This is a genomic window from Hahella ganghwensis DSM 17046 (assembly GCF_000376785.1).
Taxonomy (GTDB): domain Bacteria; phylum Pseudomonadota; class Gammaproteobacteria; order Pseudomonadales; family Oleiphilaceae; genus Hahella; species Hahella ganghwensis.
In genome coordinates, this window is the sequence record NZ_AQXX01000121.1 from 1 (window position 1) to 57671 (window position 57671).

Below are 57671 nucleotides of genomic sequence, written 5' to 3' on the forward strand. Positions count from 1 at the left end.
AGCATCGATTGCGGCGGTAAGCTTTGATCGAGCCCCGTCTGACATTCGCTTCAAACCAGTGTGTGATTATATTGCTGTTCAGTTAATTGTGATGGCGGCTTCCAATCCGATATCTGGAACAGGTCGGCGCTTGTCAGAGTTAAGATCGGGAATTAGTAGTCTGTTTTTGGAGAGGCGTCCGAGGCCTACGACACCTCGGACGGTTAAGATATCAAAGACCCGATATCCAGTAGATCGCAATGCTGCTCCTCTTAAGTGAACAGCATTGCAGTAAATAACCGGGCTGTTTTTTTGTTGAGTGTACTATCTGAATATTGACACATCGCTCACCGTAAGGTGCCAGTCCAGCACCTACTGAACATCGCAGGAATCACTCCAGCCACCGTCAATCAGATAACAACCATTCCGGCTTCTGAATAAATCCGGTGTCTGCGCTCCTGTTCCTGACGGGCCGGCATCATTAAATATCAAATTGCTGGAACGCACACCTTCAGGCATTTGAAAAAAGTACCAGCCATTCCCCAAATTCTCCATCGGAGTCCCTGGCCAGCCGGGCCCTTCAACCGAAGCCCCCCAATAGTAAAAGTTAGGGGACTCACCCCATGCGTCCGGCTTCTCGAACCAGAACTTCAAACCTGGCAGGACACACTCGTCAGCCCAGCCCTCCACAGATGTATAACAACCATCTCCCTCTCGATAAAGGTCAGAACTTTGCGCGCCACCTCCTTGGTTGTTAAAGATCAGATTCGCAGCAGTCACGCCATTCGGAAAAGTATAGCTATACCAACCATCACCAAGATCAGACATTGCGACACCCGGCCACTCTATCGACGGTGTAGCAGGCGTAGTATCCCAGTAATAGGCACTGACGCTTTCCCATCCTTCAGTGTTATTGAAATAGACCGTAAACCCTGGCTCGGTCACCGAACCGTAGTGCGGGTTACAGGGAAACTCACCCTGTCCTCCAGCCTGCCTCACAACAAACACCGCCGCAGTGCGCGCCGGAATGGAGAATGTATTGCCACCAGCGTCATAAGACGCCGCCTGCACAACAGTGCCGACACTGGATTGCTGCGTTTCATGCAACTCAAAAGACTGACCACTCAACACATCAGAGCCGAATGTCAGCATCTCATCATCGGCATTGAACAGAACCAACACCCCATCCAGCTGATCATCCAGTTCCTCTCCACTACAAGCACCATCACTGATCGCCATCGCTATCAGGCCGGGAACTTGATTCACACCGGAATTCAGGAAACTGACTCGACGATTAACGTCATCAGCATTATCCAATCGCAGTAATGGCGTAGAATAACGAATAGCAAGTTGCTCCCGGAACAATTTTGATGACCGCTCAATGTGCTCAGGCTGTGGTGCGATATTCGGATTGCTCATAATCTGAGACATCACCGGCCAGCGCGGCCCGTTTTTGTCCTCTGACGGCAATCCTACCGCCCAGTTGTTGTGCTGTAGGGTAAAGTCGACTTTATTGAACCAGTCCCCAGCATCAAAACTGTCCCGCCCCATGGATTTAGAACGCAACAGATCGGACCCCATCTGATGGAAGGGAATGCCCTGAGCAAAATTAACGAACGCCTGACTGAGCACCTGCACCCGAACCCGGTCATCCATCCCCAGATTATCCGGCAGTTTCGCCTGAGTATTATCCCAGAGCGTTTCATTATCATGCTTATCGATATAAACAATGTTTTCCTGGGGATCTGCCGTATATCCGACGCCGGAATAATTCTGGCCGGTAGTCACCGCTCCGGAATTGTCTTCAAAAGGATAGTTTCGCAGGTTTCCGGCAAGCCCGATACGAATCCGGCCAGCCTGATCACCAATACTGCCTGCCCCGTCCGCGACACCGTTAGGATAAGTGACATTACCATTCGCGAAGCCCTGACTGCGCCCACGATCCGTGAAATTACCACCTCGCACAGCATCACGAAGACGATCATTGAACGTACCCACGCCTGTACCAGCCATATTGGGCTGGGTCGCCTGGTCGAAGCGCTGGCTACCCGCCACTTCCCCAAAGTCCCAACCTTCACCGTAGAGATAGATCCTGGCGCCATCCACCCCATGCTCGGTCAATGTCAGTTGAGCCAGGGATTCCTGCACATCCTGCATCACCATTTTGGGGTGATGCCCCATCAGGTCAAACCTGAACGCATCCACTTTATAGTACTGCGCCCAGGTCTGTAGAGACTGCACCATCAGGTGCTCCATCATTTCATGTTCAGCCGCGGTATTGTCACAACAGGTCGAAGATTCCACGGCACCACTGGTTACATTGCGACGGTGATAATATCCCGGCACCACCTTATCCAGCACCGACTTGTCATAGAGTCCCGAGGCGTATGTGTGATTAAAGACCACATCCACAACCAGGTTCAGACCAATCTCATCCAGTGCCTTGACCATTTCACGAAATTCCAGAATACGGGCTTTACCTTCTGGATTGGTAGCATAACTACCTTCCGCCACATTGAAATGGTAAGGGTCATAACCCCAGTTGAATCCATCCACAGAAGGAAACCCTTCCGTCCGCAGATCATAGTTGATTGCCTGGATACGCGCATTGACAGGATCAACGTCTTTCAACTGCGTAAACACATCCCGGATAGATGTTTCACCAAATTCATCACAGCCTTCCTGAACAGAAGGAACAGCGACCATATTGCACAATCTACTGTACGGATCATCCAGATTCACCTGCTCCTCGGGACTCTCCTTGATCGAGGCAAGATCATTAACCGGCAACACATGGAAATGGGTCAAACCGGCGTTTTTCAGCGCCTTGAGGTGCGCCATTCCGGCCGATAGTGGCATTCCGTTTTCGCCATTATAGGAAAAGGCCTTGTATTTACCTCGATATTCCACGGGAACTCGGGGATCATGCGCACTGAAGTCGCGGACATGACCTTCATAGATGCTGATATCCCGGGCTGCAGGAAGAGGTTTTACCAGAGCGTCCCACCCTGCCGGCTTCAATGAAGGGTCATTGGCAATATCCACGAACTGACTGTACTGACTATCCATACTGAGACTCAGGGAATATGGATCGGTCACTTCGTAGGTTTCAATTTGATCGCTGAGCGGATGATATACCTGAACTTCAAACCGGTAATACTGATCCTGCCAGCTACTATCGCCCGAGAAAATGTAGACACCGTTGGACTGAGCGGATGAAGCTATCGTACCGATCAGGTCTTTATCAGCATTATAGAGTTTCAGTTTCACGCTCTGAGCTGTCGGCGCCCACAAGCGGACGCTGAACTGACCATCTTCAACAACCGTTCCCAGCTCCCCCTCATAGGCAAACAGCTCATCGATCACGCCTGGCGTCTGAACATAAGTGGCCTCAAGCAAATGACCATCGGCATCATAAGACGCCAGGATCAGCTGTCCTTGCAACGCAGACCGTATTTCGCTGTCCATTGCCGTAACAGACAGCACCGGCCAGTCAGCCAGATGTCTGAATTTCGCTTGAGACACCTCCGAAAGCGCTTCGCCGGGCACCAACTCGAAAACCAGGTCAGCGCCGGTCAAGACATTGTCTTCTACGACCATCGAGGCTGAGGAAGATGCCAGCAATTTAAATGAGGAAGCACGATTATCGGTGTATTGCCAGACCAATTGATCGGCATTCAGCCAGTGACCACGAAAGCCCTCAATAGAAACAACACGATTATCCGGGACCACACAGGTATCTGACCATACATCACCATTTTCACCATAACAGCCATCGGCTTCGCGATATAAGTCTGCCGTCTGGTTGCCCTCCCCATCGTTAAAGATCAGATTGGCAGCCCCCACATCGGATGGAAACTGATACTCATACCAACCATCCCCCAGAGAGGTGACGGGCACTCCAGGCCACTCAACAGCAGGAGCCGGCTCTGCATTCCAGTAATAGACATTAATGCCGTCACCCCAGCCTTCGGGTTTCTTGAACCTGACCAGGATGCCCGGTTGCGGATGATCACAGTCATCAGCCCATGAATCACTTGTGATGTCATAACAGCCATCCCCCTCACGATAAAGGTCAGCGGACTGAGCACCGTCACCGTTATTGAAAATCACATTTGCAGCTGTCACACCGGCGGGAAACTGGAAACTGAACCAACGACTGCCAATATCTTCCATTGCAACCCCCGGCCAGGAAACGCTGCCTGCCGGTGCATCTGTATTCCAGTAATAGATCAGTGCGGAGCCCCAATCCTCCGGTTTTTGAAAATAGACCTTAAAGCCGGGGATGGCACAGGTATCCGTCCAGCTATCTGTTGCCAGTGCATAGCAGCCGTCACCCTCACGGTACAGATCTCCGGACTGCTGGTTTCCGTCGTTGAATACCAGATTGGCGGCCTGTACGCTGCCGGGAAACTGGTATTTGTACCAGTCATCGCCCAATGACTCCATCGCAACACCCGGCCATTCAGGACCTTCTACACCCGCATTCCAGAAATACACATTAGGAGCCCCCCAACTGACCGGCTTACGGAAATAAACCGTTGCTCCCGGATCACTTCCGCCATCAGTATCAGGATCGCAGGTATCGACCCAGTTGGCAGCGATGTAGCAACCATCTTTATCCCTAAACAAGTCTTCCGTCTGATGACCCTGACCGTCATTGAAGATCAGATTGGCAAACTGTACGCCATCTTCAAACTGAAAACGGAACCAATCATTTCCGAGCGATTCCGCCGCCACTCCCGGCCAGTCGGTCACCGGCTGGGGATCGGCATTCCAGGAATAAACATTGACACTCTCGCCCCAATCACTCGGCTTCTTAAAGATCACTTCAATACCCGGCTCAACGCCAACTTCAACGGTAATTTCTTCAGAGCTTACCTGCCAGGACCAGGGATTACGTGCCTTTGCCCGGAAAGTCAGCAGAGCGCCCTCCTCGTGCTGATCCGCATCATAGATCAGACGATAATCGGGCGTTTTGTCGACACCGACCTTTTCAAATTCCCCGCCATTTACACTAACCTCAAAGGTCACCACAGTCTGTGGCAACAGTGCATCATCTTCCCACACAACCCCAGCCGGTACTTCAAAACGACCACTGACCTTTGCCGAGTCACTCAGATGTAGAAACACACTGGAGATATCAGGCGTATCGATCTTCTGCCTTGCCTGATAGGCTCTGAAAGAGAGGGCCGGAACACTCACCGTTATTTCGTCAGCGGCATCGGCATGGAGCGTTTCAGACTTTGGATATACCGATTTGTATCGATCAGCCGAGGCAGGCAAAGTCAGAGTCTGTGCTTCTTTGGAAGTATTCATGACTACCAGGACTTCTCTGGCGTCACTGTCCAGCACCCGGGAAAAAGCGAACAGCCCCTTGCTGTCGTCCACATGACGAATAAACATTCTCCCTTGACGCAAAGCAGGATATTGATCAAGCACTTTCGCGTAGGCACGCAAGGAGCGGTACATCGGGTGGCGCCGATTAAAGTTATCGTCAGCGGTTGTCGCATCAGTGCCGATCAGATCATTATCGTTATAAGCTGCCACTTCACTCGGCATCATATCTTCCCTTGAGCCGGTATCGCCCCCATCACCGACAAATCCCTGCTCATCACCGTAATACACTACCGGGATTCCGCGACCAAAGTAGTTCAGCGCGTAGGCCAGCTTTAGCCGGGCCAGATGCTCTGCATCAGACTCCTCAGGGTTCGCCTGCCGAATCTCTCTGCCCAGACGCCCTACATCATGATTGCTAACGAAATTCATCAGAGAAGAGGCATCGCTGTCGCCATCAGTATACCAGTCGTCCTCAGCCAGAATTCCAGCCAGCCGAGAAGGACCACTGTTATGGGCAAAAACATCTCGTGAAGCATAATACAACCCGAAATCAAGGGCAGATGGAATGCCACCTTCCGTCGTGTAGCGGCTGATCACCCGTGGATTACCGTCAAACACCTCCCCAAAGATAAAGAAATTGCGAACGCCTTCTGCTTCTGCGTGAGCCATAATCGCAGGCGTCCACGCCTGCCAGAAACCCATATCCACATGCTTGACCGTATCCAGCCTGAAACCATCAATCTTGAATTCTGAAATCCAGAATTTGAAGACTTCAATCATCCCCTCCACTACCTGAGGGTCGGCAGTATTTAGATCATCCAGACCGTAAAAATCCCCGAGAACACTGGACTCTCCGGAAAAGGTGCTGTCTCCGCGGTTGTTGTATCTTGCCGGATCATTCAGCCAGGCCGGTACTTTTTCAGCCTCCCGTCCCGCAGGCACAAAAGGCGTATAGGCTGATTGCGAGGCATCCACATAAGGACAGTTATCCAAACCATCTTGAAGACTACCATCGGGGTTATGGCACTCCTCATATCCGATAACATCCGCCGTATGATTTACGACGATATCAAAGAAAACCTTCAGCCCCATCTTGTGAGCCTTTTCAATTAAGGCCGCCAACTCCGCATTACTTCCCAGGTGTGGGTCCACCTGAGTGTAATCCAATGTCCAATATCCGTGATATCCGGCACTATTGGAAATGGCTGCATCGTTCTTGAATACCGGCGTCATCCAGATCGCAGTCACCCCCATCTCTTTCAGATAAGGAAGTTTCTGTTGGAGTCCGGCGATATCACCACCGTGATAATAGGCCTCACTTTCCGGATCATAGCCGTTGTCATCCCTGATACCGGGAATAGCGCCGTTATCGTTGGCCGGATCGCCGTTGTGAAACCGGTCGGGCAGGACAAAGTAGAAAACTTCATCCTGAATAGATCGTTCCTTACAGGCACTTAACGCCAGGAACACAAAGAGCAAGGCAAACACTCTGCCGAGAGAGAGGGTCAGATTATTGATCATGGTGATTTCCCTATTATTTTTTGTTACAAACCATACTGATAACCACCGGTTTCACATCCTCCCAGCATTCTCCAGCCAGGGCGTAGGAAAAAGGTTGAGAGGGGGGAGCTGTTTTATTCATCCCCCTTGACTGAACTTTCGTATAAAGGTTTTGTATGAAAGCTGGCGGGACAAAATATCAGACCGCGAGCACTACCCCAGAACATCATGACTGACAACCGAGAGAAATCGCTCACCTTATTAATGCACAGGAGACTCAAATGAAAACTGTGACCGCCGCTTGCTTACTGATCGCCACCATGTTCAGTACTACTGCCTTTGCTGGCAGCTGCCCCCTGATCATGAAAGACATTGACAAGGCCATGACTCAAACCACTCTGGATGCGAAAACCAAGGCACAGGTGATGGAACTGAGACAAAAAGGAGAGGAGCTTCACAAGTCAGGAGATCACGGAGGCTCAGTGAAGGCCCTGAACAAGGCCAAAGCACTTCTGCAGTCGCAATGACTGTCGCAAAAAACAAATTAATCGGGTTGCTGACGCAGCAACCTCACTAACCGGCCTGAAACGATCGGGCCGAGAACAATCGCCTGATCGCTTCCACCCGTTTACGATTCATTCCCAAATCGGAATATCCTAGCCTGGAGGCTGAGCGAACATCAATTCTGGATTTCTCCGGAAGACACAGGAATTCAAGATCGTCCACGAATCCCAGCCATTTTGTTGCGCACTCAAAGTACAGATAGTTTTCCCGCTCATCCACGAGCGTTATCCCGGGGAGCTTGGACACAATACGCCGAAGCTTTAGCATGGCCCCCTCGGGAGACCCTTCGAAATGCATGGGATCAATACGATGACGTTTCCTTTCGTCCTGACTGCATACGCAATTAGGCTTGCCGGAGCAAGGAGACAATTTCCCGTTCCTGGCACCAATATTCTTGGGGCGCTTACCTGCGAGCATGCAAATCTCCCTTTAAAGTGACTTGACTGATACTTATAGATTAGCGCTGCTTACCCATAAATCCCAGCAAACCCACCTTTGCAGGCTATTTTGTCGCTGATGCCAACCCGACTCCGAAAAACAAGAAGGTTGCCCCGCCGACCCGATTGACAATTCGCCCCCCTTTATCCGATGAAAACCAGGCCCTGGCAGACTTCGCCAGATGGGCATATAGCAAGTGAAGCACCACAACAAGGAGACTATAGGTCAGCACCAGCAACACAAATTGACTGACATATCCAGACAAATAGCCTGAAGTTTCACCGGATGAATAATCTATAAACTGGGGAAATATCGACATAAAGAAAAATACGGCTTTGGGATTTGTCAGCTGCAGAGTCAACCCCTCCAGAAAGCGGGTTCTGAATTTTCCTGGCTTGGCTGCGCGATGCACATCCGCCTGCTGCATACCGATCACTGGCGCACGCCATAGCTTAACCCCCAAATAGATCAGATAGGCCGCCCCGAGAAACTTCATAACAGTGAAGGCCACGGACGACGCCGCCAGAATCATTCCAAGACTGGTTGCCGAGACACCTGCCACCACGAAGGTACCAAAAGCAATACCCAGAATCCCGCCAAAAGCGCCGCCAACGCCATAACGAAGCGCATTCGTCAGGGTAAGCAATACACCCGGCCCCGGACTTAACACCGTCAGCGTCGCAATCATCACAAAGATCAGATAATTTTCCATACAGCTATCCGCTACTCTATCGCATTCTGTTTTCTTCGATGGCTGGCACCCATACACCAGCCATCACTCATCAGCCAACTTGGCCGAGACCTCTTTTCCGGACAAGCGTTTACTGATGGGATGATCCGGTACCAGCTCCAGAAGATCCCACAGATTACCATAAAGATCCTCAAACACCGCCACCGTTCCATAACCCAGTTCTGACGGAGGGCGAACAAAGTTCACGCCCTTCTCTACCATCCGTTGGTAATCACGCCAGAAATCATCCGTATTCAGAAAGAAGGACACTCTACCTCCAGTCTGATTCCCGACATAATTCAACTGAGTATCACTGGAAGCCCTTGCCAGCAGCCTGTCGAGCCCGGCGGAGAAATAACCACCCAACGCTTACCCTGCTCAGCCTGGTAGATATCCTCCACCACCTCAAAACCCAGTTTTTCCACGTAAAACTGTAATGCCTCGTCGTAGTCTTTGACGACCAAGGCCAAGTGCACAATATCCTGCTTCATCTTATTCTCCCGCTCTAATCTGCAACACGTTTAATCGAGCCATCAACGTTACAATCTGTCTCGCTCGATATTGATTAAAGAGCCAACCCCCTAAAGCGGAAACGTGACCCAACAACGTGAATAATTCACAAAACGACTGGGTAATAGTTCATCGGACCATCTCCTGACCTTCCCTATCCTGTGCCTATCCGCTTATGGCAAGCGGAGGAAGAAAACAATATCAGACAGGAGAAATAGTCATGGCAACCTTTCAAAAAAAATTACTTCTGGCATCAGGATTTGTCGCATTGTTAAGCAGCGCAGTAGCCCTACCCACTCAGGCTGCGACTGTCACTTATGACTTGGTAAAGAAAAGCACGCTAACCAACGTCAATGACGCCGAAGGTCGCTGGCAATTCGACGGTGGTGAAGTCTATATCGGCAACACGAAAGTCGGGTACTACACCCGCAAAAAGAGAGTCAGCTTCGGCATTCCCGCTTCGGTCAACAAATCCTCCATGGAAATGACCATTATCTGGGCCTGGGGTGATTATAACTTCACTGTTCAGGGCAGCCACTATTTTGGAACCGGCACAGAGGTTGGCGGTGTCAGCGCAACATCATCCGGCTTTACTGCCTATGAGGATGCCACGTTCGCCGGCAACCACACCTCTATTACCATCACCTACTGACAAATTTGGCTCTGCAGGGCCATCCTCTCCCTACCTGTGCAGCCCTGCAGAGCGGTTTTCTATCGATGACCGCTTACTGCCTACACATAGAGGATCTCACCATGCCAGCCAAACATTCATCCAGACACAATCTGCTACTGACTGGTCTTAATATCATCTGCGTTACAGCAGCGTTGGCGCTCACTTTATCAAACCAGCCAGATATCCAGCAGATGCGGCAGGAGACCACCCAGCTCACCACTCCTGCGGAAGTCCAGGACAATGATCAGATTCACCAACTTCAGAACGAGATTGACGACATTTATCAGCAACTGGATCACTTGCTGACAGCATTGCAAACCGAACGTCAATACACCCAAAGGGTCAGCCCAACAATATCCGCCAATCTCACCAAACCTGCACCAGGCGCTCCGTCCGTAGATCAGCCAAACTCTTCTTCTCAGGAGAACACTGTATTCAAACAACTGGCAGCCAAAGGTTATTTAACGCTGGAATCCTGGAACCAGGCCGCCAGCATTGTGGAAAACTTGCCAAAAGATGAGAACAAGGCTTTTTGGGAGTCGATGAATGCTGCACTGGCCAATGGGGATCTGCAAATTCTGATTCCAGACAATGCAGAAGGATAAATATCAAGCTTCAATAAAATACGGGCGAACGAACACGCCTATTGGATCAAAGCCAAGCCACAGACAAAAAAATACCCCGACGAGCGGGGTATTTTCTCTACTGGGTGGTTCGGCTTATTTAGACAGCTCAAGCAGCAGTTTATTCAAACGGGTAACGTAAGAGGCAGGATCTTTAAGATTCTTACCACCAGCCAGCTTCGCCTGATCAAACAACACGTGAGCCAGATCATCAAAGCGCGCATCGTCTTCATCTTTCAGACGGATCACCAATGGATGCTCCGGATTGATTTCGAAGATTGGCTTACTTTCCGGGACCTGTTGCCCTGCCGCCTCCATGATCTTCCTCATCTGCAGCCCCATATCATAGTCGCCAACCACCAGGCAGGCCGGGGAATCAGTAAGGCGGTGAGTCACACGCACCTCTTCAACTTCGTCCTTCAGGACGTCCTTGATCCGGTTGATAAGGGGCTCAGCTTCTTTGCTGGCTTTTTCCTGCTTCTCTTTCTCTTCCTTATCCTCGGCATCGCCCAGATCCAGCTCACCTTTGGCAATATCCTGGAAGTGCTTGCCATCGAATTCGTTCAGGTGACTCATCAGCCACTCATCAATACGATCGTGCATAATCAGCACTTCGATGTCTTTCTTGCGGAAAATTTCCAGGTGCGGGCTACGCAGTCCAGCTTCGTATGATTCCGCAGTAATGTAGTAGATCTTTTCCTGGCTCGCTTTCATACGGCCAATATAGTCATCAAGAGACTGGTTCTGCTTGCCGTCCTGCTCAACGGTTGATGAGAACCGGAACAGTTTGGCAATCTTCTCGCGATTGGCATAATCTTCAGCCGGACCTTCTTTCAGCACACGTCCAAACTCATCCCAGAATGCCTGATATTTTTCTGCATCATCTTTCGCCAGCTTGGTCAGCATATCGAGAACACGCTTGGTCAGCGCAGAGCGCATACTTTCCACGGCCTTGTCATTCTGCAGAATTTCGCGGGATACATTCAGGGACAGATCATTGCTGTCGACAACACCTTTAATAAACCTCAGGTATAGCGGCAGGAACTGCTCAGCATCATCCATGATAAAGACGCGCTGGATATAAAGCTTCAGACCCCGAGGGGCTTCACGGTTGTACAGGTCATATGGCGCTTTGGCAGGAACATACAACAGACTGGTGTAATCCAGCTTACCTTCCACCCGGTTATGAGCCCACAAAACAGGGTCAGAAAAGTCGTGGGAAATATGCTTGTAGAATTCCTTGTAGTCTTCGTCTTTTACCTCAGACTTCGGCAACGTCCACAATGCAGTTGCCTCGTTCACCGTTTCAAATTCGACTGGCTTGTCTTCTTTCTTCTCTTCGCCCTCGTCTTCTGCGCCGGGCATTTCTTCCTTCACCATTTCTACCGGGAAGGAAATATGGTCAGAGTATTTTTTCACCAGACTGCGCAAACGCCAGCTATTGGCGAACTCTTTCTCCTCTTCCTTCAGGTGCAGAACAATCTGGGTGCCACGTTCCACCTTCTCGACATTTTCAATGGAGAACTCACCTTCGCCCTGGGATTCCCAGCGCACCCCTTCAGATGCCGCAGTGCCGGCACGACGGGTAAAGACTTCCACCCGATCAGCCACAATAAAGCCACTGTAAAAACCAACACCGAACTGGCCAATCAGTTTCGCATCTTTTTTCTGGTCTCCAGATAAGCTGGCCAGAAACTCAGAGGTGCCGGATTTGGCAATCGTACCCAGATTCTGAACCACTTCATCCCGCGTCATACCGATACCATTATCGGTCAAAGTGATCGTGTTGTTTTCCGCATCAAACTCAAGGCGTATTTTCAGGTCCTGGTCACCTTCATACAGCGCCTCATCGCTAAGGCCCTGAAACCGCAGTTTGTCCAAGGCGTCTGAAGCGTTGGAAACCAGCTCTCGAAGGAAGATCTCCTTGTTGCTGTATAGCGAATGAATCATCAGGTGTAATAGCTGTTTGACCTCGGTCTGGAAGCCCAGGGTTTCTTTAGGTGCTGCTGTCGTCATCGGTGATTAAACTCCTGACCTTAATAATTGAATTGACAAGAATCGGCAAATAGCGGATTTCTATGCCGCCTGAAGAGGACCATGGGTTCTCCTCTTTATGACGCCAGAAGATGGGGTCAAAAAAGCACATTTCAAGCATGCGACAGCAAAAGAGTCTGTTGTATGATGAGCAGAGTTCCTGATAAGTGGAAAGGTAGCAAATCGTGGGCGACGTCGTTCCATTCAAAAAACCCTCCCTGAAAGACAAACACAAAGGCAAAACCCTATGCCGAAACGGTTTTCATAAATGGGTGATTCAGAACAACAAACAATTCGATGTAAAATCAGGCAAGCTGGTCACGGTTTACAAATGCGCCCGGTGCGGCGAGACCAAGGTCAAAGCCCAATAACCTCAGAATTATCGACGGGATGGCCAGGACAACTCCCAGGGAGCCGACCACGCCTTCAGCAGTGGCTGCATTTCCTCGACACCAAACAATGCCCCTTGTGTCGGCGGCAGGACAATCGAATATTCACGCCCCTGACAGGTGAAGCGCACCGCATAAGCGTGCAGATACATCCTGTCAGCTTCGCTTTTCTCCGGACAATGGCCTTCGTCCAAGTCTCGCAAGCCCTGTGGAAGACTTGCCACCGCTTTTCCGTAACGTCTATCGCCAAGTATTGGGGCTCCGAGACTTTTAAGCGCCACTCTGGCCTGATGGGTTTTACCGCTATACAAGCGAAGTAAAAAACAACGAACACCCGGAACAAGCCCCTTGCAGAAAAAATAGGAGACAGCCGGATTCGTTGCCTCCCGGATCAACTTCCAATTCCCTCCCCGAGACTTCACCATATCGCCGATGACCCAGCCCTGCTTTTTAGCTGGCTTACTGCCGCTTAGTGCCAAATAATATTTTTGCACCCGGCGCCCGGCGAACTCTTCTGTCAGCACTTTGGCAATCTCAGCAGACTTCGGCAGTATAAGCAGCCCGGAGGTATCTTTATCCAATCGGTGCACTGAAAATACCGGATACCCGAGGGCCTCCTGGACGATTGTACAGATCCCCGGAATATCGCCGTCATCATGAAAACCGATTCCCGGCGACTTATTGATCACCAGAAAGTCAGAATAATCTTCAACAATGGAAAATGCTGGTTGTGTGTTTTTGATTGACGACAAAGTTCGTATTTCCTCCGACCCGAACAAAGCAAATGAGGCGAAAGCATACCATGAATGGAAAGGCCGAATTGGAATGAAAAAGAAATGAAAAGAGATTATGTCAAAGTGGGTGAGGTGCGTTGATGTCGCGCAGACAACTCAGATAATAGACCAGAGAGCTCCGAGAAACACCCTAGATATCCTGCTGCCTGCGGGTTTTATAGTCATTCAGATTGACAACCTTGGCCAGATCACCAACTTGCTCTCGATCCCGACGCAGCTCCTGATACTCCAAAGGCTCGTTGAGGTAAAAGTGTAACTCAGAAAAGGACTCATGCATGAGTTCGCTGATCCGCATACAGGCAGCAAGGGGGGTTTTAGATTTGGCGCGAGTCATGTCGATCCTGAACTGCAGCCCTCGAAGGCGATTCTGGTACTCACTGCGCGCAGAGGAGATGACATTCTCCACCATCTGCTCCCGCAGGGCCTCCAGTTCATCAGGACGCTTTTGCGCCATTTCCAGCAATAAATCAAAATTTGGAAGTTCCATCCGGTACTCAGCTGTACTACTTACGTTCTGCCACGGTACTGCCTATTCGTGTAAAACCATCAGCTCCGATATCGCTCCCTTATATTAATATCGTTTCGGGGCAAAACTGACTAACATTTAACCACTCCTAAAGTTTAACCGGCCGTTTGTGACCTGTATAGAGTTAAATTTTGTATCAACAAACCCAACAATGTAACTTTATGTAAAGTTGATTATAGCTTTGTACGGCAAATTATTTGAAATTCAATAACTTCTTTTTATCCACATCCACACAGGATCGGAGATCGAATTCGACGAAAGTTGAAGAATATTTTTCTGAAATGTGACCTGATTCCAAAGGCGAAAATAAAAATCAGACAGAATTTCTGATCGACTCACCCCGGCAACAATCGATCCTGAAAGCGCCTCAGACGGTTTTGTATCCGATCTTTGGTCAGATGATAGGGAAATAATGCCACCCCCAACCCCAGATCTGTCAGCATCTGAGTTCTGGGCAACCCCTCGTAGAGGTTCAGATAGGTACCAGCCATCGCGGTCAAAGAACGACTGAGATGCAGGTAGTCACTCTGCACGATGATCCCCAGATGGTATGTATTGGAAAGAAGATGCATGACCGACTGCAGCCTTCGATGCAGGCCGGGACGCCCCTCCCTGAAAAGCACTTTCCACGGCCGGTGACCAAGCGGCTCGACCTGCTTTTTGGCCAGCGTGTCAGCCAATGCATGACGGATAACACCTCTGCGCTCGCGATTAAACTCAGGCTGTGTACTCATATCGATCAACGCATCGGTCAACTGATCGATATCCCCCGAAATTGCCCCCACAACATAATCCCACACCAGCGCCCACTTCCCTTCCATAGCCACGGTATTCCCCCAATCAATCAGGTAAAGCCTGCCTTCAGGCGTCACCATAATGTTGCCGGGATGAAGATCACCATGAAACTCCTGGTAGATCAGGACGTGCTGAAGAACCGTGTACAAGAAGCGCTGAGCCACTCGGCGCTGGATCTTACCCTTTTCGGCACCGGCAATTTCTTTCACCAGACGATCAACAGACACAGCAGTGTCCAGATACTCCATTTCTATGACCCGTCCTGTGGCAGAATAAAGGCGCGGAACAGCCCAACACTCCCCTTCCAGGGAGCGTTCGAAAAAACGATTCTGGACAGCCGCTTCACCTTCGAAATTCAACTCCTGCTCAAACCCTTTGGCAAACTCCTTCACCTGCTTGGACATCGCCTCAAGAAACGGCAGCAGCTTGGAATGAGGCGCCCAGTATTGGCTGGAAATCAACATCAGCTCCAGCGCCAGAGCCCCCATCTGAAACTCTCTTTCCAGGTTATGCCTGGCCACTTTCACCACAAGAGGGATCAGGACTTCTTCGCCATTCCGTATAACCGGTTTCTTGGCAACATACACCGAGCCAATAGAGCCTGACCTTAAGGGCTTTGAAACATCAAAATGGAAGTATATTTCCTGTGGCGTCTTACCATAACATTCCAAAAACGCCTGATTGACCTCCTCTGCGGTCATGGGACTGACATCTTGCTGAAATACCCGTAATTCGCTGGCAATCTCCTCAGGAAGGAAATCGGCATTCGCGGCGGCCACCTGCGCCATCTTGATAAACAAGGGGCCAAACTCTCTGACCATTTGCGCAACAATCTGCGCCTGGGTAGCGAAGTCCTTGGGATCTGTCTGCAGGAAGGGCTTGATATAACGGATAGCCCGTATCTGGCGACGCAGTATCACCAGATCACTCCGCAGCACTCTCGCCTTGATCAGCATATCGCTGATCGCCACCTGATTAACCCGACGCAGGTGTTTGGTCCGGTTGACCAGATCAACCAGCAAAGGCTCATAGGTCCTCAGTACCGAGCGAATAATCTCCAGGTTAAGCTCGACCAGCCCTTTAAGTTCCGGCGCGCTGATCAGCTCATGAAAGAAATCCCAAAATTCATCAACCAGCGCCTCAGGCACTTCCACTGGACTGCGGGAAACCACCTGCTTGACCAGAAACTGAATCAGACCTTCAGTGGTTTCTTCGTTTGGAATCAGTTTGTATTTGCGCAAGTACCGGGTTAGCGCCCTGGATTGTTCTGAGATCGGATGTTGATAGAGCGCTTCGAACAGGCTGTCCAGTTCATCGGAAAGCTGATCACGGCTTATGGGCTCATCATTCAATAACAACTGCACCAGAGGCGCAAAGGCGGCAGGCAACCTGACCGTACTGACAGCCAACTGCCCTGCACCACGCAAAACCCTGTCAGTTCGGCGACGCAGTACGGGAAAGTTAATTTCGATGAAATTCTTGGATTCGGGACTAGTCATGCAGTGTTGATGAGGTCCGGGCTAATCACAATGGTAAAGCAGCTTAACAAGTTCAGTAGCGTTGAAACAGAGTTTTATGGCGAAATTGGAACGAACACCCACTATTTCCCTATTTTTTCCTTGCATGTCTATTCCTTCCCCTCTTCAGAGATGATCAGCGCGACAGCCACAATGTTTTACCTGTTCACATCACTATTTACATCAACAGACTTAGCAGGTTAAATGACCCACGGTCAAATAACAAAAGCAGCCAAAGCACAACTCATTTTCGATAACACTAAAGCTGACCGTAAACACTTACCTACACCAATAATAATATTAAGACCTGGAAAACATCTCATGATAAAAACTGCACTCATTACAGGCGCATCGTCAGGCATTGGACTTGCACTGGCCAGACAGTTTGCCGCCGAAGGCTAGAATTTAGTCCTGGTGGCCCGCCGCCAGACGCAACTGGAGCAACTCTCCGAACAATTAAACAACGAATTCAACATCAGCAGCCAGTACATAGCGCTCGACCTCAGCCGTAAAAACTCTGCTCGCGCATTATATGAGGAAGTCAAATTCCGCAATCTGGAGATTGACTGCCTTGTTAACAATGCTGGTCGCGGTCACTATGGTGCGTTCATCAATCAGGACAGGGAAGTCAGTGAAGAAACAATTCACCTGAATATCACCACCCTGACCTCTTTATGCCAGCTGTTTGGCAAGGACTTTGCGGATCGAGGTAACGGCCGCATCCTGAATATCGCATCAGTGGCAGGCTTTATTCCCGGGCCCAGCATGGCCATATACAACGCCAGCAAAGCTTATGTTCTCTCACTCTCCAGAGCCTTGCATGCGGAGCTTTCTGGCTCTGGTGTAACAGTGACTGCCTCATGCCCTGGCCCGACAAAATCAGAGTTCTTCGACCGGGCTGGCGCGGATGAGCTGAAAGCCATGGAATACATTAAGCTGATGCCAGCCGAGCAGGTGGCGAAAGAAGCCTATAAAGCCCTGATAAAAGGACACCCCGTCGTGATTCATGGCATATTGAATAAAATGATGGCCGAAACCACACGCTGGATCCCCAGATCCTGGGTCGCACCGATGGTGAAAAGCCTGATGCGTTGAGGCCTGCACCAGGCGGCAGACATCAAACAGCCTCCCCATTACTGCAGCCTGAGCTGCCTAACCCGCAACCATTCCTGCTGAGAATGGGGACTGTGACGAAAATGAAGCACCACCACCGCCGCTATCAACAGGCTGATAGCCCCAGCCAACAGGTAAAGCATTTCATAACCGACAAAGGAAGCAATCACACCACTCAGCACACTGGCGACCCCGGCAAACATAACCTGGATACAGGCCTGAAAGCTGTAATCCGCCCCTTCATGAGCCTCTCGACAGTAATGCATCATGACGGCAAACAACGCCACAGTACTCATACTGTCCACCAACTGCTCAAACATGGTCAAGGCCAACAGCTCCGCCATTGAGAGCCCTCCAGCGGCGATCAGACTGATACTGGCCAGACTGACAGCCTGCAGCAGAGCCAGACCGGCTAGACTATTGCGGGGACCAAGACGATCATAAACACCTCCACCGGCAAACACTGCAGCAACGCCGACCAGAGATGACAACAAGGTGATAGAACCGATTTCACTCAGACTCAACCCAATATCCACCAACATCGGCTTGATCATCCCCGAGGCCAGACTGTCCGGCAGTTTGAATAACAGTAGAACAGCTATCCACCAGAAAATTCCCGGCTGCCTGAGAAACGCCAGATATGTCTGAAACGGTAAAAGTAGAGGTTTACCGACCTCGGGCTCTGTTGTCTGCGGATGGTCAGGAAACGTTTTCGACTCACCGAACAAGAGGATCGGCAGCAGGCAAAAGGCCAGGACGACCACCATGCCAAACATACTCGCAGACCACCCCACCAGATCTATCGACATCAATAACAGGCTGGAGCATACAATCATCCCGATCTTGTAGCCTCCCACCTGTAAAGCATTCCCCCAACCTCGCAGAGGTGGAGGTAATAACTTAACCGCCAATCCGTCTGTGGCAATATCCTGTGTGGATGCCCCCAGATTCAGGCCAAGTATCAAAACAAGGAAACCAGCGATCATAAGGGGGGTCAAATGATCGGGCGAAATAAGCGCCATACCACCCAGCATCAACATAGACCAGACAATCATAGTCACGATCCACCCCCGATGCTGCCCCCACCCGAATAGATTGCGCTTATCAACCCATGGCGCCCAGATAAATTTTAATACCCAGGGTAGCGCCAGGAGTTTGATAAATCCGATGTATTCCAGGGGCACTCCATTCTCTCGCATAACCGGTGGCAACACATGGGCCACCAGCCCCGCAGGGAAACCCTGAGCAAAATACAGACTCAACAACAATACTGAATGAAACGGTGTAAACCTGAAGACCAATTTGCTGATTCCTTAACGCCCATTTGAAGCTCAAACAACTTTCCAGAGCTTCCTGAATACTGGCAATATTATGATAATCACCTCATCATTTTCATCTACTGATAAAGCCCAATGCATCTACCAATAAACGCTACTGCATCTCTCAACAAGCGCATTTATCAACAAAAGATTATGAGAAAAATATGACCCAGCCCCCGGAACAGCCAACAGAAAGTTTACCGACAGCTGCTTATAGAAAAATCCAGCAACTTGGTCTTGAACCACACCCTGAAGGGGGATATTACCGGCGGTTTTTCACCTCGAATACAAATATTTCCACGCCGACCGGGGAGCGTCCTTCCGCCACCATGATTTACTACCTACTCCCTCAGGGAGCCTTTTCCCAATGGCACAGGCTTCGTCAGGAGGAGATCTGGATTTTCATGGAAGGAGATCCCATTTCAGTTCACCATATTGATACCGAGGGCGTTGTACACACTGACCTGCTGGGCCGGGAAGCTCACCACAAAGGACAAACCGTGATACCCGGAAACCTTTGGTTTGCCGCAACTCCCACAGAGCAACCTATCGAAGGTTACTCCCTGGCCTGCTGCATGGTCACACCAGGATTCGACTTTGCAGACTTTGAACTGGGAAACAGAGATAGCCTGATACGACAATTCCCCCATTTATCCGATCTAATCTCACGACTCACCAGGTAAGATATTCATCGTATCGTAACGACTGGGGTAACATAAAGATAATGACACCAAGGCCAGACACAAACCTTGGCACACAGACCATGAAAACGAGGACAAACCATGAGCAACGATTTACTCAACGCAAAAGACTGCGTTCTGGTTCTGGTGGATATTCAGGGCAAGCTAGCCCAATTGATGACAGACAAAGAAACCCTGTTTCAGCAATTGAGCCGACTGGTACAGGGCACTCTGCTATTTGATATTCCCATCATCTGGATGGAACAGGTCCCCGACAAACTCGGCCCCACCATAGGCGAAGTGGCCGAACACCTTCCACACCTTCAGCCTATTCCCAAATCCGCCTTCGGCTGTTACGGTGAACCGGCCTTTGTTTCCGCACTGGAAAGCTCAGGGAAGAAAACTGTTTTATTGGCCGGCATAGAAAGCCACGTTTGTGTTTACCAAAGCTGCGTGGAACTGCTGAACAACGAATACCAGGTCGTGACAGTCAATGACGCCATATCTTCGCGCACAGAGCAGAACAGACAGCTTGGCCTGAACAAGATGAAAGACATGGGGGCTATTCCCTCCAGTGTGGAAATGCTGTTGTTTGAATTACAACAAAAAGCTGAAGGTGATCGCTTCCGTGCCATGTCAAAGCTGTTTCGGGATTAAGCCAAAGCGACTCGAATTAAAATACTAGCCAGGGATTAAGAAGCAAGATGCCTATCGATATCGATCTATCTGACCTTAAAACGGTCAAAGTCCGCGATGCGGGTGCATTTGAAATTCTGGAAATTGAACGGGATGATTGCATAGGCTCCATCTCGCTTATGGGAGGTCAGGTGTTGACCTATTCCAGTCATGGACAACGACCCATACTATGGGAAAACTCCCGCCTGGAACTAAGCGCCAGTGCAGCCCTGAGACAAGGCATCCCCATCTGCTGGCCCTGGTTTGGCCCACTGAGCCAGAATCAGAAACCTGTCATCCAGCAATTCCAGCAGGATCAGCCACCCAGCCATGGTTACGTCCGGGACAGCATCTGGGAGTTGGTCAGCGTTAACGAGAAAGCTGAATTTACCGAAGTGATTCTGGCAAAAGGCCTTGATCAGCCAGGGCTACAGGGTCTCGGAGTTACCATGAGCTATCGTTTCAGTGACCGTCTGGAATGCCGATTAACCTCACACAATCAGACCAAACAGCCGGTAAACCTGAGCTTTGCACTACACACCTATCTCGCAGTGAGTGATATTAAAAATATCAGCATCCACGATCTGGATGGTATCCCCTATATCGACTCTCTGGATCGGGGAGCCAAACATGTGCAGGCCGGCCATGTGGCCTTCGATAAAGAAGTTGACCGGATTTACTACAACACGCCCCCCCTCATCCGGGTGAAGGATGCTGGCTGGAACCGGACCATCTCTTTGGAGGCTCCGGAAAGCCACTCTTCCGTTATCTGGAACCCGTGGATCGACAAGAGTAAACGCTTATCCCAATTCACCCCGGATAGTTATCGGGAAATGGTCTGTGTTGAAACAGCAAGAGCCGCGAGTGATTTCGTAGAAATTCCGGCGAGCGAACAGCACCAGGTAACGTTAACCCTGAGGTCCAGCAGTTGAGGGCACCGGTAATTTAGGGAACTGCCGACAACCGGACAGTTCCTTTGCTGGGTTTTACTCGCTTTTTAAACCACTCCATTTGCCTTGATTTATTGAATCTGAACCATAGAAGCTAAACAGGAGCCTCAACCAATGCACTTGTCTTTAAAGGAACTGGAAGACGGGCTGGACTTTATCAAACAATCCCCCAAAGAAAATGGGAAAGTGGAACATATCGTGTGCCGCCCTGAAGTCGGCACACGCCGGGACCTGGAAGCAGGTGAACTGGACCTGAAGCTCGGCCTGGTGGGAGACAACTGGAAGACCCGGGGAAACAGAAAAACGCCTGACGGAGCCGCGCATCCGGACACTCAGCTCAACCTGATGAATTCGAGAGTCATCGAGCTGATTGCTAAAACCCGGGATCGTTGGAAGCTGGCCGGGGATCAATTGTATGTCGACTTAGACTTAAGCCCTGACAACCTTCCACCCGGCACCGAACTGGCCATTGGCGATGCGATTATCCAGGTGACCGCAGAACCACACCTGGGCTGCAAAAAGTTTATGGAGAGATACGGAAAAGATGCCACGGTGTTCGTTAACTCCAAGCAAGGCAAAGCGATCAATCTGAGAGGAGTTAACGCAAAAGTGATCAAACCAGGTCATGTCAGAACGGGTGACGTTATCAGAAAAATCGGACTGGGTGACAGTGGCAACTGAAAGCGAAGTAATCATCGAAGCGTTGGAGGAATAATTGGCGGATGCCATGCTGACTTCAGATTCCAAGGCGTTGGACCAATAGCTCTCGGATTCACCGATCTTCACTAGCATCCAGCGTAACCCTACGCTTCACCCTAATCCGGCTTAAAGAAAGTCCTAACCGCTGGCAAGTGATCCCCGCTCACTCTTCCTTGTTCAAGGGCGAGTAATACCACCAGAAACATTCTGGTCCCTGCAGAATTCTGGCCACCAATACTCAAACCATTAAGAGCAGCAGGATGGCCAGAGTAGACTGACACGAAAAATACAGGGAACGGGAATACGCTTAGTGGCAGGGCATGTACTCTGCCGTAAGATCATACAGTGACGTCAAAGGTGGAATGACACCTTCCATTGCCGTGTATAGTGCCTCTGCCTTGTGGGGTCCTTTGACAATGGCCACAAACTCACCAGCCGGGTTGACCAGGGCCATATTATCGCTGTGACTGACAATATAGTTACCCTCTTCATCGGGCTCTTCAATTTCAAAAACAGTGTTCAGCTGCACTGCCAGGGCTCTGATTTTCTCTACAGAGCCCGTTAAACCCGCAAAGTCCGGATCAAAGTATTGCAGATACTCCTTAAGTCTTTCTGGTGTATCCCTGGCAGGATCAAGCGTGACATGAACCACTTTGACCGGGTAGGCAGGAAACTCCTCCTTCCAGCGCTTCATCACCGTATTGATTGCAGCAAGATTAGTGGGGCAGATATCCGGACAAGACAAATACCCAAAGTTTACTAACACCCATTGGCCCTGGTAATCGGCCAGGGATGACGGCTGATTATCCAGATTGGTCAGCGTCACTGGCTGCAAAGTTCTGGGGGCTGGATAAACATAGGTATGCACCTTGGCCAAAGCCTGAGCGTCAACCTGTTTGCCGACGGTAAAATACCATCCGGCCAAAAGCCCTACCAGCGCAGCACTGACGGCAATCAACAAAGTGGAAAGTCTGGATTTCATCATCTATTGGCCCACATCCAAGTGTCCTGTAACTTATCATCGCCTGAGTTTTTCAGGCTCGAACGGCGAAGCAAGATAGCATACGATCCCGAGCAATGGGAACATCCCAAACAGCTCAATACGACTGGATAACAATATGACATTTAATCAAAGTGAAAAACGGGACACCGCCTCACAACATTCCTGATGCTGGGGGCAATCTGTCAGGTGGTCATTCACCATACCAACGGCCTGCATAAAGGCATAGACGATCGTTGTCCCCACAAAACTGAACCCCGCCTTTTTCAGCGCTTTCGACATTTTATCCGACAGCTCCGTATTGGCAGGCACATCCTCCATCGCCCGAAAAAGATTGATCTGAGGCTTACCATCAAGAAAATCCCACAGATAGTGAGCAAACCCCGCGCCCTTTTCCTGTATTTCCAGATAAGCTCGGGCATTCTTGATGATCGATTGTATTTTAAGGCGGTTGCGGACAATGCCAGAATTCTGCATCAACGCTTCCACTTCGCCCTCCCCCCATAAAGCAATCACAGCAGGGTCAAAACCGGCATAGGCCTCTTCATAACTTTTTTGTTTCTTTAATATGGTGATCCATGAAAGTCCGGCCTGCTGACCATCAAGGCACAGCTTCTCAAACAATTCCCGGGAATCCGCCACCGGTCGCCCCCAAACCTGATCGTGATAGTGAACATACAGTGGATCTGATCCACACCAGGGGCATCGTTCAATTGACATTGTACAGTCCTAATCTTATGTTTTCGGGAATAGCTGTTCAGTTCGCCAGTTTCCATCAATCATCTGGTGAAATTCAACTGACAATCAGCGACCCGGTCAGGAGACAGATCATCAAAGAACAACCCACCGCCGAAAGCAAAGCACTGTCACCTGGCATACATAAGCAGAGTCGGGACACAGAAATCGCGAAAAGCGAATACCGCCAGGCACTCAGCCGGCTTGAAAGCTTTGCCACCTGGATGGATTCTCAATACACCATTCCCGGTACTTCTATCCGCTTCGGCTGGGATATGATTATCGGACTGATCCCCGTCCTGGGAGACCTGCTGACATTTTTCCTGTCAGGATACGTCCTGAGGGAAGCAAAAAGACTGGGGGCACCACGAGGTTTGATCCGCAAGATGATATTGAATATTGTGATCGACTTCGTAGGAGGGTTGATTCCCGTATTCGGCGATATATTCGACCTCTTTTATCGATCAAGCACTCGTAATCTGAACCTGCTGAAAGATTACCTGGTCAACCAGATCGATCCTCCCGTAGAACCAAGACCCATTCCCTGGGTGTGGTTGTCACTCATTTTGGCAGCCCTGGTGTTACTAATGCTCTATCTTCTCTCGACACCACCAGCCAATTAGGGAACCAGAGCCAGCTGACTCCAGAGAACACCAACATTGCCTGCACCGGCGATATGTCGACCCCTGTATCGGGACTATGTACAGTTAGACGGAACTGCTCTATCAATGAGAATTTTTTGGGAACTGAAATATTTTTTTAAGGCCAATCAAAAGCAGTACTGGCTTGCGGTCAGCCTGCTGACGATTGTCGCCCTCCTGTTAATGATACCGCCCAAACTGATCGGCGATATTGTCGATGCGATCGTCAATCAGCGTCTGGACAGTACTACGCTGACTCTCACCGGCATCTGGTTATTCGTTCTGGCCGTGGTGATCTATATTGCCAGAGTTTTGTGGCGAATATTCCTGTTCGGCGCCAGTCACAAACTGGCTGCCGAAACGCGTATGAATCTTTACCGTCACTGGCTGAAGTTATCGCCGTCCTATTTCCAACGCAACAAGCTGGGCGATCTGATGGCCCATGCCACCAATGATGTCGAGGCCCTGCAAATGACCGCCGGAGAAGGCATATTGGCAGCTTTTGACGGCCTGCTCACCGGTCTGATCGTTCTCGCCATGATGGTTTTTACGATCAGTTGGGAGCTGACCATTGCTGCCTTTATTCCCTGGCCGATTGCCGCCCTTTTTATGTACAGGTTCGGGCGTGAACTGCATTCTGGTTTTGCGACCGCCCAGGACTCCTTCGGCCAGTTAACCGATATTGGACAGGAGACGGTTTCCGGAGTCAGGACAATCAAATCTTACGGTCAGGAAGACGATATCCAGTCCAGGTACAACGCCATCGCCAAAACTTCATCAAACGCCTATATGAAGGTTGCGGCGACTGATGCCAAATACCACCCCACCATCGGCATCACGATTGGCGCCTCCTTTCTGATGACACTGGTATACGGAGGTTGGATGATCATTCACCAACGCCTGACCCTGGGCCAGTTGACCAGTTTCACCATGTACCTGGGCTATATGATCTGGCCCATGTTTGCATTCGGCTGGATGCTGAATATTGCAGAGAGAGGATCCGCCGCCTTCAAACGGATTACCCGTTTACTCAATGAACGACCGGATATCATCGACAACGGCAAGGGCACAAATTTACCCGGGTATGACCTGGCGGTTGAATTGACCGAATTCCATTATCCAAACTATCTATCAACCACTGCCGACAGGCAGGCGAGCAAACCATCACAGACGACAGCGCAAGACAGTGAAGGCAGCGAAAACGGCATACAAAGTGGGATAGGAAGCGAAAGCCCGGGCGACAAGGCTGCTCTCCCTGTGCTGAATAATCTAAGTTTCAGCCTGAACGAGTCGGGGACCCTTGGCATTACCGGCCCGACAGGTAGCGGTAAAACCACGTTATTGAGATTGCTGCTGCGGGAGTATGAATCAGCGGATGTTAAAGTCCTGTGGGGTGGCGTCCAAGTCCAGAACCTGCAACTGGAGGTGCTGCGCCACCACATTGCCTATGTCCCCCAGGAACCTTTTCTGTTCAGCACCAGCATTCGGGAAAACCTTTTACTCGGCCACGCTCAGGCTACACAGAGTGACCTTGAACGGGTCATTGAGATTGCAGCTTTGCAGGAAGATATCAATAGCCTGCCCAAAGGACTCGATACCATGGTTGGAGAACGGGGAGTTACTCTGTCCGGAGGACAAAAGCAGCGGGTGGCTCTGGCACGTGCGCTACTCAGAGAAGCCCCGATACTCATTCTCGATGACGCCTTGTCCGCCGTCGACACCGGTACGGAAACACGCATCCTGACGCACCTGAAAAACAGTGTCAGACAACAAACGACAATCATCGTATCTCATCGCCTGTCGGCCCTTCGGCACGCAGAACAGATTCTGGTTTTGCAGGACGGCCGCATCCGCGAACAGGGAAGTCACGCAGAACTACTGGCGCGCCAGGACTGGTACGCCAGCATCTATGCACTTCAACAAATTGAAACAGCGCTGGATCGGGAACACTAATGCACTGGAAGGTCTTTCAACGTTTACTCAGATTCAGCCTAGTCCACAAGCGGCTATGGCTCTGGGGACTGCTTACACTACTCATTGCCACCCTTTGCGATGTCGCCGGCCCCTACCTGATCAAAGTCTTTATTGACGACTATCTCACCCAGGGAGTCTATATCAGTGATGCCACACTGAAACTTCTGGCGTTTTATCTGGCCGCGATGTTTATCGGCGCCGCCGGACATTACGCCCAGTCCCTGTTGTTCAGCAAAGTGGCACTTTCGGTGGTTGAGACTTTGCGTGAACAGGTATTCCACGCCGTCATTCATCGCCCGGTTGCCTATTTCGACACAACATCCACAGGCGCAATCGTATCCCGACTGACCAATGATTCAGAAGCCATCAAAGAGCTGTTCCTGAATGTCATCGCCACCTTTATTCAGAACATTGTGCTGGTTGCGGGTATTTTCATCATGATGGGAATTCTGGACCTGCGACTGATGCTGGTTAGCGCACTGATTCTGCCCCTTATTATCCTTGCCATGTGGGGATATCAACGTCTGAGCACCCCTCTGTTCCAGAGGGTTCGCTCTCTGCTGAGCGACATTAATGCCCGTCTTCACGAATCCTTGAGCGGCATGTCAGTGATTCAGTCATTGAACCAACAGCAGAAATTTGAACATCAATTCGACGATACAGTACAGCAGCACTATCTCTGGCGGGTCCGTAACGTGCGACTTGACGGCTTGATGCTCAGAGCACTGGTGGACTTCATGAGCATGCTGGCCCTGGCGGCCATTGTCTACTCCTTTGGTCTGACTTCACTGGAAGGAAGCGTCGAGATTGGCGTTCTCTATGCGTTCATCAACTACCTGGGCAGGTTTGTTGAGCCCTTGATTGAACTGACACAACGTCTGAATATCATGCAGCAGTCCCTGGTTGCCGGCCAAAGAGTGTTTGAATTGCTCGACGCACCGATTGAACAGCATGACGGAACAGCCCGGATACAACGGGGTGACATTGAAGCGCGCCATCTCAATTTCAGCTACGACAATGAAACCCAGGTACTGGCTGATGTTTCGTTCAAAATCGCACCGGGTCAGATGTTGGGAGTGGTAGGACGTACCGGCAGTGGTAAAAGCACGCTCACCCAATTACTTCTGCGCTTTTACCCTGTGGAAGCAGAAATGCTGTTCATTGATGGAACCTCTATAAAGGATATCAGCACTGACAGCTTGCGGCAGTCAGTCTGCATGGTGGAACAGGAACCCTTTCTGTTTCAGGGCACCCTGGAAGAAAACCTCAGAATGGGCCAGAGTTTTAGCCCAGAGGAACTTACTTCAGCGTTAGATCAGGTGGGGCTTGGCCCCATGCTCAGTCGGCTACCGGAAGGAATACACACTGTTCTGGGGGAGCGTGGCAGCCGACTTTCCAACGGTGAGCGTCACTTGGTGGCCATTGCCCGGGCATTATTACGAAAACCCAAAATACTGATATTGGATGAAGCAACAGCAACCGTTGATTCTGCAAGCGAAGCGCTGGTACAGGAAACCATTCAGAAACTGCGCGGCAACTTAACACTCATCGTTATCGCCCATCGTCTGTCGACCATCAAAGACGCGGACAACATTCTGGTATTACATCATGGAAGGCTGGTTGAAGAAGGGAATCATCTTTCCCTATTGGAAAAAAGAGGGCTGTATGAACACCTTTACAGTATCCAGACAGCCCATTTAGTGTTGGATTAAACCAACTCTGCGAAAATCAATCAGGCCTGCGCGGCCTGCTCATCCAGATGACATCCGAGCAAGGCGTGATAAATATTCTGATCATTGATCACGCCGGTAATCTCTTCGCCGTTACCGACCAGTAGAGCGTGCCCGGTCACGTGACGGATCTCCACCAGATCGCGCATTAATGTATTGTTCGGGATAATGGTTGGCTTTTCTTCCAACGCCCCAATCGGCTGGTTTTCACTCCAGCGCTGAACATCAAACCGCGTATCCGCGTACCTCACCCTGGTTTCTTCCGGCTTTGCGGCAGGCTTTAACCAGTAGTCGTACCTGGAACTGATACAGATCTCACCTTCATCATTGCCCGGTTCACCCAAAGGTTTCATTAATGACCTGGCCTGCAGCACATTGACCGGATTGGTGTGCGCCACAAAATTACGAACATATTCTGTTGCCGGATTCAGGACAATATTTTCAGGAGTGTCGTGCTGCACGATCACACCGTCTTTCATTATCGCGATGTGGTTACCCAGTTTCAGAGCTTCATCAAGGTCGTGACTAACAAAAACCACGGTCTTGTTAAGCTTTTCCTGGAGACGCAGCAGTTCATCCTGCAGCTGACTTCTGATCAGAGGATCCAGTGCGGAAAACGGCTCATCCATTAAGATGATGTCGGTTTCCATGGCCAGTGCGCGCGCCAGACCAACTCGCTGCTGCATACCACCGGAAAGCTCTCCTGGCTTGGAGTTTTTCCACTTATCCAGGCCGACCAGCTCGAGCTGCTCATCCACTTTAGCCTGCAACTCCTTCTTGGTCATTCCACGCCTTTCCAGTCCGAAGGCCACATTCTCAGCCACTGTCAACCAGGGCATCAGGGCAAACTTCTGGAACACCATGGTGATGCGCTCAAGGCGTAGCCTTCTTTGCTGCTCTTCGCTCAGAGAAAAGAAGTCCTGCTCCCCTTCTTCGGTATCGATCAGCACCTGCCCCCGGGAAATTTTGTTCAGACCGTTAGCAGTTCTCAACAAACTCGATTTTCCGGAACCAGACAATCCCATCAGCACGCAGATTTCACCTTTCTCCACCCGCAGACTGGCATTGTTGACGCCAACCGTCAGACCGGTTTTTTCATGAATTGCCCCACGATCCTCACCGCGGTCCAGCATCTCAAGAGCACGAGCCGGTTGGCTGCCAAAAACCACATCGACATTCTTGAATTCGATCATGTTTCATCCTCCTCCCAAGAGTGGCTATGCCTTCTTGAACATGCGATCAAGCAATATAGCGATCAATACAATCGCCAGACCCGCCTCGAACCCCGTGGCAATATCCACAGTATTCAGGGCTCTCACTACCGGTTTACCAAGACCGTCTGCACCGACCAGTGCCGCGATAACCACCATCGACAATGACAACATAATGCATTGGGTAACCCCCGCCAGAATGCTCGACATCGCCGCAGGAATTTCCACCTTGAACAACAAAGCCGTCGGCTTGCAACCGAAAGCTTTGCCGGCTTCCAGAAGCTCCTCCGGCACCTGTGTGATACCAAGATGGGTCAGACGTATCGGTGCGGCGATCGCAAAGATAATGGTCGAAATCAAACCGGGCACGACGCCCAGTCCAAACAGGGTCAACGTGGGGATCAGATAAACAAATGTCGGAATGGTTTGCATTAGATCCAGCAATGGACGCAATCCCCGATACAGCCAGGGCCGATGAGCCGCAGCGATTCCCACAGGTACTCCAAGGAGCACACAAAATCCGGTAGCGAACAATACCAGCGCGAGCGTTTCTATTGTCTCCTGCCAGTATCCCAGGTTCCAGATCAACCCGAGGCCAAGTACAACGAATATGGAGATTGACCAACGACGCTGCAACCACCCGGCTCCAGAAGCCACCAGCAGAATAAATGCCAGTGGGTGCAACATCATCAGCAGTTCTATCAGGCCCTGGATAACCGTCTCTAGAGAAACGGCTATCCAGTCAAAGAAACCTCCGCCATGGTCGGTCATAAAGTCGACCACAGCCTCCATCCATTCGCCGACTGGCAGTTTATATTGACTCATCCAGTCCATAATCGGTTCCTGCTTACATCAACTTAAGATGCTTTTTAAGAGCGGGAACGGCAGGCTTGCCATCGATCGTGTTAACACCTTGCAGCCACTTCTCGATTTCACTGAAGTTGGACTTCATCCACTCCGATGCAGCCACTTCAGGATCTTTCTTTTCATCCAGAATTGCTCCCATGACCTCGTTTTCCATTGCCAGTGAGAACTGCAGGTTTTTCAACAGAGCTCCAAGGTTCTGGCACTCATTCATCAGGCCGCTGCGAATATTCGTATAGACTGTGGCGCCGCCATAGTTGGGGCCAAAGAAGTCATCACCGCCGTCCAGATAAGTCAGCTCGAAGTTGGCATTCATTGGGTGTGGCTCCCATGCCAGGAAAACAATCCAGTCTTCGCGCTTCACAGAACGCTTAACCTGGGAAAGCATACCGGCTTCACTGGACTCAACCACTTTAAACCCTTCCAGGCCGAAAGCATTTTTGTCGATCATGTCCTGGATCAGACGATTGCCATCATTGCCTGGCTCGATACCGTAGATACGGCCATCAAACTTGTCTGCGTTCTTGGCAATATCAGCAAATGATTTGACGCCGGCTTCAGCGACATAGCTGGGCACAGCCAGAGTATATTTGGCACCTTCAAGGTTCTTTCCAACGACTTCTACAGTTTTGTCGTCAAGGTAGGGACGGATATCTGCCTCCATTGTAGGCATCCAGTTACCCAGAAAAATATCGAGATCACCATTGGCCAATGATTTGTAGGTGACCGGTACAGAAAGAAGCTGCGTCTTGGGTGCATATCCCAGAGCTTCCAGAACGACAGATGTCATGGCAGTGGTTGCCGTGATATCCGTCCAGCCGACGTCGGCAAAATTAACCTGTTTACATTCCTCTGCTGCCTGGGCGGTAACACTGCCAAATGCCAGAGTTGCCGCCACGATGAGTTGTTTCATACCTTTCATCTTTTTCCCCTGTTGTTTATTAAAAATCAACATCGGTAAATCAGCGTCCCTGCATCCACCCGTGAATTCATAATCGATTTCACGGGCTTTACTTCACACTACCTCTGCTGAGTTGAATAGTTAGGGTGAATCCATACCGGCGCCTGGGAAGGCGTCAGTAATTTGTTACCGAGAATGTGATCCGCACATTTCTCGGCCATCATGATGGTGGGGGCGTTCAGGTTTCCGCTGACGATGCTCGGCATAATAGAGGCATCGACCACACGGAGATTCCTGACACCGCGAACCCTGGCTTCAGAGTCCACTACCGCCATCGGATCATCATCAGCGCCCATCTTGCAGGTGCACGAAGGGTGATAGGCGCTGTCTGAATAGTTGCGAACAAATTCATCAATTTGCTCATCGGTCCGGACTTCTGCTCCTGGACGAAGTTCTTTGCCACGGAATGGATCCAGTGACTCTTGCTCAAATATTTCGCGGGTCAGCTTGACACACTGCCGCATTTCAAAACGGTCACGCTCAGTGGCCAGATAATTAGGCTGCAACAATGGATGCTTGCGCGGATCCTTGGATACGATCTTCATAAAACCGACTGAAGTAGGACGCATTGGACCAACATGAGCCTGGAATGCATGCTCCTGTGGATCTACCCGCCCATGGTCGATAACCTGTGACGGCAGGAAGTGATACTGGATATCGGGATGCTTCACACCGGCTTCTGTGCGGATAAAACCACCAGCTTCCAAGTGAGCGGTACGACAGGCGCTCTTGTCATGATTAATGAACCACTTCACCCCTTCCACGGTCTTACGTGGTTGCTGGGTGTAGTTATACAGAGTCAACGGCTGTGTACAGGCATTCTGCACATACAACTCAAGGTGATCCTGGAGATTCTGACCAACACCGGGCACATGAGATTTCACCTCAATTCCCAGAGACTGGAGCAGGGATTCATCGCCAATCCCAGAAAGCATCAGCAACTGAGGCGAATTGATCGCACCACCAGATAGTATGACTTCTTTCCGAGCCAATACCTGAATCACCTGCCCTTTCTGTTCGTATTCCACACCAATACAACGATCACCCTCGAACAACAGACGGGTTGCCAAGGCACCGGTCTCAGTCGTCAGATTCGAACGATCCAGAGCCGGGCGCAGATAGGCTTGAGCCGTACTCCAACGTTTCCCCTGTTTGATCGTCATATCCATGACACCAAAACCTTCCTGCTGATAACCGTTCATATCTTCTGTAAACGGATAACCGGCCTCCATTCCCGCCTTGATAAAGGCGTTAAAGAGCGGATTGGTTTCATCACCGGTATGGACGTTCAAAGGCCCTTTACCGCCACGATAATCATCTTCCCCTTTTTCGCGGGTCTCAGCTTTACGGAAATAAGGCAGGATGTCCTTATAGGACCAGCCTTTAGCACCCTCTTCTTCCCAGCGATCATAGTCCAGCGCATGGCCTCGTATATACACCATGGCATTCAGTGCCGAACCGCCGCCCCATACCCGTCCACGGGGCCAGTACAACTTACGCTGGTTCATAAATTCCTGAGGTTCGGTATGGTAGTACCAGTTGTACTTTTCATCACCAAGGTTATATGTCAGCGCTGCCGGCATATGGATCTTCCAGGTGTTGTCCCTGCGACCGGCTTCCAGAACCAGCACTTCATCACGGCCACTTTCGGTCAGCCGGTTAGCCAACACACAACCGGCTGAACCGGTTCCGACCACGATGTAATCAAAGCTTTTTGCATTACTCTTTACTGTCATGACTACGCCATCATTGCCAAAGGTTGAAATTAAAACGGAGCATCCAGATCTGTCATACCGACATAGACAGCTTTCAACTGGGTGTACTGATTCAGGGTGTAAACGCCATTTTCACGTCCAATCCCGGATTGTTTATAGCCCCCTACCGGCATCTCCGCAGGGGAAGCACCAAAACTGTTGATCCAACAGATTCCCGCCTGCAACTTTCCGATCACACGATGCGCACGTCGGATATCATTGGTAAACACAGCAGCGGCCAAGCCGTACTCTGTGTTGTTGGCCCGGGCAATCACCTCTTCTTCATCGGAAAAAGTGAGAACACTCATCACCGGCCCGAAGATTTCCTCATCAACGATTCGCATGTCATCGCGACAGTCAGAAAATACGGTAGGCTCAACAAAATAACCCTTTTCATAACCGGCTGGGCGGACCGCATTGCCACCGTGAACCAGAGTCGCGCCTTCCTGGCGTCCCAGTTCGATATAGCTCATTACTTTTTCCCGGTGCCCGGAAGAAATCAGTGCACCAATATTGGTATCAGGATGCATGGGGTCGCCAATCACAATGTTGGCTTCAAGGCGTGCTTTTACTCGCTCTATAAAACGGTCATGGATGTCTTTATGGACAAATACACGAGTGCCATGTGTACAGACTTCACCCTGTGTATAGAAGTTTCCGACCAGAGCCGCGGACACCGCATTTTCCAGATCACAGTCATCAAAGATGATCAGTGGAGATTTGCCCCCCAACTCCATGGTGACGTCTTTCAACGTGGAAGCAGACGCGGCCATGACTTTTTTACCCGTGCCGACCTCTCCAGTGAAGGACACTTTCTCAATGCCTTCATGAGCAGTCAGCATCTGACCAACACGATGATCGCCCTGGACCACATTGAACACACCGGCAGGAACACCAGCCTCAATGAAAATTTCTGCCAGTTTCAGGGCTCCAAGGGGAGTTTCTTCGGAAGGTTTGAAAACCATGGAGTTGCCAGCCGCCAGCGCCGGAGCGGATTTCCAACAGGCAATCTGAATGGGATAATTCCAGGCTCCAATGCCTGCACAGACCCCTAAAGGTTCACGGCGTGTATAGTAAAAATCACCACCAAGATCCTGATGATTACCTTCAATGGACGCTGCCAGACCAGCAAAGAATTCAATACTATCCGCACCGGTCACAACATCCACCACACTGGCTTCCTGCCATGGTTTGCCGGTATCCAGCACTTCAATGCGAGCCAGCTCACCATTGCGTTCACGCAGCAGGGCGACAGCTTTGTTCAAGACTCTTCCCCGCTCCATTCCAGACATTGCAGACCATTTCGCAAAGCCTTCCTGAGCGGATTTCACAGCCCGATCAACCAGTTCCTGGGTGGCCTGTTCAACCCTGTAAATTACCTCACCGGAACCAGGGTACACCACGTCGAACGTTTCGGAGGTCTGGTTGGATTGGTATTTACCATCGATAAAAGACTGATAAACCGGCAGATTCATTGTTGATCCTGTGCTTCAAATAATTCGTTGACATAATTGCGGCAAATCCGCTCTGCCTGACTCACGGTCAGGCCTCCTGTACTGAGAGCACTACGCAACCAGAGACCGTCAATCAATGCGGCGATGGTTTGCGCTTTCTCTTCTACCTGCTCCTCTGGCAATAATTCCCTGAGAGTCACCTTAAGGTTGGAGAACAAACGTTTCTCATTGACTCTTTGTAGCCGGGCCAGTTCCGGGTCATGCATTGCCTGCGCCCAGAATGCCAGCCAGGTTTTGGCTGCCCGGTCACTGACCTGCAGCTTACTGAAGTTGGCCTGAACGATGGCCATAATCCGAGCTTTGGGAGAGCCGTCTGATTTATCAAGCTCTGAAATCAATGTTTTCTGCAGAGCGTTCAGCAGATATCTGACGGTGGCTTCCATCAGCGCCTGCTTGCCACCGAAGTAGTGGCTGATAATCCCTGTTGAAACTCCGGCGAACTGGCTGATCCGATTTATGGTGGTACCCTGGATGCCAAACGCTTCCACCGACTGGAGCGTTGCCTCTATGAGCTGTTCTTTCTTCTCTTCTTCAACGACGATCTTAGGCATAATTTTTATTGATTGAACGTTCAATTAAAAAAAGACTAATACTTTGACCTATAAATTTCAAATGGTTTTATTTTGCGCACATGACATTCAATTCGATCTAAAAAGGTCCGTAGAACCCCTGATATCACTCAAACAACAACGCCGAAACGCGTCCCTTAACCCCACTCCATAAAACAGAATTAATTCTTTTATTACAACAGATTAAATACATACAACCGTATTAAAACCGCTCATCAGGCAGTGAAGAAATCGGGCACGCAACAGCCATCTGATAATGTTCAAAAATACTTTGAACATGACGCTTTTGGAACTATAAATTGACGCAAATAGTTCCATTCAGGCGATAAAACCACCGATTTGTTTAACCCCGTCCAAACAACGATTCCCCATTTTCTGAGATCTGAACAAGACATAAACAGCGTCTGCGTCTATGCTTCATAGGACGACGTCTAGTCATGGACTACTAAGCAATGATGGTGTTGGAAGTGGTGCTGGAACTGAAGCTATTCGCTTTACTGGTAATCATTAACGGCGCTCCGATTGTCGCCCGAAACCTGTTGCCGATGCTCAACGCAGCGATCGACGGTGGGAAAGTCCTGCCATGGGACAAGCGGCCACTGCTGGGCAAATCAAAGACTTGGCGCGGACTGATGGCAGGCATACTAGCAGGAATGCTGGCAGCCACATTGCTGGGTTTCCCCTGGCAACATGGCATCATATTAGCGATAGCCTCCCTTTGCGGAGATCTTCTGACCAGCTTCATCAAACGGCGCCTGGACTTTAAGACAAGTGCCAAGGCACCTATTCTGGATCAATTCCTGGAAGTTTCTCTTCCTCTCGGAGTCGCCCAACATTTGTACGCCCTCAACACATTAAACGCGGTAGGCGTTCTGGCGGCTTTTATACTTTTCAACTGGGGGATTTCCCCGCTTCTCTACCGGTTGGGCTGGCGAAAAAAACCATACTAAGAGATCTGTTGGCACTGGATTTGACACACATACAACCTGTACCTGTGAAGAAACAGACTAGAAAATTCCGGCATCCAGCCCGGCTGCCATATACATTCCCAACTCCCTGCACTGATCAACAAAATCTTCCTGGAACTCCCCGCGACAGATCAAAGGCTCCCGGCAGGCACGCCACCTAAGCCCGGTAATAATCGACTCCACTGCTCGCCGTGTACCTGTACCGTCATGACCGGCACGAATATAGAGGGCATATGGCAAACCCTGCTTCTTTTCCAGGCAGGGATAATAGACTCGGTCAAAAAAATCTTTCAAAGCTCCACTCATATATCCCAGGTTTTCTGTCGTTCCCAGAATGATTCCATCACATCCGAAAACATCTGCCGGCTGGGCTTCAAGCGGCGGTATCCATCGAGTTTCCACAACTTCAATATCTGGGTGAGACGCCCCTTCCATCACTGCCTCAAGCAAGCGACGAGTATTGTCGGATGGTGTATGAGAACAACTAATAATTGAGGCATGGCGTCGAATCTAGGATACTTTATGGCTTACGCTTGAATGAACTAAGCTGTATACAGATAACACTCAGAGTGTAACCAATTGCGCTCCGAGATCAAATCCAGACACGTTAACTGACCGACAACCGGCCTGCCCGATCATCCGGAATCGTGTCAGAATCGAGTAAACCAGGCCCTGAAATGAACCAGGATCGATGGACCCTAATACAACAGATTTTTGATCAGGTCGCTGATCTGAAACCAACCGAACGCCAGCAGTTCCTGGCACAACACTGCCCCGACGAAGAGGTAAAAAGAGAAGTTCTGGACCTGCTACAAGCAGATGAAGAGGTAGGAGACCTGCTTCCCAGCAGCTTTACCATAGAATCAGCAGAAGCCACCCTGGTTCTTCCCAAAATGCATCCCGACACTTTAGTAGGGCCTTACCGGATTATCAGCAAGATTGGTGAAGGCGGGATGGGCTGGGTATTCAAAGCCGAAGACACGCGCCTGGACCGCTACGTAGCCCTGAAATGCCTTGCGCCGGCAGTCGCATCGGAGCCTGGCATCAAGGAACGCCTACTACTGGAAGCCAAAGCAATTTCCCGCCTTGATCATCCCAATGTCTGCATTATTCATGACATGGGACACACCGAGGACGGTGGGCTGTATATCGCCATGCAGTTTTATACCGGCAAGACATTGGAGAGAATGCTCAGCGAGGGTCCTCTGGCACTTAAACCGGCCATAAAGATTGCCAAGCAGATCGCCTTTGGATTAAGCGCCGCCCATCAACACCAGATTATTCACCGGGACATCAAGCCCGCCAATATCCTGATACAGGATGACGGCGTGGTCAAAATTCTCGATTTCGGCATCGCCAAACTTGCCGACACCGAGATCACACTGGCCGGGGCCCGCATGGGAACACTCGCCTATATGGCCCCGGAACAACTTGAAGGTGACGATGTAGGGCCAAGCACGGATATCTGGTCACTGGCCACCGTGATGTTTGAAATGCTGACCGGCAACCCACTGTTCACAGGAGACAAGGCATCCAGCCTGCTGAATGCTGTGATGAATCAGGAACCACCGCTCGACCACCCGGTATTGGAATCACAGCCTCACCTGAAACGATTGCTGCAGGCAATGCTGATCAGGGATACCAATCTGCGGCTCGATTCGATGACAAAGGTTGTGCAATGGCTCGCGACCTATCAACACCATCTGTCGCAAAGCCCCGACCGCAAACAACCTCAGGAAGAAGAGGAAAAACTCAACACGGACAAAGTGACTTTCACGGACCAATACCTGATGAGACTGGCCGCGGTCCTGACAGCACACATTGGCCCAACAGCACCAGTGCTTATTCAGCGCTATACAGCTTCTGCGAGTTCTTATGAGGGCCTTATTATGGCACTGGTCAGTCACTTGCCGGCGCACACCAGACAATCTGTTGTCAGTCAATTAAAGGCAATACAACCATGACACCGCTTTCTTTTATTACTCATAAGCAACGTCTGCTCATCCCAGTCGCGCTTATCTCGCTTCTGACCTTATCCGGCTGCAGTACCAGCAGCAACCGTGGAATGTATGAAAGCATCCAGTCCAGCAATCAATTCGAATGCAGCAAGCTGCCTCTTCCGCAATATGAGGAATGCATGAGACAGAACAGCATGGACTACAATGAATACCGTCGGGAAAGGGAGAAAGTTCTGGCGGATGGAAAAGCTGGCGAAAGTTCTCAAGAGTGATCCAGAGCCAGACTCTGGATCACATGAACCATATTGATTATCACTCTTTATTCATTATTGATCGTCAGGACTGAGGCACCTCCCTTAGTCCTTCATTTCCTTGACCAACCAGGCCTTGGCAAATCTTAGATCCCTCTCCACTGTCGATAGGGACACATCCAGGAATTCAGCGATCTCTTCCTGGGTCATGCCGCCAAAGAAGCTCATTTCGATGATTTTGGCTTTACGCTCATCCACCTCGGAGAGTTTCCCCAAAACATCTTCAAGCTCCAAAAGATCCGGCTGACTGCCATCATCACAGATCTGAGCTTCGTACAACGTTACTTGCAGATCATCGCCACCGCGTTTTTTACGCTTCTGGGAGCGAGCATGATCCACCAGGATGCGACGCATGGTCTGGGCGGCTACCGCCAGGAAATGCACCCGGTCATTCCATGCGACTTCAGCATCCATTAACTGCAAATACGCCTCGTTAACCAAGGCTGTTGCCTGCAACATATGCCCCTGGCGCTCTCCTGCCATGTAACGGCCTGCTATTTTGCGCATCTCTCCGTGCATGGCTTCAATCACCTGATTTAGCGCCTGGCCATCACCGGCCTGCCAGCTGGCCAGCAGCTGTGTCACATTCTTTGCGGACATAAATTCAACTCTTTTGATTGGAATTCAAGCAAGATCTCCTTTGCCCGGCATACAACTTCTTTATATATGCACACTAGCCCGACAGTCCAATAACAGCTTCTGGAAACTGTCGTTATGGTATGTATCAGGTATCCTGCAATGATAATGGGAATTTTATTCAGAGCCTAAGGCTGAAAAGCTATTGTAGGAAGCGACCGGAGATGCCGCAACCTCTGGAAGCCCAAAAGACTGCCTGATGACATACCGACAGTCCTACCGGGCCTTGGAAAGATGTAAAAATCCTATTGGAAGAAGCTTTCAGAACTGACTCCAGTCATGCTGATTTCCGTAGGACAGAAAGGAAACCCTGAAATCATAATCAGTCAGAGCATCCTCTTCTTCAGAAGGCTCTATTTCTACACTGGAAACAGAGTTTTGCGTCATGTGAGATTCGCTTTCCTGCGCTTTGTGCTCCGTGCTTCGCTGCTGCATGAGAAATAGCTGTAAGACAACAACAATTACCGCGAGTATGGCGGCCAACAGATTTGTTTTCATGATAGAAATCCTAAAAGCCCTGCCGGACTTTTATAGTCGAAAACCAATCCTCCCTATCTAATTAAGACGACGAAAACGGCACTGAGCCCATCGAATAACATTGGAGGCGTGAACACACCCTAGATAGCGACACAGTTGTCAAAAATCCTTCATATAAGGATAAAAAAAGATGGGAGCGAATCTAATGGCTGGCTGATCCGAGCACATGAATAACGATTTCCGGCGGGCAATTGAATCGAACCGGGATGATTGAAGTCCCCGCTCCAACGCTGGTGTATCCGAGCATACCGCCCCACTTCCAAGCACCTTTGCCAACAAACCTGGGGCAGTCAGCATCGAGCGTGAGCGGAACACCTCCAGGCAAACAGATTTGCCCTCCGTGAGTATGACCGCACATCATGAAATCAAAACCAGCATGAGCAGCCTGCCGATAGATTTCCGGAGTGTGGGACAGGAGTACGGAGAACAGTTCCGGATCACCGTCGCGCGCAGCCGCCTCAAGGTTATCAACCCGATAGTAATGAGGATCATCCACCCCAGCCAGTCGAATACGACCACCACCACGCTGCAGAGACACTCCTTCGTTGAGTAGCAACTGGTACCCCATATCTTCCATGGCGGGCAGCATCCGAATGCTGTCATGGTTACCAAGCACAGCATACACATCACCTTTCAGTGAGGCTCGGAGCTGCCTTAACCCCTCCAGAGCCTCGTCATAGGGTCCATATGTCTGCGCTCGATAATCTCCCGTTAGCACGCACACATCGTATTCAGCAGGACAAACAGCCTCAATGATCGACTGAGTAATGGTTTCATCCATGTCAAGATGAAGATCGGTCAGTTGCAGAATACGATATCCATTGAAGACCTCAGGAATCAGGGAATGCTCGACTTTGTTTTGAGTCAGAGTCAGGTTACAGGCATTACGCCAACCCTTTTCATACATTCCAACCAGCTTGAGGCTCCACCTCATCAGCGCCTGGATAGAGTACCAGTTTTCCGGATGAAAAAAATTCAGGCCACCGCCACCAAAGACTTTTTGCGCATGATCGTCCTCAATACCAAGCCTCTGGCGCGCGTGGACACTCCCCAACCTATGCTCAAGGCGAGTGAGCAATTCCATATCAGCATCAGAATAATCTGCAACCAGGTTCACAGAAGTCATGATCTTCCGAGGAAAAAATGGGTGAATGATTCAATTAATGTAGTTGGTAGACGTCGACTAAGCCAAATTAAATGAATTCGCCTAGGGCAATTTCCATCATCTACTGCCCAAACAATGCTAAAAACGTCATAATCGGGCGAAAAAATACAAGCGTGCTTAACTTAAGCCAGCAGCAGGAGAAACAATGAAAGTTCTAGTAACCGGAGCCAATGGACATATCGGTTCTCATGTGGTCAAACAGCTCCTGGAAAAGGAGCACCAGGTTGTCGCTTTTGTGCGTAAAGGCTCTGACCTTAGAGGGCTAGAAGGTCTGTCTCCCGAGCTTGCCCATGGTGACGTCATGGACAAAGAATCAGTCACCAAGGCTGCAGAAGGATGTGACGCGATCATACATATGGCAGCCGTTTACAAAACCATCGCAAAAACGGCAGAAGAAATAGTCGAGCCTGCAATCAGAGGCGCAGAGAGTGTGTTTTATGCTGCCAAACAGCATGATATCAAACGCATCGTCTACACAAGCTCCGTCGCATCAATCGGCTTTTCCTACGACTCCAATGTCCTGAGAACAGGAAACGACTGGAACGAAGATGCCCATAACCCCTACTATGTAGCAAAAACTCAAAGCGAGAAAACCGCACAGAAACTAGCCAGGGAAAACGACATTCATTTGGTCGTCATTTGCCCGGCAATCGTTCTCGGACCTAATGATTACCGTATCACTCCGTCAAACCAAATCATCATGGACTGGTTGAATGGTGTCGGCCAGACATACAAGGGTGGACTGAATGTGGTTGATGTCAGGGATGTTGCCGCAGCCCATGTTGCCGCGTTAGCGCAGGGTGAAAATTGCAAACGCTACATCGTCGGCGGTGAAAACATTCTCGTCAAGGAACTGGGAAACCGCCTGAAATTACTGACCGGCGTAAAACCAATTCACCTCCCGACCAGTCGCGGAATGACCCTGACGTTTGCGCGGGTTGTAGAAACTTTATGCAAACTTCTCCACATTACCCCGCCCTTCACCTATGACCTGGTTTACGAAGTCGTGGGACGATACGCCTACTACGATACAGCCGAGACAGTCAGGGAACTGGGAATCCACCCGCGCTATGCAGACGACATTTTACCAGACACGGTGAACTGGCTATTAAGTCAAAATAAAATCAAGCCAAGAGTTGCGGCAAAGATTGAGCAAACGATGGGAAAAGCCCTCACCACCCAACAGGCTGGCAGCTGATTTCAACAATGGCTTTTTGCTCGACTAATTTTTAATCACCCAAACACAACATATAGTGCCCGGAGGTTTCGGGCACCACCCACTTCCCAACCAATAAAAAGCAACACACTCCCCGACTTTCGATGGTTTAAATTTCATACCAACTTTTGAAATCCCGCACTATCAGCGGCTTTGAAAAAAACTTGGCCACTCCGTTGAAAACAATGCCATTCGGCCATCTGAAAATTTACTTAATAAGACCTTCACATCACAGCATATAGTGTTATACTTTTCAGAAATCGCCATATATTGGGCCAAAAGACAAACAGGCAGTTAACACCTATAACTGGTCAAGTCAATACCCAAAGTGACGCTTTATTTGCTTTACACGCCGAATTGATTGTTAGCGGCCCGGCAATCCCGTCAACTTTCATGACCATTGCCGATACAAAAATAAGATAAACAATAAGAAAAGGAAGTGGGGTTACCATCACCTGTCGCACAAGTATCGTGCACTAGATATTGTGGTCACAAGCGTTCCGCTCAGGGCGCTGAACAGCAGTATACCAAACATGAGCATCAGAGATTGAACCACGGATACAGGCGTATTCGATACAGGTTATTTTTGATGAAGCATATCAGTTGAATTAGCAACAACCTGTTGCCGCAGTACTGGCAGCGGGATTTTATATCAGGTCTTTATAACCAACCGATACCGGCATCTTCGCCAGTGTCGCCTTTGGTGAGGCCATAAAGAAGAAACAACACTCATCGAAGGCCTGGAACACCGGGCCATCATCTGTAAAGAGGGATAGTATGAACGCTAAAGTCCAGCAACTTATCGCGCCCATAGATATGCAACCGGCATCCCAGGATATCTGGAGCACCAAATACCAGCTAAGAACCAAATCCGGAGAACCGGTAGATGGCGATATCCAGGGAACCTATACCCGAGTGGCAGCCGCATTGTCTTCAGTCGAAAAGGACGGTGTGCGCGAAAAAGTTCTGAACGACTTTGTCTGGGCATTGGAAAACGGCGCCATTCCCGCCGGCCGCATCATGTCCAACGCTGGAGCTGAGGCTCACAAACCAGCCACATCCACCATTAACTGCACGGTTTCCGGCAGCATTATGGACTCCATGGATGACATCCTGCTGAAAAACCATGAAGCCGGACTCACATTGAAAGCTGGCTGCGGAATCGGCTATGAGTTTTCCACCCTACGCCCTAAAGGAGCCTATGTCGCAGGTGCTGGCGCGACAACTTCAGGCCCTCTATCTTTCATGGACATCTTTGACCGGATGTGTTTCACCGTTTCTTCTGCTGGCGGCCGTCGTGGCGCCCAGATGGCCACCTTCGATGTACACCACCCCGATGTATTCGACTTTATTCAGGCCAAGCGCGAAGACGCCCGCCTGCGCCAGTTCAACCTGTCTCTATTGATTACGGAAGACTTTATTCAGGCAGTCAAAGATGACGCTGACTGGAAACTGTCTTTCCCTGTTACCCGAGATGAGGCGGAATCCGAAAACCTTCAGCTCTCCGACAGCACTCAGTTTGTCTATCGTGACTTCCCGGTAAAAGACAGCTATGTCACCGACAGCACCGGTCTGGTGGCGTGCCGTATTTACCGCACCGTCAAAGCCAGAGACATCTGGAATGCGATCATGACCTCCACCTATGACTTTGCCGAGCCAGGATTTATTCTGATCGACAAAGTTAACGAAATGAACAACAACTGGTTCTGCGAAAATATCCGGGCCACCAACCCATGCGGCGAACAGCCTTTGCCTCCTTACGGAAGCTGCCTGCTGGGATCGGTCAACCTGACCAAGTTTGTAGAGTATCCGTTCACCGAGAATGCGAAGTTCAATTTCGAAAAGTACCGCAAAGTTGTCGGCATCTTTACCCGCATGCTGGATAACGTTGTGGAGATCAATGGGCTTCCGCTGGAAGGTCAACGCCACGAAATTCAATATAAGCGCCGCCACGGCATGGGGATTCTTGGCCTGGGCTCCACACTGGCAATGCTTCGCATGCCTTATGGCTCAGGAGATTCTGTTAAATTTACAGAAGAAGTCTGCAAGGAAATGGCCGTCGAAGGATGGCGCCAGGCGCTGGAGCTGGCCAAAGAAAAAGGCCCCGCTCCAATCATGAACGATGACTTCATCGTGAATGAAGAAATGCTGCGACTGAAGCCGCAAATGGCTGACGATGGCTACAAGGTCGGCGACAAAGTGAAAGGTCGTGTTCTGCACGCCAAGTACAGCAATTACATGCAACGGATTGCGGAAGCCGATCCAAAGCTGGTAGAGGCTCTGAGCAAAAAAGGTGCACGCTTTACACACCACACCTCCATTGCACCAACAGGAACCATCTCTCTGTCACTCGCCAATAACGCCAGTAACGGTATCGAGCCAAGCTTTGCTCACCACTATTCTCGTAACGTTATCCGCGAAGGCAAGAAAACCAAGGAGAAGATGGACGTATTCTCCTATGAGCTCCTGGCTTACCGCCACATGGTCAACCCCAAAGCCATGCCTTATAGTGAGGACTCCGACGCGCAGCTGCCAAGCTATTTTACCACCAGTGATGAAGTTACCCCCACTCAACACGTGGATATTCAGGCAGCCGCTCAGAAATGGGTCGATTCATCCATTTCCAAAACAGCGAACGTCCCTACCGACTTCCCCTATCAGGATTTTAAAGACATTTACATGTACGCCTACGAAAAGGGATTGAAAGGATGCACCACTTTCCGTTTTAATCCTGAAGCATTCCAGGGCGTGCTGGTAAAAGAAAAAGACCTGGAAAACACTATCTATGAGTTCACCCTGGAAGATGGCACCAAGGTGAAGCTGAAAGGAAACGAAGAAGTTGAGTACGATGGAGAAGTGCATACGGCAGCCAATCTGTTTGATGCACTAAAAGAAGGCACTTACGGCAAGTATTAAGCGCCAACCATCAAAAAGTGTTCAATTAAGAGGGCTCTTTCCAGAGCAGCCCTCTTCAGAAAAGGTTATTAACATGGCTGTCAAAATCGAAAAGAAAATCGTTGGCTACAACGTCAAGAAAACAGAAGAGGCTGAAGCGCCTCAGCAACCGGCAAATAGTGAACCCAAGCCGGTAGAAATGAATGAAAACATTGCACGCCCGGATTTTTTGCTGGGAACCACCTACAAGATCAAGCCTCCAGTGTCTGAGCATGCGTTCTACATCACCATCAATGACATCATTCTGAACGAAGGCACCGATCACGAGAGCCGCCAGCCTTACGAGATTTTTATTAACTCCAAGTCGATGGAGCACTTCCAGTGGGTTATTGCATTAACTCGTGTTATTTCGGCGGTCTTCCGCAAAGGCGGCGACATCGCCTTCCTGCTGGAAGAGCTGCTTTCTGTTCATGACCCCAATGGTGGATACTACAAAAAAGGAGGCGTCTTTGTTCCGTCTCTGGTTGCGGAAATCGGCGCCGTTATAGAAAAACACATGAAGGCCCTAGGCATTATCGAATCAGAAGAGCTGAGCGATGCACACAAGCGTATGCTGGCCGAAAAACGCGCAGATTACGAATCACGCCAGAAAGCCGCCAACGGTGACAGCAACAATGCCGAGGAACCTGCATTCCCAGCAAATGCCACCATGTGCAAAAAGTGCTCTCAGAAAGCCGTCATTCTGATGGATGGATGCCAGACCTGCCTGAATTGCGGCGACAGCAAATGCGGATAATTTTTTGCATTTGATTTCACTAAAAAGGAGGCCCAGCCTCCTTTTTTTATGGTATATATGGCGCCATCGGATAACTGAGGCAGGCTGTGGCCAACAGCACAACCTGCTACAAATCCAAAGATCAGTTCGAAATTCGCCGCGGCCGCCCCTTACAGCGTCACAAGCAATGGCCTGGTAATTGCAGAACAAGAAGTATGACAACAATGAGAGTTGTAAGTATCAAGGAGTCTACATGATTAGAAAGTGCCTCTTCCCTGTCGCAGGATACGGAACCCGCTTTTTGCCAGCCACCAAGGCCATGCCCAAAGAAATGCTGCCATTGGTTAACAAACCACTGGTACAGTATGGCGTTGAGGAAGCCGTAGCTGCCGGCATGAACAATTTCAGCTTTGTCACAGGTCGAGGCAAACGAGCCATTGCCGATCACTTCGACATATCCTATGAGCTGGAAACACAAATCAAAGGCACCGGCAAAGAAGAGCTTTTGACCTCAATTCGAAACCTCATCGACAACAACAAGTTTTCATTTACCCGCCAAAATGAAATGAAAGGTCTTGGCCACGCAATTTTGTCCGGTCAGACGTTGATTGGCGACGAGCCGTTTGCCGTCGTGCTGGCTGACGACTTATGCGTCGTTGAGGAGGGCGAGGACAGCGTTTTGGCCCAAATGTCCAAACTGTACAACCAATTCCGCTGCAGCATTGTCGCAATCCAGGAAGTCCCCATGGAGGAAGTCCACAAATATGGTGTTATCGCTGGCGAACCCATGAAAGAAGGCTTATTCCGGGTCACCGACATGGTTGAAAAACCGCCCGCGGACAAAGCTCCGAGCAACTATGCCATCATTGGCCGATACATCCTGACACCAGACATTTTCGACATTATCCGTGACACGGAACCCGGAAAAAATGGTGAAGTGCAAATTACCGATGCACTGTTGAAGCAAGCGAAAGATGGATGTGTATTGGCTTATAAATTCAAAGGCCAACGCTTTGATTGCGGCAGCATTGACGGCTTTGTTGAAGCCACCAACTACGTCTATGAAAATCACTACAAGAAAGGTCTGATCTAACAACACCTTGACATGAGGCTTGGACATACCAAGCCTCATCCTGGTCAGCCCTTCGGCAACATTTGCATAATAAACTGCCGTCGCTCCTCATCACAATCCCTGAATCGACGCAGCAATTCGCGCTCTCGCTCATCCGGAAGAGAGTGGTCCAGCGTCTCATTCAATTCATTGATCGCCGAATAGAGATCCCCTTCTTCGTCCACACCAAAACCAGGCAACTCTAACTGAGGCGTCATTTTTCCGCACAGCTCAAAATCCAAAAAAGCATCCAGCGCAACACCGGTTTTAAAACAAAGATCCAGCAAGTTATCCAATGTAGGAAAACAGCGATGCGAATCAGAAGGCGCCTCCCATCCTTTTACTACCGACTCATCCACCATACAGAAAGTGGCAATATCTTCTGTCGTCAGTTTCTTTTTTTGGCGCAGTTCGCGTAAACGCTGATTAAATGAACGAAGGTACTTCATGCAGAAGGCTCCAGCCAATCGAAGTTGGTATCCTACCACTAAGACTACAGGGTGAACTAGGCGCTCTACCGGCGAGCAATCAAAAAGCTCACAGAAAGCGAAAACACCATATCAGAACAGACAAGATTTCGAAATAAAGACTAAGGAAAATCAGAGAGAATTGGTAGGACCGACCAGATTCGAACTGGTGACCTCCACGATGTCAACGTGGCGCTCTAACCAACTGAGCTACGGTCCTACTATTGAGACGACGTCTCAAGAGGCTGCGTAAGATAGCAAAGAAGACTGGGGGGTTCAAGCATTTTTTAACTGCCTGTTCCCACTCCTTATATACCCAACCCGGCAAAGGATAAATATTCTGCCAGATCCCCCTCTTCCAAGGTTTTTCCAGCCGGAATAACAGCAAATCCATCAGCCCAACTGGCCGATGATAAAACACCTGAACTCTGGTTAGGGAATTTATCCAGAATCAGCTGCCCCTCTTTTTCAATCAGACGGACCCTCAGGTATTCCTGCCGAATTCCCGCTTTTTTAACAGAGAACCCCACCGGCACCTTCATCCTTGCAGACTCCCTTGACCTCCTTCCCTGCGCCTTTTCAATATAAGGCCTGGCAATGATGGCGAAGGTTACAAAAACAGCTGACGGGTTTCCAGGCAGCCCCAGGAAAGGCGTTCCCGATACATTCCCATAGGCCAGAGGCTTTCCGGGCTTAATCGCCAATCGCCACAAATCCAACGCCCCAAGCTGTTGAACAGCCACCTTCACATGATCTTCCTCACCAACGGAGACCCCTCCGCTACTCAGAATGAGATCCGCTTCACGCGAAGCCGAGGACAAAGCATCCAGAGTCGCATCCAGTTGATCCGGGACAATGCCAAGATCAATGATCTCACATCCCAAACGTTGCAGGAGAGAAACCAAAGTATACCGATTGGAGTTATAGATTTTCCCCGGTGCCGGAGCCTCGCCAGGCTCTATCAACTCATCACCCGTGGAAATAACTGCGACCTTAAGCCGCCTGAAACAGCGCACCTTCGCGACGCCTATCGAGGCCAGCAATCCCACATCCTGAGCCTGCAGTAGATGCCCAACATTGAGCACCACTTCGCCAGAACGTATATCCTGCCCGCACTTGCGAACATTCTGTCCCGCACTGATCCCTGCCGGAACAACGACCTGATGATCGGCAATTTCGCAGTCTTCCTGCATCACCACCGCCAATCCACCTTCGGGGATTTCCGCTCCCGTAAAAATTCGGGCAGCAGAACCAGCTTTCAACCGAGAAGGAACAATACCTGCCGGGATACGCTGGGATACTGACAACTCCAGTGCATCCTTTGAGTCCACAGAATCATTCCCGATAACATACCCATCCACGGCACTGTTATCATAGGGAGGAACATTTACAACTGACACAACCGGTTCAGCCAACACTCTTCCCAGGGCTGAATTTAAATCAACATCTTCCGTTTGATCTACAAGACTTACATTGGACAGCAGATAATCCAGCGCCTGATCAACAGGCATCAGGCCAGCAGCATTCATGGCCGGGGACCGCAATCAGTCTTAACGCTTGCAACCACACTTCCAGCCACTTGAGAAGTGCCGTCATCCCGGCCAACCGAGAGGATACCGACAAAATTACAAGGGCGGTGACGGGCATCCAACTGCTCGCAGATAATCTTATTCCAGGCAGTCCTGCAGGCCCCTGTAGAGCCCGGCATGGCAAAGATCAAAGTAGCATTAGCCAACCCAGCAAAAGCCCGGGACTGAACCGTTGACGTTCCAATCTCCTCATGAGAAATCGCACGAAACAGCTCCCCAAACCCCTCGATCTGTTTGTCCAGCAAGGGTATCAGTGCTTCCGGAGTGCTATCCCGCGAAGTAAAACCTGTCCCCCCCGTTACCAGCACTACCTGAACCGCTGCATCAGCAATCCAGGCAGAAACGACGGCCCGCATTATGTACACATCATCTGGAATCAACTGACGGTCAACCACCTTGTGCCCGACACTCTCAGCCCCATCCACAAGGGCCTGGCCTGAGGTGTCATTTTCTGATGTACGAGTATCGGAAACCGTTAATACGGCAATATTCAGGGGAATAAAATCGGTTGCTTTATGTTGTGCCATACACTTTCTCTTTCTTGAACCAGTTTCTGTTTTAAAAACAGAAAGCGGCCTCTTTTGACCAGCCTATCAGCGGCTGATCAAGCTTAATGTGTCAGGGTTCGAGGTATCGATACGGAGCTTCCAGCTGATCAGGCCCGGTCTTGGTAACATTAAGGTCTTTAATCAACCCATCCTTCAAACCATACACCCATCCATGCACAGCAAGAAACTGCCCGCGATGCCAGGCATTCTGCACAATACTGGTCCTGCAGACATTATGAACCTGCTGCGCAACATTCAACTCGCAAAGCCGATCCACCTGCTCCCCCTCTGTGGGCAGACTATCAACCTCACCCTTATTCATAAAATAAACGTCTTTGATATGCCGCAGCCAGTTATCAATCATACCAAACTGCTTATTCTGCAACGCGGCCTTTACCCCGCCACAACCGTAGTGCCCGGTCACAGTAATGTGCCTGACCTTAAGCACCTCCACTGCAAACTGCAGAACTGAAAGACAGTTCAAATCCGAGTGCACCACCACATTGGCAACATTACGGTGAACAAACACCTCACCGGGCATCACCCCAACCACCTCATTCGCCGGCACACGACTATCCGAGCATCCGATCCACAAAAATGTGGGGGCCTGCTGCTTCTCTAATGTCGGAAAAAAATCCGGCCGCTCACGACGAGTCCGCTCGGACCAGGCCTTATTATTTTCAATGAGACGCTTAACTTCTTCCACGACACCTCCGTAGCAGCTACCGATAGTAATTCAGAGAATTGATTAAACTTTGTAGTAATCCCGATACCAGTCAACAAAGCGGGCGATACCTACTTCAACCGTTGTTTCAGGCTTATAACCCACATCATCGATCAGAGCCTGCACATCTGCATAAGTTGCCGGCACATCACCCGGCTGCATGGGCAAAAGGTTACGCTCAGCCTTTCTACCCAGACAATCTTCAAGAATTTCAATATAGCGCGAAAGCTCGACAGGGTTATTGCTACCGATGTTATATAATCTGTAAGGTGCTTTGCTTGTCCCCGGATCCGGTTGCATGCCGCTCCACTGATCATTGGGAGACGCAACATGATCAAGAGTTCTTATCACCCCTTCAACAATATCATCAACATAGGTGAAATCCCGCTTGTGCTTACCGTAGTTGAAAACATCAATCGGCTCGCCGGCCAGGATTTTACGAGTAAAGATAAACAGCGCCATATCCGGACGCCCCCAGGGGCCATAGACAGTAAAGAACCTGAGACCAGTTGTCGGTATACCGTAAAGCGAACTGTAAGTGTGAGACATCAGTTCATTGGATTTTTTGGTTGCCGCATAGAGACTCAGTGGATGGTCGACATTATCGTGAACAGAAAACGGCATCGACTCGTTAGCACCGTACACTGAGCTGCTGGAAGCATATACCAGATGCTCAACCTGATGATGACGACAGCCTTCGAGAATATTCATATGGCCGACCAGGTTGGCTTCCACGTAGGCATGAGGATTTTCCAGAGAGTATCTCACACCCGCCTGGGCCGCCAGATGTACCACTCTGTCCGGCTTGTGCTTGGCAAATAAAGCCTCCATGCCTGCACGGTCAGCAATATCCAGCCGGATATCATTAAATCCTTGCTTGGGCGTTAGTCGGGAAAGACGGGATTCTTTTAGCGAGACCTCATAGTAATCATTCAGATTATCTACACCGATCACTTCGTCACCGCGATCGAGTAAACGATGAGCAACGTGAGACCCGATAAAACCCGCCGTTCCTGTTACCAATACCTTCATATCTTCTTTCCAGTCAAAAGATTAAGCAAATCACCGCCAGTCCACCTCAGAAATGAACTGTAACACCTACGTATGGCCCACCGAGCGTCAGGTCAGCAGAAATATCACTGACATCGTCCAACTCAACATTAATCCTTCGATAGCCTGCCTCAACACCAACCACAGCGATCTCATAATTAATACGCGCAGTAACGTCAACCAGTTGATTATCGTCATACTTCAGACCGGCAACATTTGCCCCGACACTCAAACCAGTCAACGGGAGGTCAATGCCCACTCCGCCGTATAACATGGGAACAACCTCATCGATCTCGTTTACTGACTGATCTCCGCTGCCACTCTCACGAATGATCACTTCACCATCAAATATTCTTGCCTGTATTCCCAGGTCCAGATTGACAACATTATCCAGAAGCCGCCAGTATGCAATCAGATCAGTATGAGTCAGGTCTATATCTGAAGCGACATCACCGGTAAAGGTCACACCATCGAATGTCTTTGTTAAAGACCCATTGGCGGACTGACTCAGTTCGGTATATTGCAGACGAAAGTTGGGCACAGCCGGTACAGGATGCTCGAAGGCAACATAGGCCTGGACAAAGGTGTCATCATCAAAGCCTAGCTCATTTTCCACATCCACAACCTCAGGACCTGACTGAACATCCCCAGACAGCCCCGCATTCCAGACACTGACTCCCGCGTATATCCCCAGCGTGTCAGCATTGACACCCATGCTGGAAATACCCAGGACAACCGCCGCCAACCATAAACGGCCAGACTCCTTTATCTGCATAACTTGCGCTCCTGTGTCATTGAAAGTTGACCACTGTATCGAAACTTTCCCCGGCCAGTCTGTACCAAGACAAAACCACGTATATCAGAGCAAGGGATATTAAAATGTCACACCCAGGCGTTTACCCACTTCTTCATAATACTCAATAACATTTCCCAGATCCTGGCGAAAACGGTCCTTATCCATCTTTTCTCCAGTTTTGGCATCCCAGATACGACACCCATCCGGACTGAACTCATCCCCGAGAACAACCTGCCCTTCAAACAGACCAAACTCCAGCTTGTAATCCACCAAAGTCATACCGGCATTAGCGAATAGAGTCTTGAGCACATCATTCACTTGAAAAGTCAGACTTCTCATCTGATCCAACTGATCCTGGGTTGCCCATCCAAAAGCAAGCGCGTGATATTCATTGATCATCGGATCATGAAGCTCATCATTTTTCAGGAACAACTCAAAGGTACTTGGTGTTAACACAGTACCTTCTTTGATTCCCAGGCGCTTACAAAGACTACCTGCCGCAACATTACGCACAACGCATTCCACGGGAATCATCTTAAGATTTTTAACCAGGGATTCATTATCCGAGATCAACTTCTCAAAGTGCACCGGTACGCCAGCATCTTTAAGCTTTTCCATGACAAACGCATTGAACTTATTATTCACCATGCCTTTGCGAGATAGCTGAGCCTTTTTAACACCGTCGAAAGCGGAGGTATCATCACGGAACTCCATGATAAACCGATCGGGATCATCAGTCTTAAAAATGGATTTTGCTTTACCGGAATAAAGCTCTTCACGCTTTTGCATGGGTGCATTCTCCAAAAAGATATCTGTTGTACAGATCAGTGTGGTAATCCCACAAGATTAATAGACTTTGAATTGACCCGACAGAGTCAAAAGTCACTTTCGCCTCCCGGGGCAGCTTTCACTGGCCCCGGACAGCGGGTGACATCAGGATAAATGATCAAGCAGCTGGTTCAACAGCCGAACCTGATCCTGAGGGTCAACATCCGACTTTGTTGGAAGCGAGGTTATATGAATACCATCAGCCTCCCGAGTCAGCTCAACACGAAAATTAAAACGATCCGAGAGCAGATCCTGGTCTTCGCCTTTTAACCAGCCGAAGAAGCCTCCGGATTTTTTCTTTTCTTCCTTACTGTAACGAACAAAGTAAATACCTTCACTGCGGTTTAAATCCACAACCGAGGCCTCACTTTTAGTTAGCGCCTCTCCAACAGCAAACCAGGCTCTTTCAAAGTCCAGCTTTACGCGAATATATGGCGTTGTGCCAGCTTCATTCACCAGCGCCAGCTTTTCTTCACCGCCGATATTCTGGGCCACCAGAGAATAGCTTTCCAAAGACTCTGCGTTTTCATCCAGGTAACCTTTGACGCCACTCAACAGTGCCTGCTGGGTATCCGCACCAAATTCAGAAAACATTACAGGAGCCACCCTGACTTCAGAACTGCGTCTCTTCAGTCCCTGCTGCACATAGATATGCAGCAGCACTTCATCATTGCGGACAAATGGTTTCAAGCCGTTATTTTCAAGGAAGTTCGCCACTTTCAGAGAGGTTGCAGACAACCTTACCTGCATATTACCGGCGGAAGTATTAACTTCACGAACCTCGGCACCCTGAGACTCCCAATAGGTCTTTAATGCAGGCCAGATTTTGCCCGGTGCCTCACTTGCAAGCAGCCAGGTATCTGATTCAGTAGATTTGACGACAAACTGTTCAAGCAATATTTCCAATCCAGGCTCTGGCGGCGGAGGTACCTGGAACTCTTTGGTTGCCACAAACCCTTGATCGGCTTCCGGCACAGGATACCTGTCTCTTAAACGCCTGTCGGAATACCACTCGGGGACTACCATCGGCTCACCTTTACTGGCTGCCATATATTGATCGGTCCTGTCTTTGATAAGACTGCACCCGGAAGTAACCACCAGGGCCACTCCACATAGAACATAAATGATTCGCATGGATTTCACTTCAACCATGTAAGGGCCTGGCACCGAGGCTCTGCTTTAAAACAGGTACGGCCTCAGACAGCGGCATTCAAAACCTTCAGAGCAGCTCTCACTGTCTCATGATATTGGGCATCCAGCTCAGTCAGCGGCAGACGAATACCTTTCTGAATGAGCCCCATTTCTGCCAGAGCCCATTTTACCGGGATAGGATTGGATTCAAGGAACAACGCATTATGCAACGGCATCAATTTGGCCTGGAGCGCCAAGGCGGCATCGTACTCTCCGTTCAAAGCCAGTTCACAAAGCTCTGACATCAGCTTTGGAGCCACATTGGCTGTTACAGAAATATTGCCCTTACCGCCTGCCAGAATTAGATCAACAGCAGTCCCGTCATCGCCTGAATACACAGCGAAGTCCGAACCTACTGATTCAATCAGCGCCTGACCGCGGGGCACATCCCCAGTCGCATCTTTGATGCCCACAATGTTGGGTATTTCCGACAATCGACATACGGTGCTGTTAAGCATGTCACAAGCTGTACGGCCGGGAACATTATAAAGAATCTGCGGAATATCCACCGATTCGGCAAGCAACTTAAAGTGTCGGTAGAGCCCTTCCTGAGTAGGTTTGTTGTAGTAAGGAGTTACCAGCAGACAGGCATCAGCGCCGGCAGCCTTAGCCTGCTCTGTAAGGTGCAAAGCCTCCTGGGTGGAGTTAGCTCCGGTTCCGGCAATCACCGGAATACGTTTGGCGACGTATTTAACGACATGTTTTAAGACAGCTTCGTGCTCTTCAAAGTCCAGAGTTGCAGACTCACCTGATGTGCCAACGGCCACAATTCCGTGGGTACCGTTCTCAATATGGAAGTCCAGCAGTCGATCCAGAGCTTCCCAGTCGATGCTGCCGTCTTCATGCATTGGTGTCGCCAAAGCCACCAAGCTACCTGTAATCATGTCTTACTCCACAAGAGACTCACAATCCCCTGAACAGGGAAAGGATTATAATGTTAGAAAAATCGACCCACTATGGTACTCATCGCCTTCTGCCTTCACAAGAGCCGTCAGCAGCTTATTAACAATATTCCATGTTGGCAGGACACTCCTTTCCACTAAGATTCTATGAAGATGCGTCATAATTCCAGGAAGCACACTTTTTACCCCACCGTTAGCCTTGACAGTGCACGCCCTCAAGAGTATCAATGTGGCATCTTACCAACACGGTAACAAACCCTCTAACTCGTCAACTGAAAAAGGTTAACAGCCAACTATGGTTAACCCAGTATCTCAAATAAATCATTTGGTTATCTCCGCTATTGGCGAAGACCGGCCAGGAATTGTCAACGAACTTTCCAAGCTTTGCAGAGAATATCAATGCAACATCATCGACAGCCGGATGACCGTTCTGGGAGGTGAGTTTGCTGTCATCATGATGATTTCAGGCAACTGGGATTCAGTGGCAAAGCTTGAGAGCGCCATTCCCACCATCGCGCGCAAGCTGGATTTGACCACCATGGTCAAACAAACCAAAGCCAGACTCCCAGCCAAGTCCATTACCTACTCAATTAACGTGGTAGCCCTGGACCAGCCTGGTATCGTCCACGATATCTCACAGTTTTTCTCCCGTCGGAATATCAATATTGCCGACCTGGAAACCAATACATACAGCGCCCCTCATTGCGGGACCCAGATGTTTAACCTGAATATGACCATCCATATTCCGTCCGAAACTCATCTGGCAAGCCTGAGAGAAGAGTTTATGCTGTTCTGCGATGACCGCAATCTGGATGCCGTTATCGAACCCGTTCGCAACCTGTAATCCCCTTCCCTAAGGCAGCCGTATAAAGGCTGCCTTAAACCTATCAACACCAACAAACCACAATAGAGAAAACCATGATTGAGTTGAATAAACAGATCCCGGAATTCACAGCTCACGCGACTCCTGACCAAACCATAACCTCAAGTGAGCTACAGGGAAAAAACGTTGTCATCTATTTTTATCCGAAAGACAACACTCCAGGTTGCACTACAGAAGGACAGGACTTCCGCGACCATCATGAAGCATTCTCCAAACACAACACCGTCATATTTGGCGTGTCCAAGGACAGCCTGAAAACCCACCAGAACTTCAAAGCCAAGCATGAGTTTCCATTTGAACTGATAACCGATCCGAATGAAGAGCTATGCAAACTATTCGACGTTATCAAGTTGAAAAAGCTTTACGGAAAAGAGTATATGGGGATTGAGCGGTCGACATTCCTGATTGATAGCTCAGGAAAGCTCGCAAAAGAGTGGCGCAAAGTAAAAGTCAAAGGTCACGTTACAGAAGTTCTGGAAGCCGCCAGCCAACTTTAGAATCGGAGAACGCAACCAACACCTCCACCTCACAGACTGAGCGCCGGCCAGCACTAGGCCGGCGAACCGGCTGATCGCGGCCAGGCAGCAAAAATGGCTTTGATGAGTGTTGCCAACGGAATCGCAAAAAACACTCCCCATATCCCCCAGAACCCACCAAACAGCAGAACACTGGTGATAATAATGACCGGATGCAGGTTAACAACCTCCGAGAAAAGCAAAGGCACCAGCACATTGCCATCCACTCCCTGAATCACACCATAGATGACCATCAACCAGATAAACTCACTCCCCCATCCGAATTGAAAAAGTCCGATCAGCGCAACAGGAATCGTCACCACTGCCGCTCCGATGTAGGGAATCACAACAGACAACCCCACGAGAATCGCCAACAATACAGAATACTCCAATCCGACCCAGACAAAAGCCAGGTATGTGGCAACTCCAACAATGACAATCTCCAGAACCTTTCCGCGAATATAATTGGCAAACTGCAGATTGGATTCACGCCAGATTTCTTTCATTAATCGGCGCTCTGCCGGCAAAAAGGACGACAAAGAAGCCAGCAACTGCTCTTTATCCTTTAAAAAGAAAAACACCATAATTGGCACCAATACCGCATATATCATAATCGCGATAACTGCCGGGATACTGGAAAGAGAGAAAGACAACACCCATTGAGTAAAAGAGGTGACCTCATTGGTGACCTGAGAATAAACACTTGCCACCGCCTCCTCTGAAATCAACTCAGGGTATCTTTCTGGCAACAGCTTGATAAGGCTTTGAGCATTCGACAACATATGAGGAAGCTCTTTGAACAGCGAACTCACCTGCGTCGCCACCAACGGCAGCAATACAAGCACCGTAGCCAGAGTCAGTCCGAGAAACACAGCAAACACCGTTAACACCGCGTATATGTGCCCCACCCCCATACGCTGCAACTTCACAACCAACCCCTGAAGAATATAGGCAATTACGATACTGGCGAGAACTGGCGTAATCAGGGCTCCCAGAGTCAGCAGCAGAAACGTACTGATAGCCAACAGCAGGAACACGATGACCGCTTCTTCATCAGAAAAATACTTCTCAAACCAGCTTCGTATAATTTTCAGCATTACAACAACTCAATAAATCTTGTAGATCATTCGATCGCTTACCCGAATTTCTTTTTCAGAGCATCAGAATCGGCAGGCCAACTTACCAGACTAATAACCAAAAAAGTATTGGACTAGAATTTCAAGATGTCGACCAACTAACCTTTTTCAATCCAAAAATGAAACTCACCTTCTTCCTCTCGATGTTCAAGCAATTGATGCGCGCTTAACTCCAAATACGACCCAAAGTCTCTCACTGAACCTGGATCCGTAGCCACCACATGCAACCGCTCTCCCGCAGCCATCTGATTCAGCTGCTGCTTGGTTTTCAGCAACGGCATCGGGCAGTGCAGCCCTCGCAGATCCAGCAGCTTCTCCTCAGAAGACGCTTCAGACATGTCAATCTCCAAACAGGAAATACCTCGAAAATAAACCAGCCTCGCCTACGATGCGATCATACCAACAACCATGCCTCCAACATCGAAGCCTCTCAACATACTCGTCAGAGCCAGCAAACGTCCCAAGTCTACATTACTCACCAAGACTCGCGCGATCATAGGCTGTTCCAAGGCGAATTGCCATATTGTAATTTTGTATCGGGAAAGTTGTTTTGGCCTCCCCCCGCGGACTATGCTATCAACTCGTACCATTTTATTCGTAACGGATGCAAGCAGCCCACCGCTTAGCCATCCAGATCTACCCCAGGCAACAGGTAGTCATTGTGACACT

53 protein-coding genes, 1 tRNA gene and 2 pseudogenes (1 of these 56 running past the window's edge) are annotated in these 57671 nt (G+C 49.8%); 23 read left to right on the forward strand and 33 right to left on the reverse strand.

The genetic code is table 11. The features are described from left to right. Positions 1 to 259: pseudogene (locus F566_RS36350) on the forward strand (IS4 family transposase); the annotation flags it as partial. A gap of 92 nt (positions 260 to 351) precedes the next feature. Here the strand turns inward: F566_RS36350 and pulA are convergent. After that, positions 352 to 6840: a pullulanase-type alpha-1,6-glucosidase gene (pulA, locus tag F566_RS35530; protein ID WP_020408035.1), complete on the reverse strand. Its 6489-nt coding sequence runs from the start codon at positions 6838 to 6840 to the stop codon at positions 352 to 354. A gap of 260 nt (positions 6841 to 7100) precedes the next feature. Between pulA and F566_RS0116085 the strand changes: the two genes are divergently transcribed. After that, complete coding sequence (locus F566_RS0116085; RefSeq protein WP_020408037.1) at positions 7101 to 7346, forward strand: hypothetical protein; 246 nt, start codon at positions 7101 to 7103, stop codon at positions 7344 to 7346. 46 nt (positions 7347 to 7392) lie between these two features. Here F566_RS0116085 and F566_RS34910 read toward each other — a convergent pair whose 3' ends face one another. The 3 genes and pseudogenes from F566_RS34910 to F566_RS38065 all read right to left on the reverse strand — a co-directional run bounded on the left by F566_RS34910 (position 7393) and on the right by F566_RS38065 (position 9042). Continuing rightward, positions 7393 to 7800: a DUF1499 domain-containing protein gene (locus F566_RS34910; protein WP_020408038.1), complete on the reverse strand. Its 408-nt coding sequence runs from the start codon at positions 7798 to 7800 to the stop codon at positions 7393 to 7395. An 85-nt stretch (positions 7801 to 7885) separates the two neighbouring features. Continuing rightward, the gene (locus F566_RS0116095) at positions 7886 to 8533 is read right to left on the reverse strand and encodes a LysE family translocator (protein WP_020408039.1); all 648 of its coding nucleotides are present in this window, start codon (positions 8531 to 8533) and stop codon (positions 7886 to 7888) included. A gap of 63 nt (positions 8534 to 8596) precedes the next feature. Continuing rightward, positions 8597 to 9042 (reverse strand): annotated as a pseudogene (locus F566_RS38065) (VOC family protein). Between the two features lie 239 nt (positions 9043 to 9281). On the opposite strand from F566_RS38065, the gene F566_RS0116105 reads away from it, so the two are divergent. Next, a complete protein-coding gene (locus F566_RS0116105) occupies positions 9282 to 9713 on the forward strand; it encodes a hypothetical protein (protein WP_020408042.1) in 432 nt (143 codons plus the stop codon). 101 nt (positions 9714 to 9814) lie between these two features. Further along, positions 9815 to 10339: a hypothetical protein gene (locus tag F566_RS0116110; RefSeq protein ID WP_020408043.1), complete on the forward strand. Its 525-nt coding sequence runs from the start codon at positions 9815 to 9817 to the stop codon at positions 10337 to 10339. 114 nt (positions 10340 to 10453) lie between these two features. Here F566_RS0116110 and htpG read toward each other — a convergent pair whose 3' ends face one another. The 4 genes from htpG to F566_RS0116135 form a co-directional block, all read right to left on the reverse strand. Further along, a complete protein-coding gene (gene htpG / locus F566_RS0116115; protein ID WP_020408044.1) occupies positions 10454 to 12373 on the reverse strand; it encodes a molecular chaperone HtpG in 1920 nt (639 codons plus the stop codon). Positions 12374 to 12770: 397 nt separating this feature from the next. Further along, complete coding sequence (locus F566_RS0116125) at positions 12771 to 13532, reverse strand: pseudouridine synthase (RefSeq protein ID WP_020408046.1); 762 nt, start codon at positions 13530 to 13532, stop codon at positions 12771 to 12773. A 172-nt stretch (positions 13533 to 13704) separates the two neighbouring features. Next, positions 13705 to 14061, reverse strand: a complete 357-nt coding sequence (locus F566_RS0116130) for a DUF3135 domain-containing protein (RefSeq protein ID WP_020408047.1) — start codon at positions 14059 to 14061, stop codon at positions 13705 to 13707. A 374-nt stretch (positions 14062 to 14435) separates the two neighbouring features. Further along, positions 14436 to 16394 carry an AarF/UbiB family protein gene (locus F566_RS0116135; protein ID WP_020408048.1) on the reverse strand — a complete coding sequence of 653 codons (1959 nt, stop codon included), beginning with the start codon at positions 16392 to 16394 and terminating at the stop codon, positions 14436 to 14438. Between the two features lie 222 nt (positions 16395 to 16616). Here F566_RS0116135 and F566_RS35540 point away from each other — a divergent pair, with 222 nt between their 5' ends. Then, entirely contained in the window at positions 16617 to 16814 is a 198-nt protein-coding gene (locus F566_RS35540) for a hypothetical protein (RefSeq protein ID WP_020408049.1), read from the forward strand. Positions 16815 to 16826: 12 nt separating this feature from the next. Continuing rightward, entirely contained in the window at positions 16827 to 17507 is a 681-nt protein-coding gene (locus F566_RS34920; protein WP_020408050.1) for an SDR family NAD(P)-dependent oxidoreductase, read from the forward strand. A gap of 38 nt (positions 17508 to 17545) precedes the next feature. On the opposite strand, the gene F566_RS0116145 is transcribed toward F566_RS34920, so the two are convergent. Further along, positions 17546 to 18826, reverse strand: coding sequence for an MFS transporter (locus tag F566_RS0116145; RefSeq protein ID WP_020408051.1), 1281 nt, complete (start codon positions 18824 to 18826; stop codon positions 17546 to 17548). Between the two features lie 182 nt (positions 18827 to 19008). On the opposite strand from F566_RS0116145, the gene F566_RS0116150 reads away from it, so the two are divergent. The 4 genes from F566_RS0116150 to F566_RS0116165 all read left to right on the forward strand — a co-directional run bounded on the left by F566_RS0116150 (position 19009) and on the right by F566_RS0116165 (position 21830). Then, entirely contained in the window at positions 19009 to 19527 is a 519-nt protein-coding gene (locus F566_RS0116150) for a cupin domain-containing protein (protein WP_020408052.1), read from the forward strand. A 99-nt stretch (positions 19528 to 19626) separates the two neighbouring features. Further along, on the forward strand, positions 19627 to 20181 hold the full coding sequence (locus F566_RS0116155) for a hydrolase (RefSeq protein ID WP_020408053.1): 555 nt from the start codon (positions 19627 to 19629) through the stop codon (positions 20179 to 20181). Positions 20182 to 20228: 47 nt separating this feature from the next. Then, the gene (locus F566_RS33150) at positions 20229 to 21131 is read left to right on the forward strand and encodes a D-hexose-6-phosphate mutarotase (RefSeq protein WP_020408054.1); all 903 of its coding nucleotides are present in this window, start codon (positions 20229 to 20231) and stop codon (positions 21129 to 21131) included. 132 nt (positions 21132 to 21263) lie between these two features. After that, on the forward strand, positions 21264 to 21830 hold the full coding sequence (locus F566_RS0116165; protein WP_020408055.1) for an MOSC domain-containing protein: 567 nt from the start codon (positions 21264 to 21266) through the stop codon (positions 21828 to 21830). Between the two features lie 325 nt (positions 21831 to 22155). Here the strand turns inward: F566_RS0116165 and F566_RS0116170 are convergent, their stop codons facing one another. Further along, positions 22156 to 22833: an SCO family protein gene (locus F566_RS0116170; protein ID WP_020408056.1), complete on the reverse strand. Its 678-nt coding sequence runs from the start codon at positions 22831 to 22833 to the stop codon at positions 22156 to 22158. A 144-nt stretch (positions 22834 to 22977) separates the two neighbouring features. Further along, complete coding sequence (locus tag F566_RS0116175; RefSeq protein WP_020408057.1) at positions 22978 to 23568, reverse strand: DNA-3-methyladenine glycosylase I; 591 nt, start codon at positions 23566 to 23568, stop codon at positions 22978 to 22980. Here F566_RS0116175 and F566_RS33155 point away from each other — a divergent pair. The 3 genes from F566_RS33155 to F566_RS0116190 all read left to right on the forward strand — a co-directional run bounded on the left by F566_RS33155 (position 23562) and on the right by F566_RS0116190 (position 27910). After that, positions 23562 to 24206 (forward strand): DUF4112 domain-containing protein, encoded by a 645-nt coding sequence (locus F566_RS33155; RefSeq protein ID WP_211210677.1) that lies wholly within the window; start codon positions 23562 to 23564, stop codon positions 24204 to 24206. The genes F566_RS0116175 and F566_RS33155 overlap by 7 nt on opposite strands. Before the next feature lie 105 nt (positions 24207 to 24311). Beyond that, positions 24312 to 26177, forward strand: a complete 1866-nt coding sequence (locus F566_RS0116185; protein WP_020408059.1) for an ABC transporter transmembrane domain-containing protein — start codon at positions 24312 to 24314, stop codon at positions 26175 to 26177. After that, complete coding sequence (locus tag F566_RS0116190; RefSeq protein ID WP_020408060.1) at positions 26177 to 27910, forward strand: ABC transporter ATP-binding protein; 1734 nt, start codon at positions 26177 to 26179, stop codon at positions 27908 to 27910. Before F566_RS0116185 ends, F566_RS0116190 begins: the two co-directional genes overlap by 1 nt. A 20-nt stretch (positions 27911 to 27930) precedes the next feature. Here F566_RS0116190 and choV read toward each other — a convergent pair whose 3' ends face one another. The 6 genes from choV to betI form a co-directional block, all read right to left on the reverse strand. Then, the gene (gene choV, locus F566_RS0116195; RefSeq protein WP_020408061.1) at positions 27931 to 29121 is read right to left on the reverse strand and encodes a choline ABC transporter ATP-binding protein; all 1191 of its coding nucleotides are present in this window, start codon (positions 29119 to 29121) and stop codon (positions 27931 to 27933) included. A gap of 24 nt (positions 29122 to 29145) precedes the next feature. Beyond that, positions 29146 to 29973: a choline ABC transporter permease subunit gene (choW, locus tag F566_RS0116200; protein ID WP_020408062.1), complete on the reverse strand. Its 828-nt coding sequence runs from the start codon at positions 29971 to 29973 to the stop codon at positions 29146 to 29148. Between the two features lie 13 nt (positions 29974 to 29986). Further along, complete coding sequence (locus tag F566_RS0116205; RefSeq protein WP_026180050.1) at positions 29987 to 30916, reverse strand: choline ABC transporter substrate-binding protein; 930 nt, start codon at positions 30914 to 30916, stop codon at positions 29987 to 29989. Between the two features lie 107 nt (positions 30917 to 31023). Then, positions 31024 to 32700 carry a choline dehydrogenase gene (gene betA / locus F566_RS0116210; protein WP_020408064.1) on the reverse strand — a complete coding sequence of 559 codons (1677 nt, stop codon included), beginning with the start codon at positions 32698 to 32700 and terminating at the stop codon, positions 31024 to 31026. Positions 32701 to 32729: 29 nt separating this feature from the next. Continuing rightward, entirely contained in the window at positions 32730 to 34193 is a 1464-nt protein-coding gene (betB, locus tag F566_RS0116215; protein ID WP_020408065.1) for a betaine-aldehyde dehydrogenase, read from the reverse strand. Then, the gene (gene betI / locus F566_RS0116220) at positions 34190 to 34783 is read right to left on the reverse strand and encodes a choline-binding transcriptional repressor BetI (RefSeq protein ID WP_020408066.1); all 594 of its coding nucleotides are present in this window, start codon (positions 34781 to 34783) and stop codon (positions 34190 to 34192) included. Before betI ends, betB begins: the two co-directional genes overlap by 4 nt. A gap of 470 nt (positions 34784 to 35253) precedes the next feature. Here betI and F566_RS0116225 point away from each other — a divergent pair, with 470 nt between their 5' ends. Beyond that, positions 35254 to 35751 carry a CDP-archaeol synthase gene (locus F566_RS0116225; RefSeq protein ID WP_020408067.1) on the forward strand — a complete coding sequence of 166 codons (498 nt, stop codon included), beginning with the start codon at positions 35254 to 35256 and terminating at the stop codon, positions 35749 to 35751. A 57-nt stretch (positions 35752 to 35808) separates the two neighbouring features. On the opposite strand, the gene F566_RS0116230 is transcribed toward F566_RS0116225, so the two are convergent. Continuing rightward, positions 35809 to 36204 (reverse strand): flavodoxin family protein, encoded by a 396-nt coding sequence (locus tag F566_RS0116230; protein WP_020408068.1) that lies wholly within the window; start codon positions 36202 to 36204, stop codon positions 35809 to 35811. Between the two features lie 242 nt (positions 36205 to 36446). On the opposite strand from F566_RS0116230, the gene F566_RS35545 reads away from it, so the two are divergent. Together F566_RS35545 and F566_RS0116240 are read left to right on the forward strand one after the other, a co-directional pair. Then, a complete protein-coding gene (locus F566_RS35545; RefSeq protein ID WP_020408069.1) occupies positions 36447 to 37733 on the forward strand; it encodes a serine/threonine protein kinase in 1287 nt (428 codons plus the stop codon). Further along, a complete protein-coding gene (locus F566_RS0116240; protein ID WP_020408070.1) occupies positions 37730 to 37999 on the forward strand; it encodes a hypothetical protein in 270 nt (89 codons plus the stop codon). Before F566_RS35545 ends, F566_RS0116240 begins: the two co-directional genes overlap by 4 nt. Before the next feature lie 84 nt (positions 38000 to 38083). On the opposite strand, the gene F566_RS0116245 is transcribed toward F566_RS0116240, so the two are convergent. The 3 genes from F566_RS0116245 to F566_RS0116255 all read right to left on the reverse strand — a co-directional run bounded on the left by F566_RS0116245 (position 38084) and on the right by F566_RS0116255 (position 40337). Next, positions 38084 to 38638, reverse strand: coding sequence for a sigma-70 family RNA polymerase sigma factor (locus F566_RS0116245; protein WP_020408071.1), 555 nt, complete (start codon positions 38636 to 38638; stop codon positions 38084 to 38086). Positions 38639 to 38935: 297 nt separating this feature from the next. Next, on the reverse strand, positions 38936 to 39172 hold the full coding sequence (locus F566_RS0116250) for a hypothetical protein (protein WP_020408072.1): 237 nt from the start codon (positions 39170 to 39172) through the stop codon (positions 38936 to 38938). Positions 39173 to 39353: 181 nt separating this feature from the next. Then, a complete protein-coding gene (locus F566_RS0116255) occupies positions 39354 to 40337 on the reverse strand; it encodes a metallophosphoesterase (RefSeq protein ID WP_020408073.1) in 984 nt (327 codons plus the stop codon). A gap of 184 nt (positions 40338 to 40521) precedes the next feature. On the opposite strand from F566_RS0116255, the gene F566_RS0116260 reads away from it, so the two are divergent. The 4 genes from F566_RS0116260 to galU all read left to right on the forward strand — a co-directional run bounded on the left by F566_RS0116260 (position 40522) and on the right by galU (position 46355). Continuing rightward, complete coding sequence (locus tag F566_RS0116260) at positions 40522 to 41574, forward strand: NAD-dependent epimerase/dehydratase family protein (protein ID WP_020408074.1); 1053 nt, start codon at positions 40522 to 40524, stop codon at positions 41572 to 41574. A 795-nt stretch (positions 41575 to 42369) separates the two neighbouring features. Continuing rightward, the gene (locus tag F566_RS0116265; protein WP_020408075.1) at positions 42370 to 44508 is read left to right on the forward strand and encodes an adenosylcobalamin-dependent ribonucleoside-diphosphate reductase; all 2139 of its coding nucleotides are present in this window, start codon (positions 42370 to 42372) and stop codon (positions 44506 to 44508) included. A 73-nt stretch (positions 44509 to 44581) separates the two neighbouring features. Continuing rightward, positions 44582 to 45283 (forward strand): TSCPD domain-containing protein, encoded by a 702-nt coding sequence (locus tag F566_RS0116270; protein WP_020408076.1) that lies wholly within the window; start codon positions 44582 to 44584, stop codon positions 45281 to 45283. A 232-nt stretch (positions 45284 to 45515) separates the two neighbouring features. Further along, positions 45516 to 46355 carry a UTP--glucose-1-phosphate uridylyltransferase GalU gene (gene galU, locus F566_RS0116275; protein ID WP_020408077.1) on the forward strand — a complete coding sequence of 280 codons (840 nt, stop codon included), beginning with the start codon at positions 45516 to 45518 and terminating at the stop codon, positions 46353 to 46355. Between the two features lie 44 nt (positions 46356 to 46399). Here galU and F566_RS0116280 read toward each other — a convergent pair whose 3' ends face one another. The 10 genes from F566_RS0116280 to dapA all read right to left on the reverse strand — a co-directional run bounded on the left by F566_RS0116280 (position 46400) and on the right by dapA (position 54450). Continuing rightward, positions 46400 to 46822: a helix-turn-helix domain-containing protein gene (locus F566_RS0116280; protein ID WP_020408078.1), complete on the reverse strand. Its 423-nt coding sequence runs from the start codon at positions 46820 to 46822 to the stop codon at positions 46400 to 46402. Positions 46823 to 46983: 161 nt separating this feature from the next. Next, positions 46984 to 47060, reverse strand: a tRNA-Val gene (locus F566_RS0116285). Positions 47061 to 47148: 88 nt separating this feature from the next. Then, entirely contained in the window at positions 47149 to 48369 is a 1221-nt protein-coding gene (locus tag F566_RS0116290) for a molybdopterin molybdotransferase MoeA (RefSeq protein WP_020408079.1), read from the reverse strand. Next, complete coding sequence (gene moaB, locus F566_RS0116295; RefSeq protein WP_020408080.1) at positions 48366 to 48956, reverse strand: molybdenum cofactor biosynthesis protein B; 591 nt, start codon at positions 48954 to 48956, stop codon at positions 48366 to 48368. The genes F566_RS0116290 and moaB overlap by 4 nt, the downstream gene beginning before the upstream one ends. A gap of 91 nt (positions 48957 to 49047) precedes the next feature. Next, a complete protein-coding gene (gene can / locus F566_RS0116300) occupies positions 49048 to 49683 on the reverse strand; it encodes a carbonate dehydratase (RefSeq protein ID WP_020408081.1) in 636 nt (211 codons plus the stop codon). 42 nt (positions 49684 to 49725) lie between these two features. After that, positions 49726 to 50733: an NAD-dependent epimerase gene (locus F566_RS0116305; protein WP_020408082.1), complete on the reverse strand. Its 1008-nt coding sequence runs from the start codon at positions 50731 to 50733 to the stop codon at positions 49726 to 49728. A gap of 46 nt (positions 50734 to 50779) precedes the next feature. Continuing rightward, positions 50780 to 51526, reverse strand: a complete 747-nt coding sequence (locus F566_RS0116310; RefSeq protein ID WP_020408083.1) for a TIGR04219 family outer membrane beta-barrel protein — start codon at positions 51524 to 51526, stop codon at positions 50780 to 50782. A gap of 99 nt (positions 51527 to 51625) precedes the next feature. After that, positions 51626 to 52336, reverse strand: a complete 711-nt coding sequence (gene purC, locus F566_RS0116315) for a phosphoribosylaminoimidazolesuccinocarboxamide synthase (protein WP_020408084.1) — start codon at positions 52334 to 52336, stop codon at positions 51626 to 51628. 144 nt (positions 52337 to 52480) lie between these two features. Continuing rightward, positions 52481 to 53527: an outer membrane protein assembly factor BamC gene (gene bamC, locus F566_RS0116320; protein ID WP_020408085.1), complete on the reverse strand. Its 1047-nt coding sequence runs from the start codon at positions 53525 to 53527 to the stop codon at positions 52481 to 52483. A 44-nt stretch (positions 53528 to 53571) separates the two neighbouring features. Next, positions 53572 to 54450 carry a 4-hydroxy-tetrahydrodipicolinate synthase gene (dapA, locus tag F566_RS0116325; protein ID WP_020408086.1) on the reverse strand — a complete coding sequence of 293 codons (879 nt, stop codon included), beginning with the start codon at positions 54448 to 54450 and terminating at the stop codon, positions 53572 to 53574. A gap of 313 nt (positions 54451 to 54763) precedes the next feature. Here dapA and F566_RS0116330 point away from each other — a divergent pair, with 313 nt between their 5' ends. Both F566_RS0116330 and F566_RS0116335 read left to right on the forward strand, forming a co-directional pair. Continuing rightward, a complete protein-coding gene (locus F566_RS0116330; RefSeq protein ID WP_020408087.1) occupies positions 54764 to 55312 on the forward strand; it encodes a glycine cleavage system transcriptional repressor in 549 nt (182 codons plus the stop codon). A 74-nt stretch (positions 55313 to 55386) separates the two neighbouring features. After that, positions 55387 to 55848, forward strand: a complete 462-nt coding sequence (locus tag F566_RS0116335) for a peroxiredoxin (RefSeq protein ID WP_020408088.1) — start codon at positions 55387 to 55389, stop codon at positions 55846 to 55848. Positions 55849 to 55901: 53 nt separating this feature from the next. Here the strand turns inward: F566_RS0116335 and F566_RS0116340 are convergent, their stop codons facing one another. Both F566_RS0116340 and F566_RS0116345 read right to left on the reverse strand, forming a co-directional pair. Next, positions 55902 to 56963 (reverse strand): AI-2E family transporter, encoded by a 1062-nt coding sequence (locus F566_RS0116340; protein ID WP_020408089.1) that lies wholly within the window; start codon positions 56961 to 56963, stop codon positions 55902 to 55904. Between the two features lie 137 nt (positions 56964 to 57100). Then, positions 57101 to 57340, reverse strand: a complete 240-nt coding sequence (locus F566_RS0116345) for a sulfurtransferase TusA family protein (RefSeq protein WP_020408090.1) — start codon at positions 57338 to 57340, stop codon at positions 57101 to 57103. Positions 57341 to 57663: 323 nt separating this feature from the next. Between F566_RS0116345 and F566_RS0116350 the strand changes: the two genes are divergently transcribed. Continuing rightward, positions 57664 to 57671, forward strand: partial view of a M48 family metalloprotease gene (locus F566_RS0116350; RefSeq protein WP_020408091.1) — the start only. It continues 1474 nt past the right edge of the window; only the first 8 of its 1482 coding nucleotides appear in the window; it begins with the start codon at positions 57664 to 57666; its stop codon lies off the right edge, out of view.

Bases quoted from the DNA above. Each gene is read 5' to 3' on its own strand.
- pulA (WP_020408035.1), bottom strand. From the start codon at position 6,840: ATGATCAATAATCTGACCCTCTCTCTCGGCAGAGTGTTTGCCTTGCTC.
- F566_RS0116085 (WP_020408037.1), top strand. From the start codon at position 7,101: ATGAAAACTGTGACCGCCGCTTGCTTACTGATCGCCACCATGTTCAGT.
- F566_RS34910 (WP_020408038.1), bottom strand. From the start codon at position 7,800: ATGCTCGCAGGTAAGCGCCCCAAGAATATTGGTGCCAGGAACGGGAAA.
- F566_RS0116095 (WP_020408039.1), bottom strand. From the start codon at position 8,533: ATGGAAAATTATCTGATCTTTGTGATGATTGCGACGCTGACGGTGTTA.
- F566_RS0116105 (WP_020408042.1), top strand. From the start codon at position 9,282: ATGGCAACCTTTCAAAAAAAATTACTTCTGGCATCAGGATTTGTCGCA.
- F566_RS0116110 (WP_020408043.1), top strand. From the start codon at position 9,815: ATGCCAGCCAAACATTCATCCAGACACAATCTGCTACTGACTGGTCTT.
- htpG (WP_020408044.1), bottom strand. From the start codon at position 12,373: ATGACGACAGCAGCACCTAAAGAAACCCTGGGCTTCCAGACCGAGGTC.
- F566_RS0116130 (WP_020408047.1), bottom strand. From the start codon at position 14,061: ATGGAACTTCCAAATTTTGATTTATTGCTGGAAATGGCGCAAAAGCGT.
- F566_RS0116135 (WP_020408048.1), bottom strand. From the start codon at position 16,394: ATGACTAGTCCCGAATCCAAGAATTTCATCGAAATTAACTTTCCCGTA.
- F566_RS35540 (WP_020408049.1), top strand. From the start codon at position 16,617: ATGACCCACGGTCAAATAACAAAAGCAGCCAAAGCACAACTCATTTTC.
- F566_RS0116150 (WP_020408052.1), top strand. From the start codon at position 19,009: ATGACCCAGCCCCCGGAACAGCCAACAGAAAGTTTACCGACAGCTGCT.
- F566_RS0116155 (WP_020408053.1), top strand. From the start codon at position 19,627: ATGAGCAACGATTTACTCAACGCAAAAGACTGCGTTCTGGTTCTGGTG.
- F566_RS33150 (WP_020408054.1), top strand. From the start codon at position 20,229: ATGCCTATCGATATCGATCTATCTGACCTTAAAACGGTCAAAGTCCGC.
- F566_RS0116165 (WP_020408055.1), top strand. From the start codon at position 21,264: ATGCACTTGTCTTTAAAGGAACTGGAAGACGGGCTGGACTTTATCAAA.
- F566_RS0116170 (WP_020408056.1), bottom strand. From the start codon at position 22,833: ATGATGAAATCCAGACTTTCCACTTTGTTGATTGCCGTCAGTGCTGCG.
- F566_RS0116175 (WP_020408057.1), bottom strand. From the start codon at position 23,568: ATGTCAATTGAACGATGCCCCTGGTGTGGATCAGATCCACTGTATGTT.
- F566_RS0116185 (WP_020408059.1), top strand. From the start codon at position 24,312: ATGAGAATTTTTTGGGAACTGAAATATTTTTTTAAGGCCAATCAAAAG.
- F566_RS0116190 (WP_020408060.1), top strand. From the start codon at position 26,177: ATGCACTGGAAGGTCTTTCAACGTTTACTCAGATTCAGCCTAGTCCAC.
- choV (WP_020408061.1), bottom strand. From the start codon at position 29,121: ATGATCGAATTCAAGAATGTCGATGTGGTTTTTGGCAGCCAACCGGCT.
- choW (WP_020408062.1), bottom strand. From the start codon at position 29,973: ATGGACTGGATGAGTCAATATAAACTGCCAGTCGGCGAATGGATGGAG.
- F566_RS0116205 (WP_026180050.1), bottom strand. From the start codon at position 30,916: ATGAAACAACTCATCGTGGCGGCAACTCTGGCATTTGGCAGTGTTACC.
- betA (WP_020408064.1), bottom strand. From the start codon at position 32,700: ATGACAGTAAAGAGTAATGCAAAAAGCTTTGATTACATCGTGGTCGGA.
- betB (WP_020408065.1), bottom strand. From the start codon at position 34,193: ATGAATCTGCCGGTTTATCAGTCTTTTATCGATGGTAAATACCAATCC.
- betI (WP_020408066.1), bottom strand. From the start codon at position 34,783: ATGCCTAAGATCGTCGTTGAAGAAGAGAAGAAAGAACAGCTCATAGAG.
- F566_RS0116225 (WP_020408067.1), top strand. From the start codon at position 35,254: ATGATGGTGTTGGAAGTGGTGCTGGAACTGAAGCTATTCGCTTTACTG.
- F566_RS0116230 (WP_020408068.1), bottom strand. From the start codon at position 36,204: ATGGAAGGGGCGTCTCACCCAGATATTGAAGTTGTGGAAACTCGATGG.
- F566_RS35545 (WP_020408069.1), top strand. From the start codon at position 36,447: ATGAACCAGGATCGATGGACCCTAATACAACAGATTTTTGATCAGGTC.
- F566_RS0116240 (WP_020408070.1), top strand. From the start codon at position 37,730: ATGACACCGCTTTCTTTTATTACTCATAAGCAACGTCTGCTCATCCCA.
- F566_RS0116245 (WP_020408071.1), bottom strand. From the start codon at position 38,638: ATGTCCGCAAAGAATGTGACACAGCTGCTGGCCAGCTGGCAGGCCGGT.
- F566_RS0116250 (WP_020408072.1), bottom strand. From the start codon at position 39,172: ATGAAAACAAATCTGTTGGCCGCCATACTCGCGGTAATTGTTGTTGTC.
- F566_RS0116255 (WP_020408073.1), bottom strand. From the start codon at position 40,337: ATGACTTCTGTGAACCTGGTTGCAGATTATTCTGATGCTGATATGGAA.
- F566_RS0116260 (WP_020408074.1), top strand. From the start codon at position 40,522: ATGAAAGTTCTAGTAACCGGAGCCAATGGACATATCGGTTCTCATGTG.
- F566_RS0116265 (WP_020408075.1), top strand. From the start codon at position 42,370: ATGAACGCTAAAGTCCAGCAACTTATCGCGCCCATAGATATGCAACCG.
- F566_RS0116270 (WP_020408076.1), top strand. From the start codon at position 44,582: ATGGCTGTCAAAATCGAAAAGAAAATCGTTGGCTACAACGTCAAGAAA.
- galU (WP_020408077.1), top strand. From the start codon at position 45,516: ATGATTAGAAAGTGCCTCTTCCCTGTCGCAGGATACGGAACCCGCTTT.
- F566_RS0116280 (WP_020408078.1), bottom strand. From the start codon at position 46,822: ATGAAGTACCTTCGTTCATTTAATCAGCGTTTACGCGAACTGCGCCAA.
- F566_RS0116290 (WP_020408079.1), bottom strand. From the start codon at position 48,369: ATGAATGCTGCTGGCCTGATGCCTGTTGATCAGGCGCTGGATTATCTG.
- moaB (WP_020408080.1), bottom strand. From the start codon at position 48,956: ATGGCACAACATAAAGCAACCGATTTTATTCCCCTGAATATTGCCGTA.
- F566_RS0116305 (WP_020408082.1), bottom strand. From the start codon at position 50,733: ATGAAGGTATTGGTAACAGGAACGGCGGGTTTTATCGGGTCTCACGTT.
- F566_RS0116310 (WP_020408083.1), bottom strand. From the start codon at position 51,526: ATGCAGATAAAGGAGTCTGGCCGTTTATGGTTGGCGGCGGTTGTCCTG.
- purC (WP_020408084.1), bottom strand. From the start codon at position 52,336: ATGCAAAAGCGTGAAGAGCTTTATTCCGGTAAAGCAAAATCCATTTTT.
- bamC (WP_020408085.1), bottom strand. From the start codon at position 53,527: ATGGTTGAAGTGAAATCCATGCGAATCATTTATGTTCTATGTGGAGTG.
- dapA (WP_020408086.1), bottom strand. From the start codon at position 54,450: ATGATTACAGGTAGCTTGGTGGCTTTGGCGACACCAATGCATGAAGAC.
- F566_RS0116330 (WP_020408087.1), top strand. From the start codon at position 54,764: ATGGTTAACCCAGTATCTCAAATAAATCATTTGGTTATCTCCGCTATT.
- F566_RS0116335 (WP_020408088.1), top strand. From the start codon at position 55,387: ATGATTGAGTTGAATAAACAGATCCCGGAATTCACAGCTCACGCGACT.
- F566_RS0116340 (WP_020408089.1), bottom strand. From the start codon at position 56,963: ATGCTGAAAATTATACGAAGCTGGTTTGAGAAGTATTTTTCTGATGAA.
- F566_RS0116345 (WP_020408090.1), bottom strand. From the start codon at position 57,340: ATGTCTGAAGCGTCTTCTGAGGAGAAGCTGCTGGATCTGCGAGGGCTG.